Raw genomic sequence first — 53,945 nt, 5'->3', positions numbered from 1 at the left:
TCTTTGGCGATCTGTTTATACAGAGAGTCGCTAGCCTTGTAAGGCAGCATGCTATGGACAATTACACCACCGTCACATTCGCCTTCGTGACTGCATTCGCTCCAATATTCGATTTCAGCTTCGTAAATACCTGGGCGAGTGTTTGCATCAATTTCAATGCCCACATCTCCAATGGTGCAGATAATCCCGTGGTTTTCGAAATTATCGTAAATCAGCGCCTCATCAGCATTTTTTGGCACAAATAAAATCGCCATGTGTGGACGATTGCAAAAGTGTCTGTTTAGCGCTTTATCCCAAGCGGCAATATCTTCCGGTGTGTAAATCACTGAATTAGGTTTCATGCTGCTGCTCCTGCGCGTTCCGCTAGCTTGTGCATGTAGCGAATGACTTTGGTATGGCATGAGCTGCAAACGGTGTCGGCAATAAACTCGCCTGACTTAGTGATGTTGCATTCATGCTTATCGGTTTCGATGCTGAATTTCTCGCCACGCTTAACTTGCTTGGCGCATATATCGCAGGTGAATTGGAAGTTCATGCTGCACCTCCGTTCCATGAGCGATTTTTACTTGCATCCCAGTGACAATAATCAATGAAGTTATCAAAGCGATCGCCGTACTCTAGATAGCGTTGATAACGCGCCTGTGATTTTGTCTGTTTGCGGATACTGCCAATCTCGCCGTATTCAACTTCCCAAGTTGGGTGGCAATGACGAAAAACGCCTGGCTTATCGTCGTCAAAATTAACGCCAAGGTGATGGCCGCAATCTTTTACGATTACGCCAGCGCGGCCATTTACTTTCACTAAGCGGCCTATTTCGGCTGGAACAGCGTAATGCTGTTTGATGTAGTCAAATTGGCTCATCATTAAAAATCCTCAATGCTTAAGCCCAACTCTTTGGCTAGTTTGATATTCTCGATGCGGCGGCGTTTATCCAAGCGAACTTTATCTTCAGCCGATATCCTCACAGACTGAATTACAGGTTCCTTTTCCTGCTGAAATCGTACTGCTTGTTTTTTAGGTGCAACTATTGATGGCGGTGTGGTAGATGAGTTGGCGACTTTCATCACTCTTGGCTTTCGTGCTTTAGGTGCATATTTAGCGCGTTTTTGCGCTTTGATACTTTCCTTATGCGCTTGGTAGTAAGCCCTTGCTGCAATTTGCTTTGGGGTTAGTTGTTGGTTCATGCCGCCACCTCTGGGAAATAGGTTATTTCAACGCTGGCGCGAACTGGGTCGAGCTTTTGCTGAATCGTTTTTAGAATGAGGTTTGATGTCAGTATCACGGCATCGGCGTTCGCGAGTAGCTTGCCTGTTTTGGGGCAAATGCAGCGGCCAGTGAAGTCTTGGCTGTTGCGGCTCCAAACGAGGTTTTGGTAAGCGTAGCGCCAGTGTCTTTGGCCGATTGATTCAGCCACGTTTGCGGCGCTCGCCAGCGCTTTAAGCATTACTGTGGTGGTAAATAAACTGGTTTCGCGCTCTTTACTGCCAAGGGATTGGAGCTCCATTGCTGCGCCCATGGTGTTCCAAAAGTCATAGGCAAGGGTGGCGTGGAATGGCTCAAAGTTTTTCTTGGTACCCAGCATGATGGCCGTGGCGTCTTTAATTTGTTTAAAGGACCAATAGCACTCGCTCTGTGCCGTGGGTTTGTTTGTCGCAAAATCAACACGGCCTTGCATCCAGTCGATTTGGTTCACTAAATCCATGGTGAGCTTTGATAGCTCATCCCTGTGGTTGTAGGTATCTGACAAACCTTGAGGTGGTTTGCTGGCATTTTGGTTGATATCGGTAAACGCTTGTTGGCGTTCTTGCAGCGATAAATTCATGTATAGGGTGATAGAGATTGAGTCTTGGGCAATCTCAGGTGATTTTTCCAGTGCCTTTGCGATACCTGTGGCGCGGTGTTGGCCATCGAACAACTTGATAATCGAATCAAGGCCAACTTTTAATACACCAACCACGCCGCTAATTTCGGACGCTTCGAACTTTGGCGCATCGCCGCCTGTTGGCACTTCAACCACGCCGATAATGCCTGGCAGAAAATACCCTGTTGGATTCGTTACCATGTAATTGCCAATGGATTTAGCACGGGCAGGGTTAACTTTGCGTTGGCTGCGGTCGAGCACACTGCCGGCATCGTCAATGCGTAACATACGAACCAGTACACGCATTGACATGATCACGGTGTAAAACACTTTGCCGCCTTGTACGCCCATCACAGCGGGCATTGAGTAACACATATCCATCATGCTTCTCCCTGTTCTAGTTCGTTTTCTTTGAGTTCATTCACGCATTTGGGGCACACGCAGACAAAGTATTCATTGTCGTTGATGGCCTTTTGCCAACCTGACTGGCTTAGGCCTTCGGTGATATCTGCCAGTACGTTTAGGCTCTTGCGTGGAATGAAGTGCGTTTTAGTGCAGCTGGTGCAGGTAATTTGGTAGCCTTTCACCACCTCGATTTCTTCGAAATCGGGAGGGGATAGGGTTAACATGCTGCCACCTCTGGTTTAGTCAGTGACATGATCCAGTTGCGTAGCTCAATCATTTGAGGGCAAAACACCATTGATTCGACGTAGGTGTAAAGCTTTGGATAGTCGTGTTGCTTGCGCGCAATAAAGGCCCGCGCATCGGCTTCTGTCAGGCAGGTTTTTACGACTTCTTCAGTTTCTTGAAGGTGAAACTTTTTAAGCTGTTCAGGCAATTCGTCATAGTTATCTTCAACATCGAAATCTTCGATAAATGCTTGAGTGAATACCTCGTCGAATGATTTGACTACATCATGATAAATTTCGATTATATCGTTATCGAATAACCACGTTTTGCACCATTCGTGGTCATTATCGGCCAACCAATCAGCAAGCGCAGTCTTATCACAAACTAGCGAGTGATAAAGGATGTCGCCATCCTCAGTATCGACAATCTCCCAGTGATGGTCGTTGTAACCTTCCTCAGTGATTAGGTATTTTTTCAACCTTACTTGCCACATTGGCTCGGCGGTGCAGCGGCTTGGTTGCTGGTGCATTTGCTGTGACATTTCAAGCAGGAATGCGGGGACTTCGATTAGCTGGCTCATGCTGCACCTTCTTTCGATTCTTTTTCGTAGGCTTTTAACATGGCATTCCATTGATGATCGGGTGAATCTACTCCACCTTCTTCAAAATCATCTTGGGCTTGATGGAACGCCTGGCACATTGCTTCGGTAGGCTCTTTTGGGACTAAGGCAAAGTCATATTGATTTTCAATAAGCCAATCGACAGCACTGCCCATATCCATATCTACTAACTGCCGTAAGTTCATACTTGCTCTCCTTGCTTGATGATTGGCAGTTGTGCGGCTGCGGCACGAACAGCGGCTGCGGCTTCTTTGCCATAGCCCCAAATATCGCCGTTCTCAGGGTTGCGGCGGGTAGGCGCTATCCAGTCGATGTGAATCAAAGTACCTTTGGTGATGTAGTCACGCATGAGAGACACTAAGTCACGCAGTGTTCCTCCGTGGTGGAACCCGCCCCAACGACCACTTGAATGGGTGTAAATTCGCGCTTTGGTATACTCATCAACCACCCAAACCTTGCCGTTTTTATCCAGCTCAAGTGTTGCTAAAGCGCTTTTATGCTCGAAGAATTTACGGCCATGCTCAGATAGGACTTTGATTAGGGCGTTAGCGTGTTCTACGCGCTCGGTGATGATCGGCTCTGGTAATTGGTAATAAGAGTCGCAGCCGCATTTAGGGCAAACATGGTTATAAACAGTTAGCGATTTTGCGGCATATTTAGGGTCTAAAACCTCACTTAATTCTGACTCTCTACCCGTCCAGCGGCATGCGCGGCGACTGCATTCGATACGTTGGCTCATGCTTTCACCTCAACTTTTGCGGCTTGATAAGCACTTTTTACGGCTTCATATTCGCTGCCAAATATCTCGGTCGCATCGATAAGACTAAGGCGGGTATCGAGGTAAATAACATCATCGTGCAGGAACAGCGAAAGCGGGGCGAATAAGCAGTCACCCCAATTTGTACCAATCGCTTCTAGTAAAGGTATGCGTGAAACTTCTTCAGGCATCATGGCATTGTATTTAGCTGTGATAGCTTCTAACGCTTCACGATCTGCGGCTTTCGGCTTGCCGTATTTGGGTGATGAAGCAAAGCAATTAGCTGCTTTAGGCTTGAACCATAAGTGATTGTTTTCAAGCTGGTTGAAGTTGTGAAAGTTAATGCCAGCACACGAAATGCATTCAACGCGATTGCTGAAAATAGGTTTGCCACCAAAGTGGTCTGCTAATTTAGTCGCTTGCTCAATCAAGCCTGCTTTAGCTGCATCAAAGGCTTTGAATGCTTGCACTGCGGTTGCATTGGTAATTTTGTAGTAACTCATATCGATTCTCTCTGCTCTGTTTTCACTGCACTTTAGGGTTGCGTTACGCGGCGATTTCGCCGTTGTAGACCACCCAGCTGATAATCTCTTTTTTGGTCTTGGGGTTAACCTTGCCTGTGGGTTTGCGGTAACGAACATGCAGGTCGCGGCATTGGTCATGTTTTTTTGCTAGCTCAATGTATTGCGCGCAGAGCGAAGGCGTTGAGAGCGAGTGCGACAGCTTTTGTGGCTTCATGGTTTCAAACTTGGCCTTTGCCATTTCATCTAGCTTGGCTTGGTATTCCGATGGGCTGAGTTCGCGACGCTTCGGCTGTACGCCTTCGTATAGGCTGCACTTTTTAGCCGCTTCTTTTTTAGCTATGGTCATGGACACGCCGTATACGAAGAACATGGTTAACTCCAAACTGGTGATTGCTCACTAGGCTGATAGATGGAATAGGGTTGGTTTGAGTTGAACTTGTAAGGATTACTTACACGTTCACATTGGGGGCTTAGCTTGGTGTGCTGGCGAGTCGTGCATATTCAGCGTTGAGCAGGTCTTGCGCGCTGTGCTGGCCGTGCTTTTGCTTTATCTCTTGCCAGCGTTCAATCAGTCGCACCCAAGTGTGTTTTGATTCTGGATAGTCGATGACCAGCTGGTTTAACTCGGCTATCGAGCGCTCGCAGTGGGCTGACATGGCATTTTCACGTTTACGCCCTTGTGCTTCTTGCTTAAGCTCGTTCGCGAGCATTCCCACTAATTTGTCGCTGGTGGCATGGGCCTGTGCATCAAACATGGGGCACCTGCTTTAGGCTGCTAATCACTTGATGTTGAAAGCAGCGATTAATCCAGCTGCAGGTTCGGTCGCTTACGGTGATTTCGGTCGCGATAGGCGGGGCTACTCGGGTGAGTTTTACGCGGCCACTACGAGTTATTTGAATGTTGGCCACTTCGTTTAGTGGTGTCGTTTTTAATGGGCTTTCATCCAACTTGGTGACGTGGAAGCGCTCGCGAAATGCATAGGTGCAAATGTTGTTTTGCAGGTAACGCTCTAGCTCATTTTTGCGTTGAATGACTGTTGGGCAGTGCATTAGGTTGGTCAATTGGGCGAGGCGACAGGCTATGCCAAGGTGCATTAGCAACTTAGCTTCGGTTGTGGCACGTTTATCTTGCGCAATGGCGCATGATTGCGCTGCGATTGGGTATGGCATAGGTCACCTCGCTGAATCGTGGTTATATTTGGCTGGCTTTAAAGGCTAGAAATTAAACGGAAGGTTTCGCGTTATAACAGGTCGAACGGGATCAACTTGGCGAGTAGCATTAGCACTAAGTCGAGAAAGTCGGGTTGCTGAGTTTTCATGGTTTCGCGTCCTGCAGGTGAACATCTTTGAACTATCCGGTAATTCCGGATGGTTCGATTTTATCGTTAGGCAAATCTTCTTGAGCAACATCACCACCACTTCCAGCAAGCTTCCTGCCGCACATTGGGCAGTGACTACATAGGATGCTGATCTGCTTTTTGGTGAGATTAGCCTTAGGTTCACCGCTACGTTTTATTTCGCGGTAAGTTAGCTCTATCTTTGGATTTACAGGGCAATGATCACCTGACATGAAGAATGAGTAATTTATCCATTTTGCATCAAACTCAGTCACATCATCATTTACCTGTTTTCTAAGTTCAACTTTGGCTCTACTTAATAAATCGTCAAAACAATTGCATTTTTCATTACTCATACTGACCTCGATATGGATGTTTTAACTTAAAGATGTGTTGTGCCGGTTACGTCATCCGGCGGCCTGAACCCGTCTTCTGCCGCGCTATGCCGCTAATAACTGGTGCCGAACTTTCAGGCGTTTCAGCTGCTTTACCAGTGGGACCTTTATTTATTAACCCTAACCAGATCCAAAGCTGGCTATCGACATGGATACTCGGGGCACAGTCATGACCTGCGCTTGTAAGTGGCCGCTTCTAACGGCTAGTGATTTACATGGGATTGTCCTCTAGTGAGATTGTCTGCTGGTGCCGCAGGCTGGCGTGATTAGTGTGATTTCAAAACCGCTAATTGTTTTGCAAGCAATAAGCGATTGACGCTTTCAATCTGTTCATTTGTGCCTTCCCAGGCATCTAGCAGTGCTTGGCCTGCTTTTCTGAATTCCGCACCTAGCTCGCGGCGATGAATACACAGTCTTTGTGCGTCACCACGGCTGATATTGAATACAGGGACAACCAGCTCAAGCAGGTTATCCTCGGTAATTTCTAATGAACTTCTGCCATATGTTTGCATGGCGTTCTCCTTGTTATTCGCATTGGTGAAGGTGACTGACTGGCGCTCATTTCCAGTTAGCGAAAGGGTGGAGCCTATAGCACCACGGTTGGCTCAGTCGGTAGTCGAGTCTTACTATTCAGCCACCTTCCCAATGCGCCCTGTTGCCAAGGCGATTGTCCATCTACCACACCGCCGATGGTTGGCGGGGCTATACACATATTTGGGTCATGCTCGCAGTGAAACCATTTAGTACCTGTTCTTATGGGCTCTTCCCACTCAAACAGTCCGGTCGCCAATAGCGGTGTATAGGTCTGTTTACGCGGATTACTATCCTCCGCCGCGTGATCCTCGGAGTAACCTAGTCCGCTCTAGGCGGGTTTAGTTGTTCATGGGCCAGATTGTTAAAGAACGTGGCATGTCGCCGATACGATAAATATTACATAATGGAATTATTGTGTCAATTACAAAATGGAATAATAATTCGGTTTGGTATAATATTGCTTAAGGGATTAGTGTTGATATTTAGAGGGGCAGTAATTAATGGGCAATAAAATGGATAGATTTTTGATGGTTTCAACAAGGCGAACAGTGTTTTTTGAGCTGAAGATTGGAGGGGGTAATCGTGGATAATAATCAATGCACTATTATTAAGTTGTCAGGATCACTAGCCAAAAAGTTTGGCCGTGAGCATAAGCGCTACTTAGATACGGGTACGACGATAGAGGCATTTAGCGCCATTAAAAACACGGTTAAGGGGTTTGAGCAGTTCATTAAAGAACAGGCCAAGCTTGGGTTACGCTATGCAATTTTTCGTAATGGTAAAAACACAGGTGAAGATGAATTTGATTTGGCGGGTTCTCGAGACATCCGCATTGTGCCTGTTATCGGTGGCAGTAAGCGCGGTGGAGTACTGCAAACTATTGTTGGGGCAGTCCTAATTATTGCTGGAGCTTTTTTATCAACGACACCATTTGGTGCTCCATTAATTGGAGCCGGTGTAAGTATGGTTGCAGGTGGTGTTATCCAAATGCTTTCACCACAAGCGAAAGGGCTTAAGGGCAGGGAGGCTGCTGAGAACGCCCCAAGCTATGCTTTTGGCGGCGCAGTTAATACCACCGCCGCAGGGAACCCAGTCGGCATTGGTTACGGTAAGCGCCGCATTGGTGGCGCCATTATTAGTGCCGGTATTTATGCTGAAGATATAGCAACGACTAAGCGACCAATACAAAGTGGCGGCGGTAATGGCAATGGAACACAAGAGCCATAGTTTTTACTGTGAGGCGAAGCATAAAAAACCCGCATTCGCGGGTTTTTTCTGTTATTTAAGTTAACAGTTGACTAGGTTAACTGGAAAGGCTTTTCATCTGGTATTTGTAGTTGTTTTGCAAATTGATAAATTGATTGTTTATCAGCAAATGGCAATACATATACTCCCAAGTTAAGCATTTCTCGTTCAACCTCTAAGTAGGCCGCTTCAAGTTCATTTTTACAATTTGCAGGCTTTTCTACAGTAAACAGCATGTGCCGAGGTTGTACCGTCTCATTGTTGAGCAGTCGTTTTGCTCGTCCTATCCACTTTTCACCGTGTTCCAGTAAGCTTATTGGTTTAGTGTGGTTAAACGCAAGTGGCTTTATTACTTTTAGATGAGTCTCTAAAGTGGCAACTAGCGGCATTTTTATTGCTGTATTAAGTTCACCTGTTAATTCTTTTTGAACAAAATGCATGTCACTTACATTTTTCCGTAAACCACCACGCAAACTTCTTACCATAACTTGTTCGCGGTACTCTTTGGTGACAAAGTCACGACCAACGAAATAGTCATAAAGTTCATCAAGTTTTTTCGCTGGGTCTTCAGCCAAAATGGCTGACATGTTGCCAAATCGAAAAACACCTTCACGTAGCCGGGTCACTTCTTGAAAGGCGCTTAACTGGTTTTTACCTGTTAAAAATGAATGATCTTCCGTTACTCGCTGTAGCTCAGTATGAAAAATATCCAGACCTTTTTGATAGATGTTTCCGTCAAGATCATCAAAGAAATCAGTTACTCTGGCGAAGCGTTTTGGCGCCATTTTAAAAGATGAATAACCTGTTTTTGGTGCAAAAAGTAGCACCCCAACATTGGCAAACTCTTCCGTTTCGAGGAACGGCATAAAGCGAATGATGGCGTAGTGGCATAGTACCGTCACTTTATCCCCTCCCAAAATTGAATGTCTTTATAAGAAAGTAATCTTACCCTGATGGTGTCAAGGAAGCTAGATTTTGCTGCTTCATTATCGAACCAATCCAGCGGAATTTCATCTGCGAATTGTTGCCAATGCACCATAACCGCATCGAACCTATCACTATAAATTAGCTGATCATCCATCCTTTTTTGTTCGCAATTCCAGACAGTTGATGCCAAGTGTAAATCTTTATGGTTAGCAATTGAGAAATTATCATCAAATGCTAAGTTATGGTCAAATATAACAATAGACGATTGGTTTAAATCATAAAAAGCATTTGGGTTACCACCAAATTTAGTAAGGCATCTATCTGAATTTTTCACCCAATAATCAAAAATATACAGATCTAACATGGTTTGTTTATCGATATCCCCAACTTGACTGAATACCATTTCCGTAAGGTTTTCAACAAGCTTTGAGCCAAAGCACCATTCGATATCCAGATCAGGAAAAGCACCGCTTTCAATTATCTCTTGAGGGATTCGTACAGGTGCGAAGTCTGGTATTGGTAGGCCAAACTCTTTACATAAAAACGCACAAAGTAGTTCGACGGCAAGGTGCTTTCTGGTGGTATTAGACCCTTTTACAACATATTTAGCACCATCACTACATCCACATATATAAGGTAGTGTAGCGCCTTGGTCTAAGCGCCGAATAATTTGATTTATTTCAATTGTCATGGCTATCCTTTTATCAGCGCCATAAATTCATCTTCATCTAAAATCTGAATGTCAAAGCCTTCATCGATAAGAGCTTCTGCTTTTATCTGTTTGCTGGATATACCCGTTGGGCCAACTAGATTTTGATCCTGTTCACCAACGACAAGATAATTTGTCTTTTTAGATACACCTGATTTAATTTCAAGCCCAAGTTCAGCGGAGGCTTCAAAAGCTTCGGCGCGAGTCATGGACAGTTCGCCCGTAAAGACGATTGTCTGACCGTATAGCTCACCCAATTCATTGGGTGAGTATGCTTTATGGTCTGCGCCTGAAGATTTAGTAAATGGTTTTTTAGGGGTAATCTCATTGATATGGCCTAATGTCACTGCTGCTCGCATAAATACTCGGCCAGCGGCAATCGCATCAGCTTTAGCGCGATGCGCTTCATTAAGCTGGACATTACAGTGCTCAGCCACTGTGGCTAATTTGTAATTAGGCAAATTGAATGCAGCCTTTGCCAGATTCAATGCACAGTGGTAATGGTTATTCAGTATGATGCCAACATTAGCGAACTCAGCATCTAAAAAACCTTTATCAAACTTGGCGTTGTAAGCCACTATTGGCAGATCACCTATAAATTGCTTTAGGTCTTGCGCTACATCAGCAAAGGTTTGTTGATCAACTAACATCTTGTTAGTTATCCCAGTAATAGTAGTGATCTTGCGTGGGACTTTTACATTGGGATTAATCAACGATTCAAATACAGGATGATCATTAGATAGCAAATCAAATTTGATCGCAGCGACTTCTATAATTTTATCGATACCAGCCTCAAACCCTGTGGTTTCGGCATCTAGTGCGATAAATTTGGTAGGGATATATGGGTGTTTTGCTAAAAAATCTGCGGTTTCTTTATCCATTCTGATTGCATCCGTTTTATTTATAGAAACCACTAGGTAATATTGCCATGCTGCCAGAAGGTTCAAGAGCAACTCGATAAATTTTATGTTGTCCTTTTTTAATCGAGGTTTCTGACTGGCGGAGGCTGCTACTTATGCATAAGCCACTACCAGTTAGCTGTAACCCAAGAAACATTTCACCTGCTTTGACATTGAATGTCGCCTTTTCAGATACATCTAAAGTCGCAGCTAACTCTTCATTAATAAAAACATTAATATTGCAACCGCTGCCCAAAAAGCCGCTATCCCTGATAATGGTAATGACGGCATTTCCATCGACATTATTTTTAATAAATAACCGTTCATTTGGTACTTGCTTGGCAGTTTCCACTGAGACTTCTGATGTTGCGCATCCAGATAGTACACATAGCATTAGCGAAAGGATGAACAACTTCATGGTAATAATCCTTTATCATTCAAAATTCTAACTAGTTAGAAAATTTTAATTTTTGCATCCACTACAACACCAATAATCTTACAATTTCCATTAATTGGAAGAGTAGGATATGAGCTATTTAAAGGTTTAAGGAACTTTTGCCCAGCATCAATCACTAGTTTTTTAAAGGTTGCCTCGTTAACGTCAGTTAGCTTTGCGACTACAAAAGACCCATTTTGGTGATCTCGCTCAGTATCAACGAGTATTAGAGTTCCCTCAGGAAAGCTAACGCCAGAAGGTGATGTCATTGAATCGCCAGAAACACGCAGCCAAAAACAGTTTTCACTTGTTCTCTCTGTTGTTTCATACCATTCATCTGAAGCTGGACAGGATTCAACTGCTTCAGTCCAAGCACCCGCTTGCACATAGCTGATAACTGGGTATGACTTTACATATGAGATTTTCGCTGGAACTTCCTTAGTATTCCCCAGCACAGAATCAGGGTAATCAATCAATCCATCTGCCCCCAAAGTCATGTGACTAATCCCCACGATACTCATCATGGACGCAATATCTTCAATACTTGGCTTTCTGTTCCCACCTAACCAGTGAGCGATGGCGCCTTGAGACATTCCCATCTTTTCAGCAAGCATTGACTGAGTTACCCCAGCTTCTTTCATTCTGGTTTTAACCAGATCAATCCAACTAATTTTCATAGAGCAATTATTACCTATTGTAATTGATTGCAGAATATCCATAATGTAATAACTGTTTGCTGTTTTGTATTCCATTGTGTAATATCTGGGTTAGGCAAAAAACGGAGTCTATATGACAAACATCAAAAAAATACTGAAGGCCATTAATCGGTCTCAGGATGATTTGGCTAGCGAGGTTGGAATCTCACAAGGTTCTATTAACCACTATGCCAATGGGAATAGAAAACCTAGCTATGACATGGCTTGGAAAGTAGTAAATGCTCTCAATCGTTTAGGCTCCTCATGTTCATTTACTGATGTTTTCCCAGACCCGTTGGAATGTGGTCTACCTGCTGCAAATCAATTGATTGATACACAGGATAACTAACCCAATGAGTAAACTCACATTAAAGCGCCAAAGTCTCTCATGTACCGATCCACTCTATGCCGCCCATGCGCTTGGGCACGATTACGGTGTAGATAAGCTAGCGAAGGATTTATTCCAGCAGCCCGGTGTGATGTACAACAAGCTCAACCCTGATAACGACAGCAATCACTTGTACCTACGTGATGCGATTCATCTAACTGATTTGGCCGATGACGACCGTATTGTGTCGGCTTGGTGCCATAGCCGTGGGGGCGTGTTCGTTAAGCTACCTGCCGCGGTTAACTGCGATGAAGAGTTGAGCGATCAGCTGTTATTGATTAGCGAACAGATGGGTATTGCACTGGCAGAAATTCGCGACTCCCGCGCTGATGGGGTGATCACCCCTGACGAGTTTGAACGTATCGGCCGCGAACTGACCAACACAGTACGCGAAGTGTTGTCACTTAAAGCCGTAGTGAGCAGCCAAGTGCGGGAATTGCCGCAAGTGAATGATTTTAGTATTGAGCTGCAACCTAACAAGCCTGTGACAGTGGCTTTTTCGCAAGCCTTATCAAAGAGCTCATCCAATGAGTGATATTGCAGATGTAGCTGCCATTGAGCAAGACATTCATATCAAGGCCGCGCTAGGCGTTCGCCAGCCGTCATTGCCGTTTACTGGTAGATGCCACTATTGCTTAACCAAGATTACTGGCGCAAGTCACTTTTGTGATGCCGACTGTCGCCATGACCATGAGCGCCTAAAGGCTAATGGGAGAACGTGATGGCAGGTAGAAACTTAGTCTTTACGCCACGGTTTAACGCAAATCAGTTAACTGATAAGTCACGCGAAAAATCATTAGAAATTATTCCTTACACCCCTGAAGAAGATGAGGCGTTTGCGCGGATTCAGCGCAATCAAGACATTGCCTTGCTGGCGAATGTGATCAGGCAGTCACCAACTACGAGTGCTGAAGGTATTGCGGCGCGGGTACTGGATGCGGGGTATCAGTTTTCAGGTAGTGCAGTGCAGTTGAAATAAGAAAGCCCACTAGAGCTGTGAAGGGCCGTGGGCTTAATACCTAGAAACGTTTGAAGAAGTCGAGGTAACGCGATGTTACAAGAACAAGAACTTAGCGTCAATCATGATGCTGGTGGCAGCAATGTGGTGCCGTTACGGCCCGTTGCTGTACACAAACAACAAGTGCGGGGTGGGGTGGTGAAAGCAGACTTGGATGATGGTTATTTACGACTCTCCAATACGCTGGTGGATGCCCTGTGCCGAACGAAATTGAGTGATCGTGAAAGCCGTGTTGTGTTTGCTGTGATCCGTAGAACCTACGGCTATGGCAAGGCCACTGATTGGGTTTGCTTAGAGCAATTAGCCGACATGACGGGGATTACAACAAGCAATATTTGTCATGCAATTAAGTCGCTTACTGCGCGCGATATCATCATAAAAGACGGTCGTAAAGTTGGCGTTAACCCGATTGTTTCGGCGTGGCAAGACAAAAAATCGCATTCGATTAACGGTAAAAAATACACTGTTAAAACTGACAATATTATTGTCGATTCTGACAATGCCATTGTCGAAACCGACAGCGTAGGTTGTCAGAACCGAGAGATACAAAAGAAAGACACTAATACAAAAGAAATACAAAAGATCTCTTCGTCGAACATTGCTGTCGCAATGACCGACAAGCCATTAAAACTCGATGCTGCTGTTCAAACTCCGAATGGCAAACTTTGGGGCACTCAGGACGATTTAACCTGTGCGGAGTACATCTTCAACAAAGTCCTGATTGTTAACCCCACTGCAAAGCAGCCTAACTGGCCTGACTGGGCAAACCAAGTGCGCTTAATGCGCGTGCAAGACCAACGCACTCACCATGAAATCTGCAAGCTGTTTAAGTTTGCCAATACCGACTCATTTTGGGCAAGCAATGTGTTATGCCCCAAAACCCTACGTAAACAATGGGACAAACTTAACGCCAAACTGCTAGCGAGAACATCACATGAAACCACTGCAAACGATTCTGCCGCACACAATCAACGCTATGAGAACCCCACAGCCAGAGTATTCCGTGAACTGCGGGAAATGGCAGAGCAACTCGAGCAGTCAACAGATCACCACTGTGGTGGCCACACAATTGATGCCGACTATGAACCTGTACAGTCGTGATTTTAGCAATCGGTTTGGTGCTGAGCTTGGCAGTGTAGTGGCGGAGTTTGTTAGCAAAATTGGCGAGGCAGGTTTGAGTGTTAGTGAGGTGATGATCGGTATTGAGGCATTTAAACAACGCGCAGCGACCGCGCCATGGAGCGTTAACCCTGCGGAGTTCGTGGCTATGTGTACGCCTACGCCTGAACAGTTGGGCTTGCCTAGTGCAGAACAAGCTTACCGGGAGTGTTGTTCACATGGTCGATGGCCGAGTGAGCACAATTGGAGCCATGGCGCTGTATTTGCCGCCGGCCGTGAAACGGGTTGGTATGAGCTGCAAAACCGTACTGAGCAGCAAACATGGCCCTTGTTTAAACGCAACTATGAGGTTATGTGCCGCCGCGCGGTGAAGGGTGAAAGCTTTGATGCGTGTATTCCTAAGGCGCTTGCTGCCCCTGTAAACAAGCCAGTTGAAAATCAAAAGGCATGTTCGATTATCGCTGATCTGCGCCAAAAGTTTGGGCTAAGGACTGCAAATGGCTCTGGCAATTAAACCGTTACCTGCAGATGCGCCTGATTTTTATAGCGCGATTGTATCGCCAACTGCGGCTGCTATCACGGTTAAAGATGCCGTTAACGATGCCGTGTTGTTTGTTCCGACTCAGTACTCTGCCGCTGATCTACTCGCACAAGGCTTTCGGTGTGCGCGTGAATACCCGTTGTTTTATCACTGCCGTAGTGGTGATTCAGACGCCAAGCGGATTCAAAACCACATGTCTGTTATTCCTCAGCAGTTTAAGCATTCAGTGTCTGTCGAGTACGAACGTTTATTTGCCATTGGTGGGCGCGATGGTCGCTTTCAGGCGAATCGGTTTTTAGTACAGCAGTCCAAGCATTTTAGAGGGGTATAGCGTGATTCGAATTGGCATTGATCCTGACCTCACTAAAAGCGGGGTGGCGAGTGTAGTTAACGGCGAAATAGTGACGCTTAAAAGTATGGGGTTTAGTGAGTTGATTGAGTTTGTTATCAGCAAAAGCCATCTTCCTTGCGCTGTATTGCTTGAAGATGTGGATAACAGGAAGCCGGTGTTTCCTAAGCGGTTAAGGCTGTCGGCTAAAGGGCAAAACCCATTGCTTGCCTACGTTGGCCATGCACCTAGCCAAAGCGGATCTAACGCCAAGGTGAACATGAGTATCGCTGAGGACTTGGGCAAGGTGAAAGCCACGGCCAGACTGATTAAAGAAGTGCTTGAGGATAAGGGCATCAAAGTCACTTTGGTAAAGCCGCTGCGTGGTCCGATTAAAAAAGCCAAGGATAGCAGTGTTTATTTTAACAAGATCACCGGTTGGACGGGGCGCAGCAATGCCGACACTCGCGATGCTGCACTGATCGCCATGTTTGGGCAGGGGGAATAATGACAACTCTAAAATTATCGTTTGATGAGCGCATTGATAAAGCGATCGCATTCTACGTCAATCAACAGTTATCGATCATTGACTCAGCCCAACGTGCAGGCGTTAGCAAAGGCGCACTCAATAGAGCGCTAAAAAAGCGCGGGGTATTCCGTGATAGATCGGTTTTATGTGCTTCAAATCTTGAAAAGGCCATTGATTTATATGTTGGCGGCTATTCGATTTTAAAGGCGTGTAAAGAGGCGGGTGTCAGTAATTCCAAGCTCAGTGATGCTTTGTATTTAAGAAAATTGGTGAGAGAAGATGTGACTCGCAAGCCTGAAAGCTCGGTATCGCGCATTGATCCGCTTGAATCGAAAGAGAGCCGTGTATTTCGTATGGCGCTGGCCATTATTCACAAAAGTGCGGCACCGACTGCGCAATCACATCAAGGGACTGACCGATGATATCGATAGAGCGCTTATTTGAGTTGTTGTCGCCCCGCGGTGTTGCGATTGGCGCTGCAGTCGGTGGCAAAGGGGTTTTTAGTAAGGAGGATGCTATGGGTGTTGTCGCGCAGGTGCAGGGTAAGTATTTAGTCGGCGTTAAAGTATTAGAGGCCAGTATTTGCGGCGATATTGATGCCGAGAATTTGCTGATCAACGCCTTAGCCAAACAGTATGAAACCGACTTTAGGCCTGTTGCGGCGACTGCGCTGGCAAAGCTGGCAGTGAATGAAGTGTGCGGAACCCGCATTTGCAATATGTGCGAAGGAACAAAACTCAATTATCACCGCAATGGTGAGTGCAAACACTGCAGTGGTACAGGAAAGAGGTTGAACACGGTTGAGCAGCTGACTAAATCGTTTTGTGATTTAAGCGGTACCAAGATCACTGCAGAACAATTTAGCCAGCATTTTTACGACAAGTACATGAGCGGCGTCGACACACTGCACCATCATCAAGCCGATGCCGAACGCCATGCAAAGCGGGTATTGCGCTTAGTCGCTGCTGAAAATGAGCAGGTGAACTAATGAGTACACCAGATAACAGACTTAAATTTAATCACGTCATTTGGAGGCAAGGCCACGTACTTGAAACAAGGACGACTCGTCTTTGGAGTAAGCAAACACTTGAACAAGTCAGCCGGATAGAACGCCGCTGCGCCTTTGCTTACTTTTGTGCCCATGATGAAGGTCGCAGCCGTGAGCTTGTGTATCAATTTGATAGCGCTGAAGAGTGTGCGAAAGCGGTTAATGAGCACAATAAAGCGCTAGCTGAGGCACTATCTAAATGATTGAGACAGTAAACGACTTAGTTAAGCGCCTAGTTAAAGAGGCCGATCAACTCGAGTCTATGGGCTCGGTTGATTTGGCTTGTGGCGTTGAAGCTGCAGTGCGGGTGATCCGTGATGAATTAGACGCCAATGCCGCGATTGGTAATGCTGACAGCCACCGTATCGAGCCACTAGAACGCCAGAACAAACGCTTGATGGCGGTACTCGCCAAGCAGTCAGTATTGAATGAACGCTTTGATTTGCTCTGTAAAGACGGCGTGTTATCAACACCTGAATATAAAGCGATGATGCTTGCCAAAGAGTCGATTAAACGCCGGATCAATGCGCTGCCCAAGTGCAGAACCTGCCGCGGAGTTGGCAAAGTTAGGCCGATGTTTGAGCTGCATTGCTGTGATCAATGTGGCGGTGTTGGCGTGAATGTAACAGCCAATAATGAGCTGATTAAGCTACAGCAATCCTTGATCATGTCTGAGTTTGAGTTGATTGAAAAACTGACTGCTGACTTGTTTAAGGTGGGGTTATCACCTGCAGATAAAGAGGCCATTGCCATCCAGTATTTTTACGCGGATTGCCGCACTAACCTGAGGTGTGACTAATGGCCGTGACCTGTATTGCGTTAAGTGACGCCGCCATTAAACGGGCGGTTGCCGATCAGTCTATTACTGAAATCAGGGATCCAAGGTTTCCGCTGCGACTGCGTCTGGCGAGTTCACGCAGCCGTGGTAGCTGGCACTTAATCACCTATAAAGACGGCAAGGCGAATTGGGCTAAGGTTGCCGACTGGCCACTAGTGAGCGCTAAGGCCATGCTGGATGATTTACCGTCGCTCAGCATGCAGCATAGGCAAGATCAGAGTGTGAAATTTAACACCTGGCTAAGTTGCGGCGGGTTATTGAATTGGTATTTAAGCCGGTCACAAACCGATACCAGTTTATCGTTGAAGCGCAAACGCAATATCAAGTGCGCCATCACCAAGCACTTAATCCCTGTGCTTGGTGATGTGATGCTGAGTGAGCTTAATCATCATAAGGTCGATGAGCTATTGATTTGGCCCCTGCAGGCTCGCTACGCATTAGGCAGCGTTCGCCAGTATTACGCGATTTTACGTAAGGCCTTCAAACAGGCGACAGTGCTTAAGTTGATTAGTGATGATCCGCTGGCATCATTGAGTTTTACCGATTTTATCTCGACCCCCATTGCGACTAAGCCACCAAAATTACAATCCACTGATCTGCTGCAGCTGCTAACGAATATAGGTAATGCTAACGATGGCGCCGCCATGCTTATTTTTATCATGCTGGCTTACGGTACCCGTATCGGTGAAACCCGTTTACTGCGCTGGACCTATTACGACGAGGCCAATGCTAAGTTGGTTATCCCTGCCGACATTACTAAGACGCATGCCCAACTGACTATCCCGATCACCCCATTAATGGCTGATGTATTACGTTGGCATAAATCCACGCAGGAAGCAGCAGGGTATCGCGGCGGGTATTTATTTCCGCATCCTCGTCGCAATGGTGGATTAGATGAACGGTCGGCGAATAGTTTGGTTAAGCAAGTGAGTAACAGTGAATGGACTGCCCATGATTTACGCAAGCTAGCAAGGTCGTGTTGGGCTGACTTAGGGATTGATTATATGGTGGCCGAGCAGATGTTAAACCACTCGATGACCAAGCTAGATCAAGCGTATATCCATACCTATTTAGCAGACCAAAAGAGAGCAGCGATTGAGTTGTGGCACCGTCATTTAATGGCAATTTATAACCCATTTATTGGTCGTGTAAATCAAGACAGTGCCAAGACAGGAATTAATTGTAAAACAGCCTAAACCGTTGGTGTAATTGGTTTGCGGGTTGGTTTATGCATCTTCACAAAGGGAAGATATTTAATGAGTAAAGCGAAGGTTTTAACGAATAATAAATCAACAAGAACTGAGTTAGCAAAACAGTTTTTGCAGCGAGCTGAGGCACTAGGCATCAAGGCTTCAATAAAAGGTAATTGGGTAGTTTGGCAACCAGTATTACCCGTTGAAATGCTGTTTGAAGTACCACTAATATCGAATGAAATTTTCAAGTTGGTATCAGCTTCGGAGATTAATGCCAATGAGTAAAACAGCACAATTCAAGCCTTATGGCTTTGGTCAATATTGTTATGTTGTATTGGATCAGATCACCCACTTTGAACCATATAGCAGCAATGGTTATTCCGGTACCAAGATTTATCTTGAAAATGGTACTGAAATATTTGTAGGAGATAGTCCTGCAACGGTGCGCCAAGCCATAGAGCATGCAGGAGAAGTGTAATGGCCTGTGATATTTGTAGTGCCAAAAAGCCAACTACCCCATTAAGTGGACAATATCAAACCGCTGACATTAAAGAGGTTTGCCAAGAGTGTTTGTCGGATATATCTAAGCAACACGACAAGATCAGAACTCATTGCATTGGGTTGATCCCGCTATTTTTTAAGCGCTATGTAAAGCTATACAGGTTTAATAAGCGAGGTGGCAAGTGATTGCCACCTATATCGCTGGGCCAATCAGTGGAAATGTCGAGGCCAATAAGCTGGCGTTCTTTAGTGCAGCAGAGGAACTGGCCGCAACGGGCAGAGTGGTATTGCACTCTGCAGGGTTGCCAGTTGGGCTCACTGAACCCCAGTACATGGATATCTGTTACGCCATGATCCGCGCCTGCAGTGAGATAGTGATGTTGCCCGGTTGGCGCAATTCAGATGGCGCCACCGCCGAGTATTACTACGCCAAGAAGATCGGCCTTAAGATTGTGTTCGTTCCAACTGGAATAGACATTGCCTATGGGATGAGTTTAGTATGCTGATAGCAAAATTTAAGAACCAAACATTATGATTAATATCCCAAATTATACCGAAGCAAGTGAGCATGATGCCGTTCCTTTGCATTCTGAAAGTCAAATTATTTATATAGTTAGGCAGCAAGGCGTTTACTGGAAGGAGATAGTTGGCATATTCACCAGTGAAAGCGAGGCTATTGATAAATGTAAAATGATGGCATCGCTTGATCGTGATACCTATCATGCATGGATAGTAACTAAACATAAGATTGGAGAGTTCATCGAGGTTGATCTTACTAAGGACTTCCAAAGCGCAAGCGCTTCAGAAAGCATAGTATTTTCAATAAATGGCAGGACTAGTAATCAGTTAAGTGATAAGTAATTCAATAAGGTTTTATTATGGATGATGAGAAACTAAAGCAGCTTAGGGAATTAATCGATCAGGTTGCAAAATCAAGCACTAAAAAGAATGCGGTCCCATCGATTAGAAAGCTAGACTTCATGGTTTCAAATATCGTTGGTCATCTTAATGGTTATACCGCAGGTAAACTAAGGGAAGCCGTTCTCTATGCCAAAGACGCTGCTGGTCAGATTAAGAATCGAGATAGCTTAATCTCAAATATGGAAAACTCATGGTCTGTATTTGAAGGTGACGTTAGATTTGGTGATTCAGGCAAGAAACCTTTCAATAAAGGTGCATCAACACATGGTAGCCAACATAAAAAGTCAGTTAACTGATAACTAAATCATTCAAAATTTGCTAACTAAAACTTAAGCGCTATAATCACTGTAATTATATACAGTGATTTGGTGCTTTTATGCGTGTTTTTCCCTTTATAGCTGTACCGGCACACGCAGGGGTTCATGGCTTTGAAAGCCCTGCAGCAGAATACACACAGCTCGGTTTAAGTCTGGACGAGCTTTTAGTGCAACATCCTAGCGCTACTTACATTGGTATAGCGCAGGGGGATTCGATGCAAGGCGTTGGCATCTTTGACGGTGACGTACTCATTGTGGACAGGCATGTTACAGCTCAACAAGGTAACGTTATCGTTGCAACGCTGAACGGCGAGTTCGTGTGTAAAATCTATGACAAAGCCAGAAAAATGCTTTTATCATCTAATGAACAACAGCAAGCCGTTGAGGTTAAAGATTACGATGACTTCCGTATTGAAGGGGTTGTAACTCGGTCTGTTAGGTTGCACACCCATTGTTCTATATTGGCGTCACAAATATGTATGCCTTAGTTGATGCCAACTCATTTTACTGCAGTGCAGAGCAAGTCTTTCGACCAGATTGGCGTGGCAAGCCAATAATCGTACTAAGCAACAACGATGGATGTATCGTTGCCGCGAATAGGCAAGCCAAGGAAGCTGGTATACCTAAATTTGCGCCTTACTTTCAAGTAAAAGATCAGTGTCAGAAACTCGGTGTAATTGCTTGCTCTTCAAATTATGAGTTGTACGCCGACCTATCGTCTAAGATGATGGAAATTATTGGTCGGTTTGCACCGGATCAACATGTGTATTCTATCGATGAAAGCTTTCTTTCCTTCAAGCATTGTTATCCAGCGATTAAGTGCCTAAAAACACAAGGACAGTTAATCCGTCGCGCAGTATGGAAAGAGGCTTGCTTACCTGTATGTGTTGGCATTGCTGCTAGCCTTACGCTGGCAAAAATTGCAAACCACGCAGCTAAAAAGTTACCGGGTTATAGCGGTGTTTGTGTAATTGATAATGAGACAGAACGGCTAGCCATTTTAAAGCAAACACCAGTTGGTGAGGTGTGGGGAATTGGTCAGCGGATTAGTAAAAAGCTTGAGTTAATGAACATCAACACCGCTCTTGATCTTGCTAAAATGCCAGCAGGACTTGCTAGAAAGCAATTCAGCATTGAGGTTGAACGCACAGTGCGTGAACTCAATGGACAAGAATGTAAACAATGGGACCAAGCCAGAGCGGATAAGCAACAGATATTCTCCACCCGTTCAGTTGGCGAAAGGATTATTGATTTTGATTCACTCCTGCAGGCCTTGAGTAAACATGTCGCAATTGCCGCTTCTAAGGCAAGGGCGCAAGGCTCAAGTTGTAAATCAATGCTACAGTTCGCCAGCAATTCTCCTTACGACGAACATCCTGCAAGTTTCAAATCTATTGTTCACTTCCCCTGTGCTACCAACTGCACTGTAGAAATGACCAGAGCGATGACAGCTGCTGCACCTAAATTATTTAGAGAAGGTGTGAGGTATTACAAGATCGGCATTGGGCTCATTAATCTAAGTTGTGACAAGTATCAGCAATTCGACTTATTTAACGCACCGAAAGCAGATCCAGCTTTGATGCAAACACTTGATGGCATTAACTTACGCTATGGCCGTGATACCTTGTTCTTAGCCGCTCAAGGTATCGAACAAAAGTGGGCAATGCGGCGTGAGCTACTGACACCCCAGTACACTACCAAGTGGGGCTGTTTGCCAAGGATAAAATGCTAAAGCCTTTTAGAATATTATGCATATTTCATATGATTTGAGGGTTTGACTATATGGGAAAAGGTGATCACCTTATATCAAAGCGTACTTCAATGGAGCTGGGTGGCTTAAGTATTAGGCTATACGATCATCATGGCTTATGTATTGGAGATGATAAAGTAATTCATTACCTAGGATTTAGTGAATTCTTAAAAAGTGGAATGATTGAAGTAACAACAATTGAAGAATTTACTCAGGGAAATGGCTACTTAGTAGTAGATAAAAAACCTCATATATTTGATGTTGATGTGAGAGTAGAAAGAGCATTTTCTAGGTTAAATGAGAATAGATACAATTTGTTGTTTAATAACTGCGAGCATTTTGTATCTTGGTGCTGTTATGGTGAAGCAAGTAGTGAGCAAGTAAAAATAGCTTCATTAAATGCAATATCTTTAGCATCTACACCCACGCTACCTCTAGTTGGCCTTAAATTTTTAGCAATACCATGGCCAGTTACAATAATCTCTGGTATAGGAATGTACTTAATATCTTTGCAAAAAAACGATGATTCTAATAATGATAATAATGCGTAGTTTTGATGATGAAGATGTGATTTTTATTAAGCTAAGCTGAGTACTGAAATAGTTAAAACTCAAAAATAATCTAAGATGTGGCTCATCAGCATCTATTGACCCAGAACAATAGATTCACTATCGTGCTATAACAATGCGGATTAAAGCATCTAAAGCCACCTTAACGGTGGTTTTTGCATTTCTGCACCTTAAATTATTGTTCAACTTGAAGCCTCAGCATCTGCTGGGGCTTTTTGTTTTGGGGTTAATTCAATGCGCAACAAGATGATAGTCACAGGCCTTAGCCTATCAGCTGCAGCATTCATTACCTTGATCACCTCTGAAGGGTTTGCGCCAGTCGCTACAGTGCCGGTGCAAGGAGATAGGCCTACTGGTGGCTTTGGTTCTACGTATCACGCTGATGGTCGTCCCGTAAAGCTTGGTGAGAAATTCACCCCTATTAATGCGCTTACAACAGCTAAGGTTCACATCTCAAAGGATGAGGAACGCTTCCGCAATAGCTTACCGAATGCTGAGCTTAACCAAACATCTTACGATCTTTATATCGATTGGGTTTACCAGTACGGCATTGGCCGATGGTCAAACTCACCCATGCGTGATCATGTAATCAAAGGCGAATATCAACAGGCATGTGATGCACTTCTGCTTCCGCAGTATCGCACTGTCGCTGGCTATGACTGTTCAACGCCTGGCAACAAGCGCTGCTATGGAGTCTGGGTTCGAGTGCAAGAGCGGCATAAGCGCTGCCTTGACTCACTGCAGTAGATTCACTCTAAATAATATCCAACACAACGCGATTAGCAGCGATTACAGAAGGGTTTAAATTCATGATGTCAGCGGTCAAATCATTCGGTAAAAGCCATGAAATCAACGCCTATGAATCGGTTGAGGCGTTGTCAGTGGGGGTGGGGCGGGTCGAAACCTTGGGACTTTTGCCTAACTGACCGTGCGCTCCCATCTTTATACAAAACCGCGAAATGAAACCTTTTTTTCTGGCGCAGGAAGGTCTTGAAAATGTTCAGTACATTAAAGAATAAAATCATTGCGTTAGTTATCGGTTTATTGGTCGTTTCCATTTTTGCTTTAGGTGTGTTTTTGATGATAAATCAGGGTCAAATAGCACAGTTAAAGAGTGATTTGGCTAGATCTGAGCAATCAAGGGAAAACTTGCAAAAGGATTTGACCTCTGTTTCAGACTCGCTTGAAGTTGCTGAAAAAGATAAAGAAAATTTGTTATCTAGCCTTAGCTTATTAGCGAAAGCATTAAGCAATCGTGAACGTGATCGAAACGAAATTAAGCAGGAATTTGCCGCAAGTAATAAAGAATTGAAGCAAATTTTTAATGGGGCCAGTGATGAAAAAACGAAATCTTGGGGCACTGCTGATATCCCTGCAGATCTTAATAGGGTGCTCGAGCGTTCAGCCAGATGTGCGAACCGTTACCGTCACCAAGATAAAGTATGTTTTCCCACCACAGGAACTGATCAGCCAGTGCCTAGCGCCACGATATTCCAGCAAGAAAAACCAAGAACTTTCTGAATACACCAATTCGTTGATTGAAGTGATTTCATTGTGTGACCGAGATTGGTTAGCACTAGAAACATGGATTAAAAGCGAAAAATCAAAACTGTCTACCGAGTGATCGGAGGCTAACAATGAATATCAAACCATTGGCGCCAATTATGGATAAAGCTACGACAACCGGAAGCTATATTGCTTCGATCTCAACAGCAATAGGCGGCTTTTTGTCACTCAATAATATTGCGTTGTTGCTTGGTATCGCATCAACAATCGCTTTATTCGTAGTTCAATTTCGTCTCTCGCGAGAAAAGAAAAAACAAAACCGAGAATTTCACGAAGCGAGAATGGCCGCGATTAAACAAGGCAACTTAAAAGTAATCAATATGGATGACGGCAATGAATAAAGTCGTAGTAATCTTCAATGGCGCTATCGTTTCAGTTCCAGCTGTCGAATCTGATATTGGTAATGGCGGAAATGGCGCAAAATCATTAGTGCCATTGGTACCCGCTGATTGGGTTGATGTCACTGCATTAAATGCGGCATACCCAACATTTCAGGGCAGTACCAAGCCGCCAGTTATCAACCAAAGCACTCAAGACGATTTAATTGAGCAAATGAAAGCCCTTACTGCAGCACTAACCGACCAAACCACAGCGATCAGTCAGCTGGTAAATAGTAACCTTGAAATCGTTGATCAGATGATGGCCGCAGAGCCAGAAGAACAATCAGGCTATTTAGATGGCTCCGATGAGTTATGAGTCAAAAACCTAGCTGGCGTGATGATAAGCGTAAAACTGCTGAACGTGGGTACGGTGGACGTTGGCAAAAAGCCAGAGAAACATTCTTAAGTCGCCACCCGCTTTGTTGCTTCTGCGAACAAAAAGGCAAGATCACAGCCGCGACAGTCGTGGACCACAAAATTCCACACCAAGGCGATCAAGCCTTGTTCTGGGACACCAACAACTGGCAACCGCTTTGTAAGCTTTGCCACGATAGCACTAAAAAAATAATGGAGAATAGAGGGGTAAAGCCTGGCGCTGATGAAAGCGGCAAGCCTACAGACCCTAACCACCATTGGAACAAGTATTGAGGTGAAAAGTGGCAGTAGGAAGAAAAACCACGCCAACCGCGCTCAAGCTAGTTACAGGCAACCCAGGCAAGCGGCCACTCAATAAAAAAGAGCCGAAATTGCAAGCCGGTATTCCTCGCATGCCAGCTCACTTAAGCCCAAGAGCCAAAGCCGCATGGAAGAAACTCACCCTACTACTAAAAAACATGGGAGTTCTTACCCTTGCCGATGGTATGGCACTTGAGCGTTTATGTGATGTTTACTCTGAAATCCTTGAGCTCAGAGACGAAATTAAGCAAAACGGTCGAACCTACCAAAGTATCAAAATCATCGGCGAAAACATCGATGAAGAAACCAAAGAATTTACGCAAGTCGAGCAAATGCTAATGAAGGCTAACCCAGCCGTGCAAATGCTGGCTGATGCCGATCGGCGCTTTAGAGCCTATCTCGTTGAATTTGGGCTAACCCCATCAGCCCGTAGCAAAGTACAGGTAACTGATGTCGCCAAGAAAAAAGACGAAGTCGACAAATTCTTCGGATGATATAGAAGATCGCGTCACTCGTTGGGCCAATCAAGTTGTATCAGGTGAGTTCTTAGCGGGACCAGACATCCGTAACGCCTGTAAACGGCATTTAAAAGACTTAGAAACAGGCCACGAACGTGGCATTTATTTTGACTTAGCCGCAGCCAATCGCGCGATCAGCTTTTTCCCAAAAGTATTGCGCTTAAGTGGCGGTGATCACGAAGGTAAGCCGTTCCACCTGCTCGATTGGCAAGCCTTTATTGTTGGCTCCTTGTTTGGTTGGAAAGATGCCGACCATACCCGCCGATTCCGCATGTGTTATGTCGAAAGTGGCAAGGGTTCCGGTAAATCACCGCTTGCAGGTGGAATAGGGCTTTACGGTTTAGTCGCCGATGGCGAGGCTAGCGCGGAAATTTATGCCGCGGCGACCAAAAAAGATCAGGCGATGATCTTATTCCGCGATGCGGTTTCCATGGTCAACCAGTCGCCGCAGTTAAGCTCAAGATTAAAAAAATCGGGAACGGGCCAGAGCGTGTGGAACCTAGCCTATCTCGAAAAGAACTCATTTTTTAGGCCAATAAGTTCGGACAACGGCCAATCAGGCCCACGTCCACACATGGCGCTGATTGACGAAGTTCACGAACACAAGAATAACAACGTCGTTGAAATGATGCGCGCCGGCACCAAAGGCCGCAAGCAAGCGCTGATCTTCATGATCACCAACTCAGGCCACGACCGCACCAGCGTTTGTTACTCATACCACGAATATGGCAAGGCCATTTGTGCGGGTACCAAAGAAGATGACTCATTCTTCGCCTTTATCTGTTCGCTCGATGAAGGTGACGACCCGATTAATGACGAAAGCTGCTGGCAAAAAGCTAACCCGTCACTAGGGCACACCTTCACGCTTAAATACCTGCGTGAACAGGTTACACAAGCCAAGGGCATGCCAGCAAAAGAGAGCATTGTTCGGCGCTTAAACTTCTGTCAGTGGGTAGATTCTGCCTCACCTTGGCTATCAGCCGACACATGGACAGATTGTGAAGATGATTTTGATATCAGCGAACTCTTAGGCGAAGAATGCTATGGCGGGCTCGACTTATCCGGTACCCGAGATTTAACGGCATTAGGGCTCTATTTCCCTAAATTAAAGACCTTATTAGTCGAGTTTTGGACACCAAAAGACACGTTGCTTGACCGTGAACGCACCGATAACGTGCCGTATTCAGCATGGTTAAGGCAAGGTTTTATCCATGCACCACCCGGGCATGCAGTGGACTACAGCTTTGTCGCCGAACGCATCGCCGACTTATCAGCACAGTTCAATATCAAATGCATCGGCTTTGACCAATACCGAATCCACTACCTCGAACCAGAGCTAGCCGAGGCAAACGTGTTTATCCCGCTGGTTAAGCACGGGCAGGGCTACTACAAAGCATCTGAATCAAACCTGTGGATGCCACGCTCAATTGAAGAGTTCGAAAAGCTGATCACCAGTAAGCAGATCAGAATCAAAACCAACCCATGCCTAAGGTGGAACGCAGCAAGCGCAGTGCTTGAGGCAGACGCTAAAGACAACCGTATTTTTACCAAGAAAAAATCCACAGGCCGCATCGATGGCGTAGTCGCCGCCGCAATGGCAGTGGGAACGGCATTAGAGTCAGATGGCATAGATGATACCGAAGATTGGTTAGCAGCGATAAGGGACCCAATTTACTAATGAACACACCACTTGCTCTATTCATTGCCCTAGCGCTCACAGGTTCATTACTGGCTGTCGCAGGCGTTTACATTCTTTTTGGGCTTGGCTGGTCATTACTAGCGGGTTCATTGTTTGCATTCGCTGGCGCCTCATTTTTACGTAAAGGAATGGCTGCGTGAAACCAACCAACTCATTAGGTTCAGTCATTGCGAAAGCGGCAAGCCAACCATTTGCATCGTTAGATAGTTTTATGGGTAAAACCTTAAGGCTCACAGACGGTGATTTTTGGTCGCAATTAATGGCAACCTCAAAAAGCGGCAAAACGGTTAATGTGAATACCGCCCTGCAGCTTGCAGCTGTTTGGGCCTGTGTTCGCCGCATTGCTGAAACCGTTGCCATGCTGCCATTGGGGTTATACGAGCGCCAAAGTGATGGCGGCAGAGTACAGGTTCAAAGCAGCCTATCGAATGTATTAAGTCTTAAGCCAAATGCAGATATGACAGCAATGCAGTTTTGGGAGGCCGTCATTGCCTCCTTACTGCTAAAGGGCAATGCATTCATTGAGATCCACCGTTCAGGGGCTGACATTATCGCGCTCGATTTCCTTATGCCACACCGCATGGATATCGATCTCGCCGACAACGGCAGCCTAGTGTATTGGTACACGCCAAGAAAAGGTAAAAAACGTCAAATCGAAAAGCAAAACATGATGCACATTCCCGCATTCTCGCTCGATGGTTTGATTGGCTTATCGACTATTTCCTATGCTGCCAATGTATTTGGTGGCGCTATGTCAGCCGAAGATGTCAGTGCTAACACCTTTAAAAATGGTATGACAAAGACAGTCGCCTTTAAAGTTGACCGGATAATGACTGCACCTCAACGTGTGGAATTTCGCGAATATGTAAAAACCATCACTGGCGCAATGAACGCGGGTAAATCCCCTGTACTTGAACAAGGTGTTAGCCCTGAGTTGATTGGCATTAACCCGATTGATGCTCAGTTACTTGAATCGCGAAACTACAGCGTTGAAGAAATATGCCGCTGGTTTTTAGTGGACCCTTCATTAATTGGTTTTGGTGGTAAAGATAGCAATTGGGGCACAGGGTTAGAGCAAAAGATGATCGGCTTTGTCACCTTAACGTTATCGTCTTGGATCCGCCGCATTGAGCAGTCAATTAGCATCAACTTGCTCACTCCAGCACAGCGTCAAACTCAGTACGCTCAATATAACCTTGAAGCCCTGCTTCGTGGCGATAGCGCATCACGAGCAGAGTTCTACGGCAAAATGACTCAAAACGGTATTTACACCCGTGACGATTGCCGCGTTAAAGAAAACTTACCGCGCCGTGGCGGCAATGCCGATGTGTTAACTGTTCAAACCAACTTAGCCCCCATTGATCAGCTGGGTGCTCAATCTGAATCTGCAAAAGTACAAGCCGCATTAAATAGCTGGCTTAATCAAGACAATTAGGGGTAAACCATGCCATTTCCAAAAAGCTTCTCGCAGAGCGGAGTGCGCTGCGATATTTCTCCGCGCGCGCAAGAGCTGTGGAACCCAGCGATTCAGGCCGCGGTTGAAAACACTGAATCTACCATTACGGTTTACGGCATCATTGGCGAGGACTGGTATGGCGAAGGCGTCACACTGAAGCGTATCGATGCTGCGCTACGCAGTATCGGCGCAGATAAAGATGTGACCGTCTACATCAATTCTCCCGGTGGCGATATGTTCGAAGGTATCGCCATTTATAACCGCTTGCTTGAGCACAAAGGTAAAGTGACCACCAAAGTGCTTGGCCTTGCTGCTTCTGCCGCATCCGTCATTTACATGGCTGGTGCTGATGATGCGCGCTTTGTCGCCAGCTCTGCCTTCCTCATGATCCACAACTGTTGGGTATTTGCCATCGGTAACCGCCATGCATTGCGAAACATTGCTGATGACATGGAAGAATTCGATGCTGCCATGGTCGATTTGTATGTTGAAGGCAGTGGGCAGAGTGAAAAAGCCATAGCAACCATGATGGATGAAGAAACCTTTATCCGCGGCAAAAAGGCCGTAGAACTTGGCTTTGCGGCTGGCACTTTATCCGCTGCTGAAATTGGCGAATCAACCGACAACACCAGCGCGAACTCACTACGAAAAGTCGATGCCGCCATGGCAAAAGCAGGCGTTCCGCGCAGTGAACGCCGTCAACTATTGCAAGATTTAAAGTCCAGTACGCCGAGCGCTGCTGGCGGCATCACGCTAAATGCTGATGTGTCCGATACGCAAAACGCTGTCGCCCCCGATCTAACTGCGTTAATCAACGCATCAAACACCATTTTATCTAAATAACTGGAGGCGATTATGCCAAACCCAAATTTTGAAAAACAAGTAGAAGAATTAGGTGCCAATCTAACCAAGATTGGTGATCAAATTAAATCGGCGGCAGAAGAAACCAATAAGCAGATCAAGGCTTCTGGTGAAATGCATGCCGAAACCCGCGATAAGGTCGATAAGCTGCTGTTAGAACAGGGTGCCTTGCAAGCTCGCTTGCAAGAAGCTGAGCAAAAGCTGCTTAAGGGACCGCAAAGTCAGCAAGAAGAACGTGAACTGTCGATCGGTGAGCGTGTTGCGACCGATAAAGAAATGGAAGGGGTAAACAGCTCATTTCGTGGTAGTCGTCGTGTGCAAATGCCACGTTCAGCGATTACTTCCGCCACAGGTTCAGGCGGTGCATTAGTTCGCCCTGATCGCATGGCTGGAATTATTGGTGGTCCAGAGCGCCGATTAACTATTCGTGATTTGATTGCCCCAGGTGAAACTGAAAGCAACAGCGTTGAATATGTAAAGGAAACTGGCTTTACTAATAACGCTGCACCAGTTGCGGAAAACACTGGTAAACCCTATTCAGAGATTACCTTTGGACTAGTGCAAGCAGGCGTGCGTACCATTGCCCATCTGTTTAAAGCTAGTCGCCAGATTTTAGATGACGCAAAACAATTGCAAAGCTTCATCAATGCACGCGCTGAATATGGATTAATGATTAAAGAAGAATTACAGCTTCTTTATGGCAATAATACTGGCGCTAACCTGCACGGTATTATCCCGCAAGCTAGTGCTTACGTTAAGCCAACAGGTGCCGCTGTTGTTGATGAGCAGCATATTGATCGTATTCGATTAGCTTTACTGCAAGCAGCTTTAGCTGAATACGCTGCCGACGGTATCGTACTTAACCCAATCGATTGGGCTGTGATCGAGATGCTTAAAGACAGCAACAAAAATTACTTAATCGGTAAACCACAAGGCCAAACTGCCCCAACATTGTGGAATCGTCCTGTAGTTGAAACCCAATCAATTGTGCAAAACGAGTTCTTAGTCGGTGCATTCAAAATGGGTGCACAGATTTATGACCGTATGGATATTGAAGTCCTAATCTCTACCGAGAACGACAAAGACTTTGAAAACAACATGGTGACTATCCGTGCTGAAGAACGTTTAGCATTAGCAGTTTATCGCCCTGAAGCATTTGTGACTGGCGATTTCACCTTCGACTAACAGCGCAAAATCACTTAACTGATAACTAAAAGCACAAAGGCCGAATATCTTCGGCCTTTGTCGTTTTTATCAAGACCAATTTATAGGAGCAATACCATGGCTAAAATTCTCGCCATTGCACTTAAATCCTTTTATTTAGGAAATGAAGTAAAAACGCGCGCATCAGAACCATTTGAAGTGGATGAACATCATTTTAATGAGCTAAAGCACAATAAATTAGTTGAGCGCGCACCGGAAGAAAAAACAGAAGAAGTAGATGCTAAGGCCGTTGCAGAAGCTGAAGCCAAGGCAAAAGAAGAAGCAGATGCTAAGGCCGCTGCAGAAGCTGAAGCCAAGGCAAAAGAAGAAGCAGATGCTAAGGCCGCTGCCGCTGCTGCAAAAAAAGCTAAAGCTTAATCAGTTATTCAGGAGTCCTCAGTGAGCACCATTTCCCTAGAGCAAGCCAAGCAATTTCTTGACGTTATCCACGATGAGGATGATGCCAAACTGCAATTATTGCTCAATGCCGCCGAGGATGAAGCCTGTCAATTTATGGGAAGGGAATCCCTTACTATTCTGCTTGATGAAACGACTGCAGAGCTGCCAGCAAGTATCACTATGGGCGTAATGATTTTACTGCAAGCAAACTATCAAGCAACACCAGAAGATGCGGCAAAACTGCGCAAAGCAGCAGAAATAAAATTAACGCCATATCGAATAGGTTGGGGCATCTAATGCTAGCTCATCGTTTACGTCATCGGGTGCATATTCAACAACCGATAATAACTCAGGATCCCCAATCAGGTGGTGATCTCATCGAATGGCAAACCCTCATGTTAGGTGCTAAACCCCTCGATAAGCTCGCTGCAGAAGTATTAACAGGGGCTGGTCGCGAGTTTTATGCAGCGGATGCCAAACAAGCTGAAACTACTGCAAGGATTAATTTTCGTTGGTTCCCCATTGATTTAAGCCTGTTATACCAATGCCGCATTTTATGGGATGGAAGAACTTACGATATCCAATCGGCAGAAACCGATCTAACAGGGCGTCAAGAGTGGCGTTTACGCTGCAAAGATGGCGTTAATCAGGGGCTTTAAGATGGCCGCAAAATTCGATTTCAGTCTCATTGGCTTAAAAGAAGTTAAAGCCAAAATGAACAAGGTTAGCCAAACCGTGCTTGATACGGGTACTCGTACCGCGCTGCGTAAAGCCGCTGGCATAGTTAAAAAAGCGGCTCAAGAAAACTCACTCAATGTGGACGACCCCAAAACAGGCAGGCGCATTCGCGACAACGTCACACTGCAGTTTGCTAGCCGGCTATTTCAACGCGAAGGCGTGATCATGTATCGAGTGGGTATTTCCACTAATCGCGGACGCATTCCTACACCTAACGCCGACGAGGGCGCGCGCGGTAATACCCCACACTGGCATTTAGTCGAGTTCGGTACCGAACATGCCCAAGCACAGCCATTTATGCGACCAGCACTGGCCAATAACATCAATCAAGTGATCGGCCGTTTTACGGTTGAATTTGATAAAGAACTCGATAAGGCACTTTCATGAGTATGGCGCCAATTTTTGTCGTGTGCCGAGAAAGCACGGCGGTAACTGACTTACTCGGTACCAATCCCACAAGGCTTTATCCCTTTGGCCAAGCGCCGCAAAACGTAGCCAAACCTTATGCGGTTTGGCAAGTGATCGGCGGTAGCCCTGAAAACTATATCTCAGGCAGACCCGATACCGACACCTTTGCGCTGCAAGTTGATGTATATGCCGACTCTGGCAGTTCGGCTAATGATGTGGGTGATGCAATTCGCTTCGCCACTGAGCTTGAGGCCTATACCACCAATTACAACGGCGACAGTCGCGACAAAGAAACAGGCAATTATCGTCACAGCTTTGACATCGATTGGATAGTCACACGCTAGCCCACTAAAACCATTTCATAAAACCCAAAGCCTCTGCAACCGCAGGGGCTTTTTTGTATCTGCCGCAAGGCTATTGTTAGGAGCACACACATGAGTATGAAAACGCAGGGCACCCAGCTCTATGCAATCGATCCGGCAGATGATTCCATTTTAGGCGTCATCGCGGTGACCAGTATTGATGGTATTGACAGCCCAGTTGATCCCATCGAAACCACGCCATTAGAAGCCATGGCCCGTGAGTTTGTAGCAGGTTTGAAATCACCTGGCGCGGCAACGTTTGGTATCAACATCGACCCACGAATTCCAAGCCACCTACGCCTGCACCAAATTAAAACCGCAGGTACAACCATTAAGTGGGCGATTGGTTTTAGTGATGCTGTTGGCACTCCGCCAACCGTCACAACTAAAGACTTCACTTTACCCACAACCCGCACTTGGATCACCTTCGAAGGTTTCATGACGGCCTATCCATTTACGTTTGCACAAAACGATGTGGTTAAGTCCACTATCGGAATTCAGGTATCAGGCGATCCGATTCTAGTGCCTGCCTCCGTAACGCCTTAATCATAGGCAAGCCTGATTAACCTGAATTAAGCCCACTTAATCAGTGGGCTTTTTCTTAACCGTCTTAACTTAATCCTAAAGGAACAATCATGGAATTAAGTGTTGCTAGCCTTATTCAGTCGGGTTCCTATTCTCCCGCAAAGCCAGAACTCCGCGAAATTTCTTGGATAAACCCCGCTGGCGAAACTTGCACCGCATCGGTATTCATCCGTAAAAAGTCATTCGCCACGGCTAATATAGAAGCCAATAACTACCACAGTGGTATTGACTCGCTCACCTCGCGCATTGTGTCCAGTATTGTCGATGAACACGGCAAACCCTTATTTGAGATTGACGACATTCTAGGCAATGACGCCCATGGCCCAATCTGCGACTCACTTGGTATGGCGTTAATCGGAGCGATTAACGAAGTGAACGGTTTAGGACTTAAACCTGACCCAAAAGCCTTACCGCCGACGACGAATTCTGGCACGAACTCGTCCTCGCAGGCGTTGGCGGACGAACCATCGAAGAAGCCCAGCAAAACCTCACGCACCGAGAAGTCATCAACTGGATCGCCTACAGAGCAAAGTTCGGTCCCTTAAGCCTTCAAGCACGGCAAGAACGCATTGCCGCAGCGCAAATGCACCACCTCAATATCATTCACGGCGGCAAAGCCGATCTTGAACACTTCATGTTGTTCAGCCAGTTGGATGAAGCGCCGCAGCAAGAAGCCACAGTTGATGACGTGCTTATGATGCTAAAAGCTAGTGCCATCAAAAAATAATTCAATTTAGTAGCAATAAGGCCAAGGACGGCCACCAAACACCCTTAAACCAAGCAGGAATTCCCATGGCAAATAAGTCACTCGGCACACTAACGCTAAACATGGTTGCCGAAACGGGCAGCTTTGTTGAAGGTCAGTCTAAAGCTGAGCGCGCATTAGCTAAAACCGAAGCTGCCGCAGCAAAGCAAAAAGCTGAGCTCAATAGGCTTATGGGCCAGATTGATCCTCTGGTTGCTGAATACAGCAAATTAGACAAAATGGAGCAGCAGCTTCGTCGCCACCGTGAAGCCGGAAACTTAGGCCAAACGGAATATGATTCCTACACGCAAAAAATTGCCAAGATGCGTAGTGAGGTGGGTAAGACTAGTGTTGAGTTTGATAAAAATGGAAAGTCAGCAAAGGAATTAGCCTTTGTGACTCGTGGTTTGCCTGCCCAGTTTACTGATATCGCCGTATCGCTCCAAGGTGGTCAAAACCCCATGACCGTGTTCTTACAGCAAGGCGGTCAGTTAAAAGATATGTTTGGCGGCGTGGGCCCAGCAGCTAAAGCCATGGGCGGCTACATACTGGGATTAATTAACCCATTCACCATTGCAGCTTCTGCCGCTGGCGTAATGTCGCTGGCGTATTACCAAGGCAGTATTGAGGCAGATAGACTACGTAATGCATTAATACTGACGGGCAATTCTGCAGGTACCACTTCAAACGAATTGATGGAATCCGCCAAGCGCATTGATGCCATTAGCGGCACACAACGCCAAGCTGCTGCTGCATTAGCTGAGGTTGCGAATACAGGCAAGTTTACCGCCAGCCAAATAGAGCTTGTGAGCCGTGCTGCAATACAAATGGAAAATGTCACTGGCAAAGCGGTCGCCGATACGGTCGCCGAGTTTGCCAAACTAGCTGATGATCCCGTTAAAGCGGCTGAAGAACTCAATAAAAAATATAACTTCCTCACTGCATCTGTATATGAGCAGATTGTAGCGCTTAAGGAAGCGGGTAAAAGCACCGAGGCATCAGAGTTAGCTTTTAGAGCCTATGGCGATGCCATTAGCCAAAGAACTAAAGAGATCACCAGCAATCTTGGCAGCATAGAAAAAGCATGGAAGGCGATCAAATCGGGCGCTTCTGAGTCTTGGGATCAACTGCTTAATATTGGCCGTATCGATACACTAAAAGAACGACTAGCCGATAATGCTAAAGAGATTAATAAGTTAGTTTCTCTAGGCAAAGGTTCAGGCTTTGAGTCAACTCGCCGTGAAAATTTATTATCTAAGCTGCAGGCGGAAGGTAATGAGCTCGTTAAGCAAATCCAGCTAGAAGATAAACTCGCACAAGAACAAGCAAAACGGGCAAAGATCAACCAAGACTCAATCGAGGCTCAGCATGCCATTGCCAAGGTGACCGAGGAAACCCTCACCAATGAGCAAAAGCGCACTAAGGCAATAAAGGAATATAACAACAATATCGAAAAGGTGCGGAAGGCCGATGCTAATAGTGCCTTGCTTGAACCTGAAAAAATTAAACGTGATCTCGCCTCGATAGAGGAAAAGTTTAAAGACACCGCTAAAAAGACCAAAGCCTTTGCTGACGACGCGGCCACTACGTATCTCATGCGTTTGCGCGAAACTCAAGCAGGCTTGCAAGGTCAGCTAGAGTCAAATATCAAGCTTACTCAGTCGCAAAAAGAATTAGTGCAGTTTGAGCAGCAAATCGCCGATATCAAAAATAAAGATGTACTTACCGCACAACAAAAAAGTTTGTTAGCGGAACAATCAGTGATCCGTGCTCAACTCGAAAAGAACGTTGCACTCGATGAAGAACTTAAAAAGCGTAATGAATTTATCCGACTGCAAAGCTACAGCGCCAATCTCACTGCCAACTTAGCCGCAGAACAACAGCGCAACGCCGATAAACTTGCCACCTTTGGCCTTGGTGACAAAGCACAACAACGCTTAGGTGATCGCCAAGGGATTGAGCGAGATATCGAACGCGCTCAGGGCAAAGCGTTATCAGATAACCTCGCAGGTAAAACTACCGACGAAGAATATCAGCAACAGCTTTCCATGCTGAAAGATAACCTAGCCGCACGTTTATCCGTTCAGGATGAATACTATTCTGCTCTCGACGCCAAGCAAGCCGATTGGACTAATGGCGCCCGTTCATCAATGCAAAACTACATTGATGCCGCGGCTGACATGGCAGGACAAACTAAAACTCTCATGGATGGTGCTTTTGGTGGTATGACCGATGCGCTTACCGATTTTGTAATGACGGGTAAGGCTGACTTTGCCGGACTCGCTAAATCCATCATTGCTGACATGGCAAAAATAGCAATGGCTAAAGCTGCCGCAGGTCTTATTGGCAATATCTTCGGCGCTTTTATTTCTGGTGGTGCAAGTGCAGGAAGCTCTGCATCAGATTACACAGGGTCAGCTTATCAAGATTGGATGGCTAATGGTCATTCAGAGGGTGGCTACACCGGAGCTGGCGGCAAGTACGAGCCTGCAGGCATTGTTCACAAGGGTGAGGTCGTTTGGTCGCAGCGTGATGTAGCAGCCGCTGGCGGCGTGGCCACAGTGGAAGCCATGCGCAAAGGCAATAAAGGCTACGCCAATGGCGGCATAGTTGGCGGCGCAGCCTATAACGGAGTGCCAGTCTCGGCAACGGCTGGCGCTGGCGTGGTGCATGTTGAGGTCAACATAGATCAAAGTGGCAATGCCACCACCAAAGCCGATACCCCTGCATTAAGTCAGTTCGGCAGCGAGCTGGGTAAATTTGTCGAGCAAAAATATCGAGATCTATTGGCGAAGGATTTACGCCCTAATGGTCAAATTGGCCGCACTATGGCTGGAGGTTATCGCTAATGACGCAACTATTCACATGGGCACCCGACAATGGTGCCACAGGCGATACCCAATATCGCACCCGCACCGCACAGTTTGGCGATGGTTATAGTCAGGCAGTTGGCGATGGTATCAACAGTAAAGTTCAAAGCTGGCCGCTGACGTTTACCAAAAATAAAGCCACAGCTGAAGCGATCACCGCATTCTTTGATGATCACCAAGGCTTTAAGTCGTTTTCGTGGACACCACCCCTCGGTACCGCCTCATTGTGGAAAGTGACTCAGCAAACAAACACCCCGTTAGGTGGTGGCATGTACCGCATCACTGCCATTTTTGAACAATCATTTCATCCTTAACACTTCGCTATCGGACGTAAACACATGGCATTTGAAACTATCAGTCTTGGCACCCAGCCAGCAGGCACGGGTGGCGATACCGCCCGTACCGCTTTTGAAAAGGTTAACCGCAACTTTATAGCTACAGAAGTACTCGCTGCCGCCATGTCACAAGCGCAGTTTGATGCAAACCGCAATGCAAATAAAGAGCGCTATGCCGCAAGTGGTTTTGTGCATTTTGGTAACCATGAAGATGGAAAACAAGTTAATGAGGCTAAAAGCGGACTATATACATCTTTAACAACTCCTAACATTTTGCTTATTGGTAAATCTGGAGGGGTTGGTAGTTCAAAAACAGATAACGCAGTTGTAAATATTGATGGTGTAATATTCAATCTTACAACTGAGTATTCAATATCACTACCAAACCCGCCAATATCTGTATCACTTTCTGAAAGAATTGATATTTATGGGCTAGAGACTGAAATAGTAGAAATATCAGAAGAAAACCCAAGTATTTACCCAGGAGGTTTGAGGGGGGTATCTACACCAATAAACTTCTTTTCCCTTACTAACGAACAAAAACGGATAGTACTTTCTGACAATAACAACACCACTTTTATTGGGGTTGATGGAAAACTTTACCAGCATCAAATCTATTCAATTTCATTTGCAGGAACAACTAATGGGGTGACTTCCCCTTCTGAGCAAGGATACGTAAAAAATTTGCTAGGAGATCTATGGATAAAAGGAGGGGTTAAATTACTTTATATTGGGGACGTAAACCGCATAAACGCAGGAGCTTATGACTTAAGTCTTAACCCATCAGGGGCATCTACTTATATTGTGCAAGGTGTAGGTTGGTTAAAATATTACCAAAGAAACGCAAGCTTTACTGGTTACACAACCAAGCAAGACTGTTTTAACTTTTTTATTGACGGTGCAAACGGAGTTTATACTGCAAAAATAGAAAACGGAAAATCAGGTAGACCTGACAAACGTGTTTGTGATGCTATTTACGCTAATGGACAAGGCGGCGTTTGTCGCGATATGCGCTACTCAGCTAACAGCTTGTCTCTTAGTGATTTTTCTGATGCGAATCATAAAATAAAAATCGGTAAATACAGAGGATTTGAGGGGGAAATATTCACAAGAGTTCATCGATTCACTGTTAGCGAGATAGGTGCATACCTAGGAGGCTATTATGTCAGGCTTGCTGGAGCATCATCTCTTTCTGCTCTTGCTGATAAAGCTCACACAATGTTTTTTAATGAGACAAAAAATATAGCTGGGTACGTTCCTGTTTTAGAAAACGATACAATATATCTTTCTTTAGTTGATACTGCTCGCGGACTACCAAACACATCTGATGCAAGCGGAGGGGCATCAATAATGCCTTATACTGAGTCTTCAGTTGGGGATGTTATTTATCTGATTGCAGGAAAAGAAGTTAGTTTTTATGTTGGAGGTTCGTTTCTTCAAACTGATGTAATAGCTACTCCTGCAAATATAATGTCAGAAAGCTTATTTAACAACGGATGGCTAGGGAGTTGGATTAACCCAGTTGGCCCTACTGCCAAGCTAACAAGGAAATCACTTGGTGTACCTGAAACTCTTGTTTTATCAAGCGGATCATGGTCTGCAGCTGGTAATTCTTTTTCAAACATTTTAAATGAAGTTCATAACCATGTAGTGGTAAATAGCGCAAAAATTGCAATACATCAATACCAAGCCTTCGCTAAGCAAACTGAGAATGCACCTAATGCAGTAATTAACGGTTTATTACCATCTAACGTACTTGCTTCATCTGACTATCAACCTGCTAATGGTGCTCTACTTGGTGAGGCGCTAATTCGGAAAGTGCTGAAAAATAATTCAGGAATATCAGTTAACAATAAGTCGCTATTATCGTGTTCCATTGATAGCAACGAAAAGCTAACTTCTGCGTCAAGCTTTGATGGGGTTACTCATTCAGCGTCAACACTTGGTGCGCCAGCAAATAATTCACCGGCATTTAAAGCGGTAAGCTATCCTGCCAACATCAATCGGCAAGCAGTCCTTCATTACGCTTATACCGAGCTTAAGCATAACGGTACTAACTGGGGCGATGATGGCAAAGTGACGATTGTCGATAACCAGTCAACCAAAACAGACCTTAACGGTAATACCGTTTTAGTGGGTACCGCTAAACTTAAAGAGCCAATCGGCTGGATTAAGAACAATATCTAATTCTTGGGGTTCGCTATGCAAGATTTAACGATGTTTCACGAACTCGATGATTCGGGTTCACCTGAGCTCGATGAGCACAATCAACCAGTAATTTGCCATCGGCCAGAGTCAAAAGCTCTGGCCGATGTGCTTTTAGTCACTCAATTACATGCTGCTAATCCGGTAATGCACCATGTGATCGATAAGTTTATCGGGTTATATGCCATCACGCAGCAATGGGATTGGTTCGCGCAGTATCAAGATTGGCTGGCGCGTAAAGCAGATGCTGAGATGAATGCGCCAGCATTAGCGCTAGACTCACAAGACCAAGCCATTGAGCAGCCATTATTTGCTGAGCCGATGCCAGAACGGCCACGACATAAAACCCTTGAGCAATATCGCACTGAAATATTGATTGATGGCATTAGCATTGATGAATACTTATTCCGCACTCAACGCACTGTGGCCGTTAACTCAATTACTGTTGAGGTTGATAGTTTAGTCTTTGATGGTGACGAGCAATCACAACGCAGAATGCTGGCTGCAATTCACGCCTCAGAAGATGCAGGGATTGAAAGCACTATTTGGCGCTTAGCAGATAACACCGAAGCGGCCGTCACTGTGGAGCAGATTCGCCAGGCGCATTCATTGGCGATTATCGAGCAGGGTAAGCTCTGGACCAAAGGTGCTGCCGATGCTTAGTGCTGATATTCAAACCCTCGAACCGGGCAATGAGGTTATTCTCTACGAAATCGATGGTACCGACTTTGGCGCCGATATCCTGCGCTTTCATGCCCACAATATTCCGTACTCAGATGCAGACCTTAATCAACCAAATTTACCCGCGCGCATCATCCATTGGCAAGGCGAGCAATACAGTGCATGGCCAGCGCAGTTAGAAGGGGTGGAAGTTAACTCTGATGGCTCACCCAGCACACCAACGTTAACCGTTGCCAACATCGATGGCAGTATCAGCGCCTTGTGCTTGTATTTTCAGAACATGGAACAAGCAAAGGTCACAATTCGCCGAACACTCGCAAAATACCTTGATGATGCCAACTTCCCAGCAGGCAATAGCGAAGCGGATCCAACGCAAGAGGCGGTAGAGATTTGGTACGTTGATAAAAAAGTAAATGAAGATAATGTCGCCGTCACGTTTGAGCTGTCTAACCCTGCAGACTTGTCAGGCCAAAAAATCGGCCGACAAATGACTGCCTATTGCTCATGGTGTCAACGCGGTGAATATCGTGGCGCAGATTGTGGTTACACGGGTGAAGCTATGTTTACCGAAGATGACGAGCCGACTGACAACCCTGCAGTGGATCAATGCTCTGGCACGATAGCCGGTTGCACTTTACGCTTTGGCGAAAACGAAGAGTTACCCCACGGCGGATTCCCCAGCGTTAGGCTTATACGTTAAGTCTATGCGTTAAGTGATCGGCTATGCGTTAAGCCATATGCGTTAAACAAGCGCAAGCAGTCAAGCATCCATCAAACATTGATCAAGCATTTCCCCGCCGTCGGCAAAATGGTCTAACACAACCAAAGTAGGTCACTATGCATCAAACACTCTTGCATGCTTTTACTCAGCATGCGGCAAACTGCTACCCCAATGAATGCTGTGGACTGATCATCCAGCAAGGCAGTAAGCCTTGTTATGTGCCATGCGATAACAAAGCAACCAACAAAGCCGATGAGTTTGTGATTGATCCACTGCAATATGCTGCCATTGAAGAACAAGGGCAGATCATAGGCATCTGTCACAGCCACCCAGATGCGAGTAGCAAGCCTAGCCAGCGTGATATCGCCATGTGTGAAGCCAGTGGACTACCTTGGCATATTCTCAGTTGGCCTGATGGGGATTTACGCTCTATGGTGCCAACGGGTGAACGTCAACCTTTGTTAGATCGTCCGTTTGTGCATGGAGTATGGGACTGTTATAGCTGTGTTCGCGATTGGTATCACGATGTTCAAAGCATTTTATTGCCAGACTTTGAGCGCCAAGACGGTTGGTGGGAAGGTGAGCAAGAGCTTTACCTCGATAACTTTGCTAAAGCGGGATTTGTAGCACAAACCAATATCAATCTTGCCGATCTGCAAATTGGTGACGGCATCTTAATGCAAATTCAAAGTCAGCGAGTCAATCACGCCGCTGTTTATGTCGGAGAGGGTAAAATCCTGCACCACCTCTATGGTCGCCTTAGCCGCTACGATATTTACGGCGGGTACTGGCAGCGCAATACAAGGGTGATTGTGCGTTATGCTCAGAAATAGGCTAAAAACTTTACAGTCAGTTATGTCATTGGCATAGTAGTAAATTGTAATTCTTTATAAATCTAACTAATGGGTTGAAAATGTCGAACATTAAATTAGTTTTTTTATCTTTGATAGTGTTTTTTTATGCAAATATGGTTAATGCAGATAGTGATTCAAAGCTTATTGGTGTTGGAAATATTATAGTTTCAGCAATGGTTTCTGATGATGCCATAAGTGCATCATTAACTGATAGTAAAGTTAAAACAGAAGTTGAGCTTTTACTTCGAACTTATGGTGTTGCACTAGCAAATAAAGATGACAGTGTTGATGCAGTATTAAGCATTGATGTGCGTTCATTTTTTGAGTACACAGTATCAGGTAAGCTGCAAGGTTATTATTCAGTAATAGATGCTAGTTTGTATGAAAAAGCATTGGTAGATAGAGGCGGAAGATCATCGAATACGCCGCAAATAGTAACAACGTGGAATTACTCAAAATCTGTTACCGGACCAAAAGATTCATTGGTTTCACAAAACATGGAAGCTATTACTGATATTGTAAAAAAATTTTCTAATGAATATTTGAAAGATAATAGAAAATAAAATATGGGTTTTTATCTTATATTAAATTTATAAAAATTCCCGCCACTAAAGCCACCTCTTCAGGTGGCTTTTTTATTGCCTCAAATTCATGCCTTATCGCTGGAATCACTATGCGTATAAATCAAACCACTACCATAAAACTGTCTGGATCCTTGGCTTCTAAGTTCGGCCGCGTTCACCAGCGCCAACTAGAAACGGGCACTACAAATGAAGCCTTTAGCGCTTTAAAAAATACCCTGCATGGATTTGATCTGTTTATTAAAGAACAAGCAAAGCTTGGGCTGCGCTATGCCATTTTTCGCAATGGACATAATACAGGGGTCGATGAATTTGATTTAGCAGGTACGACTGAAATTCGTATTGTCCCTGTCATTGGTGGCAGCAAGCGTGGTGGCATTCTCCAAACGATTCTCGGTGCTGTGATGATCGTCGTTGGTGCTTATTTTGGACAAGGCTGGCTAGTTCAAGCGGGTATTGGTCTGGTTGCTGGTGGTGTGGTGCAAATGCTCTCACCTCAAGCCAAAGGACTGAAGGGTAGGGAAGCCGCAGAGAACGCCCCAAGTTATGCCTTTGGTGGAGCAGTTAACACAACTGCAGCAGGTAACCCCGTCGGCATCGGTTACGGTAAGCGCCGCATTGGTGGCGCCATTATTAGTGCAGGCATTTATGCCGAAGATATTGCTACATCAAAACGCCCAATCCAATCGGGTAGTGGCAATGGCGGCGGCAGTCAACAGGAGCAATAATCAGCATGGGTATTCCTGCATTAAATCAACAATTGACTATTCATGGCGCTAAAGGTGGGGAAGGTGAGCAGCGTTCGCCAGTCGAATCACCTGATGACCTGCGCTCAATTGCGAAAGCCAAAATCTTACTGGCGATCGGCGAAGGTGAGTTTGACGGCCAATTATCCGGACAAAATGTGTTTTTAGATGGTACGCCACTACTGGATCCCAATGGCGCCGAAAATTTCCCCGGTGTTATTTGGGACTTTCGCCCAGGCACTGCGCATCAAACTTACATCCCCGGACTGCCATCAGTAGAAAACGAGGTGGCCTTAGGCATTGAGTTAAAATCAGATCAGCCTTATACCCGAGCCATCACGAACTCATTACTCTCTGCTGTACGTGTGCGTTTTCGCTGGCCAGCACTGCAACAACAACTCGATAACGGCGATGTAAACGGCTATCGAATTGAGTACGCCATTGATCTATCTACCGATGGCGGTAGCTATCAAACCGTATTAAGCACCGCGGTTGACGGCAAAACCACTCAACCCTATGAGCGCAGCCACCGCATTGATTTACCCTCGGGTAACAGCTGGCAAATCCGTATTCGCCGACTTACCCCAAATCAAAATAACAATCGTGTCGCTGATTTAATGCAAATTGCGGCCATAACCGATGTGATTGACCGCAAGCTAAAGTACCCCAATACGGCACTGTTATATGTCGAGTTCGACGCCAGCCAATTCCAAAACATCCCAGTGATCTCCTGCGAGCCCTTTATGCGCAAAGTAAAGGTGCCCACTAACTACAATCCACTGACTCGTGATTACGCTGGAGTGTGGGATGGAAGCTTTAAAATTGCATGGACCGATAACCCTGCTTGGGTGAGTTACGACATCATCCTCGATGACCGTTTCGGCACTGGTCGCAGGATCAATGCTGCGCTGGTAGATAAGTGGGAGCTTTACCAGATTGCTCAGTATTGCGATCAGCTGGTTCCTGATGGCAAAGGCGGCATGGAGCCTCGCTATATCTGTAATATATACATCCAGCAAGCTACCGAAGCGTGGCAGGTCTTGCGCGATTTGGCCTCTATCTATCGGGGTATGACTTATTGGTCAAACGGCCAAATGTACTCAGTTGCTGACATGCCGCGTGACATGGATTTTATCTACACCAATGCCAACGTGATCGAAGGCAAGTTTAGCTATTCATCCAGTAGCGAAAAGGTGAAATACACTCGAGCATTAATCAGCTGGGATAACCCTGATAACGCTTATGAATCCGATGTTACCTCAGTATCAGATCAACCATTACAGCGCCGCTATGGCGACAACGTGGTCGAATTATCGGCCTTAGGTTGCACCCGTGAATCAGAAGCGCAACGCCGTGGCAAGTGGGCTATTTATACTAATAACAATGACCGTGCCGTCAATTTTAAAGTTGGCATGGATGGCAGCATCCCATTACCTGGCTTCGTTATCGGCATAGCAGATCAATTGATTGCAGGTAGCCGCATTGGTGGTCGAATCTCGGCGGTTAACGGCAAGCAGATCACTTTAGACCGTGCGGCCACAATTGCAGTTAATGATCGCCTCATCATCAACTTACCCAGCGGTAAAGCGCAGGCGCGTACTATTGAGGCCGTTAATGGCCGTGTGGTAGCAGTAACAACCGAATACAGCGAAACACCACTGCCGCAACTGCTATGGTCGGTTGAGTCAGACGAGCTAAAGCTGCAGCAATTTAGAGTTCTGCGTGTCGCCAAAGCCAACAGCGACAGCATAGAGTACGAGATCACCGCAGTTGAGCATAACCCAAGCAAATATCCGTATATCGATACAGGCGCACGGTTAGAAGAACGCCCTATAAGCAAGCTGCCAATCGGTGCCCAAGAAGCGCCGGCTACTGTCACCATTTCACAGACCGTATTCACCGAGCAAACACTCTCTATTACCACTATGACTATTCAGTGGGCGACCGCAAAAAATGCGGTTGCTTATGAAGTGGAATGGCGAAAAGACTCTGGCGAGTGGATTAAACTGCCAAAAACAAGCAGCACATCAGTTGATATCCGCGGCGTTTACACTGGCCAATATATTGCTCGAGTCCGTGCGATTAACTCTGTCGATGTTTCGTCGGTACCCAAGTCCTCTGAACTGACCAACATCTCTGGTAAAACTGGCTTGCCTCCTGCAGTAGCTTCATTCACTGCCACACCATTAGTGTTTGGTATTGGCTTAAATTGGTTATTCCCTGCAGGAGCAGAAGACACGCTTCGTACCGAGCTTGAGTACGGGCCCAATAACAGCGAAAGCGGCATGATTAAATTGGGTGATTTTGCTTACCCAATTGCAACTCACACCATGACGGGATTAAGTGCAGGCGCTAATTTTTGGTTTAGGGCTCGATTAGTCGATCGCACTGGCAACGTTGGGCCATGGTCAGGATTTATCAGCGGACAATCATCGACAGACCAATCTCAATATGATGCGTATTTCAGCGAGCGCATTACATCTTCAGCACTAGGGCAGGAGTTGCTCAGTGAAATAGAGCTGATCCCTACGCTAAAAACTGAAACCGATAAAATCCCCGATATACAAACAACGCTAGATCAAACTCAAAATCAAATTGAGCAAATGCAGGCTGAAATTGCCGATATCACTGGTGCAGCAGAATGGGATAGCGGTACCGCCTATCTCACTGGCCAGCTAGTAAAATATCAAGGCAAACTCTATACAGCAAAACAAGATGTGCCTGCAGGTACATTGCCAACTAATGCAACGTATTGGACGAAAATAGGTGAATACTCATCTATTGGTGAAGCGCTGGTGGCGTTAACGTTGCGTGTTGATACGGTTGAATCATCAATAGAAAATATTGATGGGAAATTGACGGCAGAAACATCACGAATCGATGGCATCTATGCGCAAGTTAACCCACCACTCGCAGGTGACATCAGTTGGAATGCCGGAACAACAATGGTATTTGCTGGCGTATGGTCTGAACAATATGCCAGAGCATCAGCTGATGAAGCATTAGCTAAGAGTATTGATGCCGTCGCCGTCACTCTTGGGCAAAATACCGCGGCGATTATTGCAGAACGAACAGCAAGAACGACTGCAGATGAGTCATTGGCAAATCAGCTCATCACTATATCAGCTACAACCGCTGGAAATGCTGCACTAATAAAAGAGGAACAAACCGCTCGAACTGATGCAGATAGTGCTCTAGCTCAAAATATTACGACAGTASAAGCATCAGCTACTGCTGCGAATAATGCTGCTTCGGCGGCGCAATCTAGTGCCGATGCAGCTAATAACAAAGCAAATCAAAATACCGCTGCAATCCAGCAAGAGCAAAGTGCAAGGGCAGATGCTGACAGCGCTTTAGCTCAAAATATCAGTACAGTACAGGCAACTGCAAATGATGCGTCCTCAGCTGTGCAGCAAACATCAACCGCCTTGGTAGCGTTAGATGGAAAGCTGCAAGCGATGTATTCAGTAAAAGTTGGTGTGACCGCCGACGGTAAATACTATGGTGCTGGTATGTCTATAGGCATTGAGAACACGCCAGAAGGTATGCAGTCGCAAGTTTTATTTGACGTTGGTAGGTTTGCATTAATAAACCAGATCACTGGCTCATCAACCATCACAACACCATTTGTTGTCCAAGGTGGACAAGTATTTATCAACACAGCGATTATTGGTGATGCAACAATTAATTTCGCTAAGATTAGTGACACTTTACAATCAACTAACTATGTGCAAAACATTAGTGGTTGGAAGCTGTATAAGGACGGTACTTTTGAAATTAATGGGACATCTGCAGGAAATCGAATGAAAATAACAAACTCTGGATTGGTTATCTACGATAGTAATAACATCGCACGAGTTGAGTTTGGGTTGGATTTGTCATGACAGCAGCGCTAAGGATCCGCGATGAAAGTGGTAATATTACTTTCGATTTTTCCGATAGGTTTGCTCGTATTATTGGTGAGCAAGAAGTAAAAACCATGACAGGATCTGTCACGGTTGATGCTACGTTTGGTGGCGCTATTTGGTACCAATTTCATCCATCTAGCGGCAGTGTTTATGCACCAGCTTTCAGCGTTAGCGGTAATGTCATATCGTGGGTATTTAACAGTCCTTCGATTAATATTTTACCAGATGGAATATTAATCTATGGGAGGTATTAATGGCAGTCGGGCTAAGAGTCAGAAATAACAACAACATCATTCAAATTGACAATACCTACAAAAACTTAGGATTGCTAACAAAAGGTAATGTAACAACCGTCCGTAATACCAACTACTATGGAACTGTATCAGTCGGAACGGTAATAGTTTCAGGGAATAACCCTCAGATAGCGTTAATACCAAAAGAAACTGCGCCAGCGGCAGTCTACCAGCGCGTTAAATCAGGTAACACGTTTACATTTACCATTTTTTCTATCGCCCCTGATACCATTCCTTATTATATTTTTGATTATTCGGTTGCTGGTACGGTAGGCCCAAAATTGAAGATGAGAGATGCTAGCGGAAACTTGTTTTTCGATTCTTCGCGCAATTATTTGAAAATTGTTGGGATGATGGATGTTGATGATGGGCAACCGTCATATATTGAGCATCCAACTCCAGCAGGCAGAAAGTGTGCAGTATTAATGAGTGTTGGCGCTCAGGAGTACGTATACATTCCAGCAGGATCGCCAACACCAAACTACTATCAAATTACTGAAATGTGGACCATAAGCGCAGCAGCCGTTAACAACGAGGCATCATATGCAGCATCAGGAATCATGAACCTTAGGCTATTCCTTCGGCTTGAGTATCATCCAGTTCAGCCAACTGGAATCAGTGTTGGCACAAACCAAGCACAATACCCAATTATCGATGTCACTCATTACTGACGTCGCCAAAATTTATTACAATACGTAGCGCCAGTTTCTGGGTAGTGGCGACAATCTCTAACCCACACGTCACCAACTTTTACTCTAGAAAAAGTGGTAATTGACTCTTCCTGAGTACCATCTGAAAAGCTAACGACTACGCTGCATTTTGGCCCTGGTGCAATACATTGTTTAACCTCATCAACAGTCACTTTCTCTTCTACTATTTTCATGGGTCCCGAAGCTGCTCCAATATGCGCACATCCAGAAATAAATCCTATTACGAGATAAATATACAGTTTACACATTGTAACCTCCTGTTCTAATCACGCCCAAGTTATTAATATATAGATATTATTTTCCAATGTCGCACATATTACACTTCGTGTCTGCATTAAAGCTGTAGATAAATTAATGTTTGCTTATTGGTTTATTAATGTAACTTTGCGCCGATACAGCATAGCGCGTATAATTAGGTCACTTTTGGAATTGTGTACATCACTGCGTACATACAAACAAAATATACAAAAAGCGAGGTGATAAACTCCTTGTTTTTAAAAAGAATACTAGTAAAGAGTTAACTAATGAGTGAAAAGTTGCAGAAAGTCTTGGCCCGTGCAGGCCATGGCTCCCGTCGTGAGATGGAGGCATGGATTGCTGCAGGCCGAGTTAGTATTGATGGTGAAATTGCTAGCCTTGGGGATCGTATTGAAGCTGATGCTAAAGTACGTATCGATGGCAGAGCCATTTCGTTAAAGTCTGCCGAAGATGTGATTTGCCGTGTGCTGGCATATCATAAACCTGAAGGCGAAATTTGTAGTCGTAAAGATCCTGAAGGCCGTCCAACGGTATTCGATCGCTTACCTAAAGTGCGTGATTCACGCTGGGTAGCGGTTGGTCGTTTAGACATTAACACCTCAGGCTTATTGTTGTTTACGTCAGATGGTGAGTTGGCGAACCGTTTAATGCATCCATCGAACGAAGTCGACCGCGAATACGCAGTGCGTACCTTTGGTGAAATCCCTGAGGCGACAGTGCAACGTTTACGTACTGGCGTCATGTTAGAAGACGGCCCTGCGCAGTTTGATAGCATCAAGCCAGCGGGCGGCGAAGGCATGAACCAGTGGTGGCATGTGTGTTTACGCGAAGGTCGCAACCGTGAAGTGCGCCGTTTGTGGGAATCCCAAGAAGTACAGGTGAGTCGTTTGATCCGTATTCGTTATGGTATGGTCGAACTGCCAAAATCACTGCCTCGCGGTGGCTGGGTTGAATTGCCCGTAGAGCAAGTTAACTACTTGCGTAAGCTGGCAGGTCTTGAGCCCGAAACTCGTACTATGCTTGCTGCCGATAAACACAGCGTAGCCCGTGCTCAGGTGAAGAGTGCTAAAATTCGCCGCGCCGTACGTAAGCATAAAGTGACCGGATCGGGAAAACCTAAGCCATCGCGTCAGCGCAGCTAAGTTGTTTTATCCCAATGAAAAAGGCCGCTAAGCGGCCTTTTTGCTTTCTGTTATTTGCAGCTATGTTATAACAAGTCTCAGTTGGATTGAGGAGTGAATGGATGAAGCTAATTTCAGTGAAACGGATTTGGGAACACGCTGCCCATAATGCGTTTACCGATTTAATCACGTTTCAGGGGGCACTGTTTTGCGTTTTCCGTGAAGGGACTGCCCATGTGTCACCCGATGGTGCGCTACGAATTCTACGCTCAGCGGATTTAGGCGACACTTGGCAGAGCGTGGCGCTGATCCGTTCGGATGAGGCGGATTTACGCGATGGCAAACTGATTGAGTATCAAGGAGAATTACTCTTACTCGGCGGCGGGACTTTACACGATAAGTCCGGCTTACAATCACATCTTTGGCGCTCAGCCAATGGGCTAGCGTGGTCGGATGCGTTAAAAGTCGCTGATAAAGGCTATTGGTTATGGCGCTTAACCGAGCATCAAAATGCACTCTATGGCGTGGGTTATCGCGCTGGGCCTGATGGCGATACCCGCTTGTATAAAAGTGATGATGGGGTGCAGTTTGAGACTTGGTTAAAGGTGTTTAATAATCAAGGTTATGTCAACGAAACTGCCATTGTTTTTCATCAAGAAAACGGCTTTTGTCTATTGAGGCGCGATCCCGTATGGGGCCCAGAATTTGTCGGTTTACTCGGCCGCAGTCAAATGCCATTCACTGATTGGCAATGGCAAGAACTCGATAAGCGCATTGGTGGGCCAGTGATGTTGATGTATCAATCCCGTTTGTTGGCTGTAGTGCGTTTATATGATGAACAAGTTAGAACGGCTTTAGTTGAAATTCATCCAGATACTGGCGTGGTTCAAGAACTACTGACACTGCCATCGAAGGGCGATACCAGTTATGCGGGCGTTGTTATTGATGGAAATGAGTTGTGGGTAAGTTATTACTCCAGCCATGAGTTAGCTGACTCACCGCTGGATACGCAAAATTCGCTTGATGAATCAAACAGAGTCGCCAAAGCTAAAACGATGATTTATTTTGCAAAAATTCAGTTAAGCTAAGATTGGCGGTGCGCTATCTTTGTCGTACTTAATGTCATCGACAAGTTCGGGTTTCATTTTGAGAATATCTAAAATAATAAAGAGCCATAAATAGGCCCTTTAATATTGCCGAATCATACCGGCAGAAACTCAATAAGCGATTCGATTACTGTGCGTTAAACTGCCGTCCGTTGACGGCACTAGAATCTTGACCCATCAAATATAGATAGGTCGGCATGATCTCTTCAGCTGTTTTGAGATCCAGTGGATTCTCTGCAGGGTAGGCTTTAGCGCGCATCTCAGTGCGGGTAGCTCCTGGATTGATGCTGTTAACTCGAACTGAGGTGCCATCGCATTCATGGGCGAGAACTTGCATCATGCCTTCGGTGGCAAACTTAGAGAAAGCATAAGGTCCCCAATAGGCGCGGCCTTGACGACCCACACTGCTCGACGTAAAGATAATCGATGCACTGGGTGCTTGGCGTATCACAGGTAGTAATGCTTTAGTTAGCATGACTTGGGCCGTGACGTTCACTTTGAGCACGTCTTCGAGTGATGGAATATCTATGTGTTCAAACGGACCTAAGGCACCGAGTAAGCTAGCGTTATGCAATAAGCCGTCTAAATGATCGAATTGCTCGGCAATGGTATCGGCCATATCGCGATAATTTTGTTCCGTTGCGCCCTTAAGATCCAATGGCACTATGGCTGGTTTGGGATAACCGGCTTGTTCTATTACGTCGTAAACTGCTTCCAATTTTTTCACTGTTTTACCAAGTAAAATCACAGTGGCGCCGTGTTTTGCAAACTCAATGGCGGCGGTACGGCCTATGCCAGCACCAGCGCCTGTGACTAAAATCGTCTTGCCCTTGAGTAAATCTTTTGCTGCTTGATATTCCAACATGAGTCTCTTTTTCCTCTTGGCGAGAATGCCCGCCACTTCTAGAGTCGCCGAAGTGATAAACGCATGTTTCAAACAAATGAATGAAACTTTGTTATCAATAGCTAAAATCTTTGTGACAAACTTGTGGCTAACTCAATATTTTTACGTTAACTTGAAATGAGTTAGGGGCTAACATAAGCCCTATTGGTCACAGATCTAAAAGCTATTGTGACTAATTTCTTGGGGAAAACAAAACTATTACAACAAGATTTGGGGAAAAAAGATGAAAAGACTCATTTTGGGTGTTGCGATTGCATCTGCACTGGGCCTCACAGGATGTGGTGAGGACAGTTTTAATGAACTCAAGGATAAGACAGAAGTGCTCATCCCTGAATCGCACATGGTGTTCGACCCTGCTAATTCAAAAGTTCCATTACCGAATGATTTGCTGTTCAGTGGCACCAAAGATGGCACATTATCAATTCCGGGTGAAAGCTCGGGCAATTATGTTGATCCACAAATAGCGCTTGGGGCGTTAGATGGGTGGTCGACAACATCACCGATTTCTATTGATATCGATTTGGCGAAAAAACATGACGGTACACCGCTAACCTTAATGGCGGCATCGGTTGCGCAACCGGGTGCTGTCAGAATGTTTGAAGCCACAGTAGGCGGCGCATTATCATCTGATCCCGAATGTAAGGCTAAACCGTCAGTTTCAGCCTGTAAAGTGGGCGCTGAGTTGCAGTTTGGCGTTGACTTTATATCAACCGCTTCGGGCAAAAAAGTGGTGATAATTCCGCTTAAGCCACTCAAAGCCGGGCAATCTTATATTTATGCGACAACGAATCTTATTCAAGATTCTGAAGGTCGTGGTATCGCTCCTTCAACGACCTATGGTTTGTTGAAGCTGGATATCAATACGTTACCTTTAGAAACGCCAGATCAATTGATGCTGCAAACCTTAGTGAACAGTTATGAGAAAGGGATTGCTGCGGCCCATAAGGTCGATCCTTTAACCATCAGTTACTCTGGCTTATTTACCACTCAGTCTGTTGCTAACGTCTATGAAACCACCAAATTGCTGATGGCGAAGGGTGCTCCCTATGCACCAAGCTTTGCCCAGATGCCAACACCGACTGGATTGACTGTGGCTCAAGTGGCGGGCTTAACACCAGCTGCTGGAGCTGCCTATGTTGCCGCAAACTTGGCTGATGTGTATACGGCAAAAATTAAACTGCCTATTTACGGTGATTGTTCTTCAGTTGGTTGTTTATCCGCTGAAGGTAAACCATTAATTAATGGTCATTGGAAAGCACAAGGTGATAGCCCTGTCTCTGTGCTACTAGCACTGCAAGCGGGCACACTCAGCCAGAATAATTTTGGTATGCAAGCGGTGGCTAATGGTATTGCCAACCCTGCTGATGCTTTAGCCAATCCCTCGTTAATGGCGGGTAAAACATGGGTTTTAGACGATGGTACGGCAGTTGATAAAACCAAACATCTGACTAAATTCAATCCTATTCCAGCAATCAAAGGTTATGAAACAGTATCTGTACTGATTTCTATGCCCAATGCAACGAAATTGGCTGCTTTTTATCAACAGCAAGGTCGTGAGTTTATTCCTCCTACATCTGGTTGGCCAACAACAATTGCCCTTCATGGTTTAGGTGGCGGTAAAGAAATGTCATTGGCCTATGCCGGCACGTATGCGGCAATGGGGGTTGCAACTGTTGCTATTGATATGCCACTTCACGGTGCGCGTTCATTCGATGCTAACGGAGATGGGATTTATGAAGTCTCTGCGACAGATCCTGCCTTCGGTGCAGTTGTTGGTAAACCGGACGCCTTTAAAAATGGTAACCCGTTGGTGTTTGTGAATATTTCTAGCACTTTGTCGGTGCGAGATAATTTCCGTCAAGCGACGATGGACCATTTAGGGGTGCGTCTTGCTCTTACGGGCTTAGCACAGGGCTTAGCACAAGCAGGTCAGCCGCAAGTATTTGATGTGACTAAAATCAGTGCTCAAGGTCTGAGTTTAGGCGCCATTGTGGGCACCGATTTTGCGACCTATGCCAGCACAGGTATGAAGAATCCAGCAACCGGCGATGCCTTGCCAAATGCTTATGTTATCAATGCTGTATCCTTAGTTGCGCCAGCAGGTGGATTAGCAGGATCATTCGCAGGTTCTGCAACCTTTGGCCCAGTACTGTTTAGTAATATTACGGCATCTGCAACTTTCCAAGCACAGGTCGATGCGGCTAATACAGCAGGTTATGAGCCTGGTAGCCCTGAATATGCGGCACTGGTGCAGGCGGTATACGCACAGTTTATTCCGACGTTTGCCTTTGCGGTTCAAACAGCGGTAGATTCTGCAGATCCTGTTAACCATGCTGCTATGTTAAAAGCGACTGGCTTACCTGTGCACTTAATTGAAGTGGCGGGTGATGGTAACGGTAACTTAGCAGACCAAGTGCTGCCTAATCGCG

Annotated in this window: 76 protein-coding genes (2 of these 76 cut by a window edge); 55 read left to right on the top strand and 21 right to left on the bottom strand. The window is 45.5% G+C overall.

Annotation, left to right across the window (positions count from 1 at the left end):
• From L5M40_RS15260 to L5M40_RS15190, 15 genes are all read right to left on the bottom strand, one after another.
• Window positions 1–341 carry the 5' end (the start) of a hypothetical protein gene (locus L5M40_RS15260; protein WP_263256904.1) on the bottom strand. Its footprint begins 376 nt before the window's first position, so 341 of the gene's 717 nt are visible here — the first part of the coding sequence; it begins with the start codon at window positions 339–341; its stop codon lies beyond the left edge, outside the window.
• The gene (locus tag L5M40_RS15255) at window positions 338–535 is read right to left on the bottom strand and encodes a hypothetical protein (RefSeq protein WP_259505738.1); all 198 of its coding nucleotides are present in this window, start codon (window positions 533–535) and stop codon (window positions 338–340) included. Before L5M40_RS15255 ends, L5M40_RS15260 begins: the two co-directional genes overlap by 4 nt.
• On the bottom strand, window positions 532–864 hold the full coding sequence (locus tag L5M40_RS15250) for a hypothetical protein (protein WP_263256903.1): 333 nt from the start codon (window positions 862–864) through the stop codon (window positions 532–534). The genes L5M40_RS15255 and L5M40_RS15250 overlap by 4 nt, the downstream gene beginning before the upstream one ends.
• Complete coding sequence (locus L5M40_RS15245) at window positions 864–1,184, bottom strand: hypothetical protein (protein WP_263166843.1); 321 nt, start codon at window positions 1,182–1,184, stop codon at window positions 864–866. The genes L5M40_RS15250 and L5M40_RS15245 overlap by 1 nt, the downstream gene beginning before the upstream one ends.
• Window positions 1,181–2,245, bottom strand: a complete 1,065-nt coding sequence (locus tag L5M40_RS15240) for a DGQHR domain-containing protein (protein WP_263256902.1) — start codon at window positions 2,243–2,245, stop codon at window positions 1,181–1,183. Before L5M40_RS15240 ends, L5M40_RS15245 begins: the two co-directional genes overlap by 4 nt.
• The gene (locus L5M40_RS15235) at window positions 2,242–2,490 is read right to left on the bottom strand and encodes a hypothetical protein (protein ID WP_168823776.1); all 249 of its coding nucleotides are present in this window, start codon (window positions 2,488–2,490) and stop codon (window positions 2,242–2,244) included. The genes L5M40_RS15240 and L5M40_RS15235 overlap by 4 nt, the downstream gene beginning before the upstream one ends.
• Entirely contained in the window at window positions 2,484–3,071 is a 588-nt protein-coding gene (locus tag L5M40_RS15230) for an ead/Ea22-like family protein (RefSeq protein ID WP_263256901.1), read from the bottom strand. The genes L5M40_RS15235 and L5M40_RS15230 overlap by 7 nt, the downstream gene beginning before the upstream one ends.
• The gene (locus L5M40_RS15225; protein ID WP_263256900.1) at window positions 3,068–3,295 is read right to left on the bottom strand and encodes a hypothetical protein; all 228 of its coding nucleotides are present in this window, start codon (window positions 3,293–3,295) and stop codon (window positions 3,068–3,070) included. Before L5M40_RS15225 ends, L5M40_RS15230 begins: the two co-directional genes overlap by 4 nt.
• Complete coding sequence (locus L5M40_RS15220) at window positions 3,292–3,849, bottom strand: hypothetical protein (RefSeq protein ID WP_263256899.1); 558 nt, start codon at window positions 3,847–3,849, stop codon at window positions 3,292–3,294. The genes L5M40_RS15225 and L5M40_RS15220 overlap by 4 nt, the downstream gene beginning before the upstream one ends.
• Complete coding sequence (locus tag L5M40_RS15215) at window positions 3,846–4,370, bottom strand: hypothetical protein (RefSeq protein WP_263256898.1); 525 nt, start codon at window positions 4,368–4,370, stop codon at window positions 3,846–3,848. Before L5M40_RS15215 ends, L5M40_RS15220 begins: the two co-directional genes overlap by 4 nt.
• A 43-nt stretch (window positions 4,371–4,413) precedes the next feature.
• The gene (locus L5M40_RS15210) at window positions 4,414–4,761 is read right to left on the bottom strand and encodes a hypothetical protein (RefSeq protein WP_263256897.1); all 348 of its coding nucleotides are present in this window, start codon (window positions 4,759–4,761) and stop codon (window positions 4,414–4,416) included.
• A gap of 100 nt (window positions 4,762–4,861) precedes the next feature.
• Window positions 4,862–5,146: a hypothetical protein gene (locus tag L5M40_RS15205; protein ID WP_263256896.1), complete on the bottom strand. Its 285-nt coding sequence runs from the start codon at window positions 5,144–5,146 to the stop codon at window positions 4,862–4,864.
• Complete coding sequence (locus L5M40_RS15200) at window positions 5,139–5,561, bottom strand: hypothetical protein (RefSeq protein ID WP_263256895.1); 423 nt, start codon at window positions 5,559–5,561, stop codon at window positions 5,139–5,141. The genes L5M40_RS15205 and L5M40_RS15200 overlap by 8 nt, the downstream gene beginning before the upstream one ends.
• Before the next feature lie 181 nt (window positions 5,562–5,742).
• On the bottom strand, window positions 5,743–6,084 hold the full coding sequence (locus tag L5M40_RS15195) for a hypothetical protein (RefSeq protein WP_263256894.1): 342 nt from the start codon (window positions 6,082–6,084) through the stop codon (window positions 5,743–5,745).
• A gap of 305 nt (window positions 6,085–6,389) precedes the next feature.
• The gene (locus tag L5M40_RS15190) at window positions 6,390–6,635 is read right to left on the bottom strand and encodes a hypothetical protein (RefSeq protein WP_263256893.1); all 246 of its coding nucleotides are present in this window, start codon (window positions 6,633–6,635) and stop codon (window positions 6,390–6,392) included.
• A 604-nt stretch (window positions 6,636–7,239) separates the two neighbouring features.
• Here L5M40_RS15190 and L5M40_RS15185 point away from each other — a divergent pair.
• Complete coding sequence (locus tag L5M40_RS15185) at window positions 7,240–7,884, top strand: tail assembly protein (protein ID WP_263256891.1); 645 nt, start codon at window positions 7,240–7,242, stop codon at window positions 7,882–7,884.
• Window positions 7,885–7,955: 71 nt separating this feature from the next.
• Here the strand turns inward: L5M40_RS15185 and L5M40_RS15180 are convergent, their stop codons facing one another.
• Genes L5M40_RS15180 through L5M40_RS15160 form a run of 5 tightly spaced genes read right to left on the bottom strand, consistent with a single transcriptional unit; the run spans window position 7,956 to window position 11,625 of the window.
• Window positions 7,956–8,804, bottom strand: coding sequence for a DUF3037 domain-containing protein (locus L5M40_RS15180; RefSeq protein WP_263256890.1), 849 nt, complete (start codon window positions 8,802–8,804; stop codon window positions 7,956–7,958).
• Window positions 8,801–9,520 carry a HipA family kinase gene (locus L5M40_RS15175; protein ID WP_263256889.1) on the bottom strand — a complete coding sequence of 240 codons (720 nt, stop codon included), beginning with the start codon at window positions 9,518–9,520 and terminating at the stop codon, window positions 8,801–8,803. Before L5M40_RS15175 ends, L5M40_RS15180 begins: the two co-directional genes overlap by 4 nt.
• Window positions 9,521–9,522: 2 nt before the next feature.
• Window positions 9,523–10,419, bottom strand: a complete 897-nt coding sequence (locus L5M40_RS15170; RefSeq protein ID WP_263256888.1) for a 3'-5' exonuclease — start codon at window positions 10,417–10,419, stop codon at window positions 9,523–9,525.
• A gap of 16 nt (window positions 10,420–10,435) precedes the next feature.
• Complete coding sequence (locus tag L5M40_RS15165; RefSeq protein WP_263256887.1) at window positions 10,436–10,855, bottom strand: hypothetical protein; 420 nt, start codon at window positions 10,853–10,855, stop codon at window positions 10,436–10,438.
• 35 nt (window positions 10,856–10,890) lie between these two features.
• On the bottom strand, window positions 10,891–11,625 hold the full coding sequence (locus L5M40_RS15160) for a LexA family protein (protein ID WP_263256886.1): 735 nt from the start codon (window positions 11,623–11,625) through the stop codon (window positions 10,891–10,893).
• A 37-nt stretch (window positions 11,626–11,662) separates the two neighbouring features.
• Between L5M40_RS15160 and L5M40_RS15155 the strand changes: the two genes are divergently transcribed.
• From L5M40_RS15155 to L5M40_RS14895, 53 genes are all read left to right on the top strand, one after another.
• A complete protein-coding gene (locus tag L5M40_RS15155; RefSeq protein WP_263256885.1) occupies window positions 11,663–11,917 on the top strand; it encodes a helix-turn-helix domain-containing protein in 255 nt (84 codons plus the stop codon).
• A gap of 4 nt (window positions 11,918–11,921) precedes the next feature.
• Entirely contained in the window at window positions 11,922–12,491 is a 570-nt protein-coding gene (locus L5M40_RS15150; protein WP_263256883.1) for a phage regulatory CII family protein, read from the top strand.
• Window positions 12,484–12,678, top strand: coding sequence for a hypothetical protein (locus L5M40_RS15145; protein WP_263256881.1), 195 nt, complete (start codon window positions 12,484–12,486; stop codon window positions 12,676–12,678). Before L5M40_RS15150 ends, L5M40_RS15145 begins: the two co-directional genes overlap by 8 nt.
• Window positions 12,678–12,935, top strand: a complete 258-nt coding sequence (locus L5M40_RS15140) for a hypothetical protein (RefSeq protein WP_263256880.1) — start codon at window positions 12,678–12,680, stop codon at window positions 12,933–12,935. Before L5M40_RS15145 ends, L5M40_RS15140 begins: the two co-directional genes overlap by 1 nt.
• 72 nt (window positions 12,936–13,007) lie before the next feature.
• Window positions 13,008–14,075 carry a replication protein gene (locus L5M40_RS15135; RefSeq protein WP_263256879.1) on the top strand — a complete coding sequence of 356 codons (1,068 nt, stop codon included), beginning with the start codon at window positions 13,008–13,010 and terminating at the stop codon, window positions 14,073–14,075.
• A complete protein-coding gene (locus tag L5M40_RS15130) occupies window positions 14,056–14,607 on the top strand; it encodes a replication protein P (protein ID WP_247651483.1) in 552 nt (183 codons plus the stop codon). The genes L5M40_RS15135 and L5M40_RS15130 overlap by 20 nt, the downstream gene beginning before the upstream one ends.
• Window positions 14,591–14,965 carry a hypothetical protein gene (locus tag L5M40_RS15125; RefSeq protein ID WP_263256877.1) on the top strand — a complete coding sequence of 125 codons (375 nt, stop codon included), beginning with the start codon at window positions 14,591–14,593 and terminating at the stop codon, window positions 14,963–14,965. Before L5M40_RS15130 ends, L5M40_RS15125 begins: the two co-directional genes overlap by 17 nt.
• Before the next feature lies 1 nt (window position 14,966).
• Entirely contained in the window at window positions 14,967–15,470 is a 504-nt protein-coding gene (locus tag L5M40_RS15120; RefSeq protein ID WP_263256876.1) for a hypothetical protein, read from the top strand.
• Entirely contained in the window at window positions 15,470–15,913 is a 444-nt protein-coding gene (locus L5M40_RS15115; RefSeq protein WP_263256875.1) for a hypothetical protein, read from the top strand. Before L5M40_RS15120 ends, L5M40_RS15115 begins: the two co-directional genes overlap by 1 nt.
• Window positions 15,910–16,479 (top strand): TIGR02642 family protein, encoded by a 570-nt coding sequence (locus L5M40_RS15110; RefSeq protein WP_263256873.1) that lies wholly within the window; start codon window positions 15,910–15,912, stop codon window positions 16,477–16,479. Before L5M40_RS15115 ends, L5M40_RS15110 begins: the two co-directional genes overlap by 4 nt.
• Complete coding sequence (locus tag L5M40_RS15105; protein ID WP_219234339.1) at window positions 16,479–16,742, top strand: hypothetical protein; 264 nt, start codon at window positions 16,479–16,481, stop codon at window positions 16,740–16,742. Before L5M40_RS15110 ends, L5M40_RS15105 begins: the two co-directional genes overlap by 1 nt.
• A complete protein-coding gene (locus tag L5M40_RS15100; protein ID WP_263256872.1) occupies window positions 16,739–17,338 on the top strand; it encodes a hypothetical protein in 600 nt (199 codons plus the stop codon). Before L5M40_RS15105 ends, L5M40_RS15100 begins: the two co-directional genes overlap by 4 nt.
• Window positions 17,338–18,573 carry a tyrosine-type recombinase/integrase gene (locus L5M40_RS15095; RefSeq protein WP_263256870.1) on the top strand — a complete coding sequence of 412 codons (1,236 nt, stop codon included), beginning with the start codon at window positions 17,338–17,340 and terminating at the stop codon, window positions 18,571–18,573. The genes L5M40_RS15100 and L5M40_RS15095 overlap by 1 nt, the downstream gene beginning before the upstream one ends.
• Before the next feature lie 60 nt (window positions 18,574–18,633).
• Window positions 18,634–18,855, top strand: coding sequence for a hypothetical protein (locus tag L5M40_RS15090; RefSeq protein ID WP_263256869.1), 222 nt, complete (start codon window positions 18,634–18,636; stop codon window positions 18,853–18,855).
• The gene (locus tag L5M40_RS15085) at window positions 18,848–19,048 is read left to right on the top strand and encodes a hypothetical protein (protein ID WP_263256868.1); all 201 of its coding nucleotides are present in this window, start codon (window positions 18,848–18,850) and stop codon (window positions 19,046–19,048) included. The genes L5M40_RS15090 and L5M40_RS15085 overlap by 8 nt, the downstream gene beginning before the upstream one ends.
• Window positions 19,049–19,253: 205 nt before the next feature.
• Complete coding sequence (locus tag L5M40_RS15080; protein WP_263256867.1) at window positions 19,254–19,577, top strand: DUF4406 domain-containing protein; 324 nt, start codon at window positions 19,254–19,256, stop codon at window positions 19,575–19,577.
• A 25-nt stretch (window positions 19,578–19,602) separates the two neighbouring features.
• A complete protein-coding gene (locus tag L5M40_RS15075; protein ID WP_263256866.1) occupies window positions 19,603–19,932 on the top strand; it encodes a hypothetical protein in 330 nt (109 codons plus the stop codon).
• Window positions 19,933–19,949: 17 nt separating this feature from the next.
• On the top strand, window positions 19,950–20,288 hold the full coding sequence (locus L5M40_RS15070) for a hypothetical protein (RefSeq protein ID WP_263256865.1): 339 nt from the start codon (window positions 19,950–19,952) through the stop codon (window positions 20,286–20,288).
• Window positions 20,289–20,368: 80 nt separating this feature from the next.
• Complete coding sequence (locus L5M40_RS15065) at window positions 20,369–20,797, top strand: LexA family protein (protein ID WP_263256864.1); 429 nt, start codon at window positions 20,369–20,371, stop codon at window positions 20,795–20,797.
• Window positions 20,785–22,041: a Y-family DNA polymerase gene (locus L5M40_RS15060; protein WP_263256863.1), complete on the top strand. Its 1,257-nt coding sequence runs from the start codon at window positions 20,785–20,787 to the stop codon at window positions 22,039–22,041. Before L5M40_RS15065 ends, L5M40_RS15060 begins: the two co-directional genes overlap by 13 nt.
• Window positions 22,042–22,091: 50 nt before the next feature.
• Window positions 22,092–22,610, top strand: a complete 519-nt coding sequence (locus L5M40_RS15055; protein WP_263256862.1) for a lecithin retinol acyltransferase family protein — start codon at window positions 22,092–22,094, stop codon at window positions 22,608–22,610.
• Between the two features lie 252 nt (window positions 22,611–22,862).
• On the top strand, window positions 22,863–23,375 hold the full coding sequence (locus L5M40_RS15050) for a glycoside hydrolase family protein (protein ID WP_263256861.1): 513 nt from the start codon (window positions 22,863–22,865) through the stop codon (window positions 23,373–23,375).
• A gap of 249 nt (window positions 23,376–23,624) precedes the next feature.
• Window positions 23,625–24,149 carry a hypothetical protein gene (locus tag L5M40_RS15045; RefSeq protein WP_263256860.1) on the top strand — a complete coding sequence of 175 codons (525 nt, stop codon included), beginning with the start codon at window positions 23,625–23,627 and terminating at the stop codon, window positions 24,147–24,149.
• A 116-nt stretch (window positions 24,150–24,265) separates the two neighbouring features.
• Window positions 24,266–24,535, top strand: a complete 270-nt coding sequence (locus L5M40_RS15040) for an HP1 family phage holin (RefSeq protein ID WP_012587930.1) — start codon at window positions 24,266–24,268, stop codon at window positions 24,533–24,535.
• Entirely contained in the window at window positions 24,528–24,890 is a 363-nt protein-coding gene (locus L5M40_RS15035; RefSeq protein WP_263256859.1) for a hypothetical protein, read from the top strand. Before L5M40_RS15040 ends, L5M40_RS15035 begins: the two co-directional genes overlap by 8 nt.
• Window positions 24,887–25,222 (top strand): HNH endonuclease, encoded by a 336-nt coding sequence (locus L5M40_RS15030; RefSeq protein WP_173496333.1) that lies wholly within the window; start codon window positions 24,887–24,889, stop codon window positions 25,220–25,222. Before L5M40_RS15035 ends, L5M40_RS15030 begins: the two co-directional genes overlap by 4 nt.
• 8 nt (window positions 25,223–25,230) lie before the next feature.
• Window positions 25,231–25,743: a phage terminase small subunit P27 family gene (locus L5M40_RS15025; RefSeq protein WP_263256858.1), complete on the top strand. Its 513-nt coding sequence runs from the start codon at window positions 25,231–25,233 to the stop codon at window positions 25,741–25,743.
• A complete protein-coding gene (locus L5M40_RS15020) occupies window positions 25,700–27,445 on the top strand; it encodes a terminase large subunit (RefSeq protein ID WP_263256856.1) in 1,746 nt (581 codons plus the stop codon). Before L5M40_RS15025 ends, L5M40_RS15020 begins: the two co-directional genes overlap by 44 nt.
• Window positions 27,445–27,606, top strand: a complete 162-nt coding sequence (locus L5M40_RS15015) for a hypothetical protein (protein ID WP_173496331.1) — start codon at window positions 27,445–27,447, stop codon at window positions 27,604–27,606. Before L5M40_RS15020 ends, L5M40_RS15015 begins: the two co-directional genes overlap by 1 nt.
• Window positions 27,603–28,901 carry a phage portal protein gene (locus tag L5M40_RS15010; protein WP_263256855.1) on the top strand — a complete coding sequence of 433 codons (1,299 nt, stop codon included), beginning with the start codon at window positions 27,603–27,605 and terminating at the stop codon, window positions 28,899–28,901. The genes L5M40_RS15015 and L5M40_RS15010 overlap by 4 nt, the downstream gene beginning before the upstream one ends.
• A gap of 9 nt (window positions 28,902–28,910) precedes the next feature.
• Window positions 28,911–29,765, top strand: coding sequence for a head maturation protease, ClpP-related (locus L5M40_RS15005; RefSeq protein ID WP_012587923.1), 855 nt, complete (start codon window positions 28,911–28,913; stop codon window positions 29,763–29,765).
• Between the two features lie 12 nt (window positions 29,766–29,777).
• On the top strand, window positions 29,778–30,968 hold the full coding sequence (locus tag L5M40_RS15000) for a phage major capsid protein (RefSeq protein WP_263256854.1): 1,191 nt from the start codon (window positions 29,778–29,780) through the stop codon (window positions 30,966–30,968).
• Window positions 30,969–31,064: 96 nt separating this feature from the next.
• Window positions 31,065–31,364 (top strand): hypothetical protein, encoded by a 300-nt coding sequence (locus L5M40_RS14995; protein WP_263256853.1) that lies wholly within the window; start codon window positions 31,065–31,067, stop codon window positions 31,362–31,364.
• 21 nt (window positions 31,365–31,385) lie between these two features.
• Window positions 31,386–31,682 carry a head-tail connector protein gene (locus L5M40_RS14990; RefSeq protein ID WP_071938897.1) on the top strand — a complete coding sequence of 99 codons (297 nt, stop codon included), beginning with the start codon at window positions 31,386–31,388 and terminating at the stop codon, window positions 31,680–31,682.
• Window positions 31,682–32,044, top strand: a complete 363-nt coding sequence (locus L5M40_RS14985) for a phage head closure protein (RefSeq protein ID WP_259523973.1) — start codon at window positions 31,682–31,684, stop codon at window positions 32,042–32,044. The genes L5M40_RS14990 and L5M40_RS14985 overlap by 1 nt, the downstream gene beginning before the upstream one ends.
• A 1-nt stretch (window position 32,045) precedes the next feature.
• Window positions 32,046–32,510: an HK97-gp10 family putative phage morphogenesis protein gene (locus L5M40_RS14980; protein WP_263256852.1), complete on the top strand. Its 465-nt coding sequence runs from the start codon at window positions 32,046–32,048 to the stop codon at window positions 32,508–32,510.
• Window positions 32,507–32,875, top strand: a complete 369-nt coding sequence (locus L5M40_RS14975) for a DUF3168 domain-containing protein (RefSeq protein WP_263256851.1) — start codon at window positions 32,507–32,509, stop codon at window positions 32,873–32,875. The genes L5M40_RS14980 and L5M40_RS14975 overlap by 4 nt, the downstream gene beginning before the upstream one ends.
• 90 nt (window positions 32,876–32,965) lie before the next feature.
• Window positions 32,966–33,439: a phage tail tube protein gene (locus L5M40_RS14970; protein ID WP_263256850.1), complete on the top strand. Its 474-nt coding sequence runs from the start codon at window positions 32,966–32,968 to the stop codon at window positions 33,437–33,439.
• An 89-nt stretch (window positions 33,440–33,528) separates the two neighbouring features.
• A complete protein-coding gene (locus tag L5M40_RS14965) occupies window positions 33,529–34,023 on the top strand; it encodes a phage tail assembly chaperone family protein, TAC (protein ID WP_263256849.1) in 495 nt (164 codons plus the stop codon).
• A gap of 38 nt (window positions 34,024–34,061) precedes the next feature.
• Complete coding sequence (locus tag L5M40_RS14960; RefSeq protein WP_087486469.1) at window positions 34,062–34,205, top strand: hypothetical protein; 144 nt, start codon at window positions 34,062–34,064, stop codon at window positions 34,203–34,205.
• A gap of 65 nt (window positions 34,206–34,270) precedes the next feature.
• On the top strand, window positions 34,271–37,072 hold the full coding sequence (locus L5M40_RS14955) for a phage tail tape measure protein (RefSeq protein ID WP_263256848.1): 2,802 nt from the start codon (window positions 34,271–34,273) through the stop codon (window positions 37,070–37,072).
• The gene (locus L5M40_RS14950) at window positions 37,072–37,407 is read left to right on the top strand and encodes a phage tail protein (RefSeq protein WP_263256847.1); all 336 of its coding nucleotides are present in this window, start codon (window positions 37,072–37,074) and stop codon (window positions 37,405–37,407) included. Before L5M40_RS14955 ends, L5M40_RS14950 begins: the two co-directional genes overlap by 1 nt.
• Before the next feature lie 24 nt (window positions 37,408–37,431).
• The gene (locus L5M40_RS14945) at window positions 37,432–39,615 is read left to right on the top strand and encodes a hypothetical protein (RefSeq protein WP_263256845.1); all 2,184 of its coding nucleotides are present in this window, start codon (window positions 37,432–37,434) and stop codon (window positions 39,613–39,615) included.
• A gap of 15 nt (window positions 39,616–39,630) precedes the next feature.
• Entirely contained in the window at window positions 39,631–40,296 is a 666-nt protein-coding gene (locus tag L5M40_RS14940; protein WP_263256844.1) for a hypothetical protein, read from the top strand.
• On the top strand, window positions 40,289–41,014 hold the full coding sequence (locus L5M40_RS14935; RefSeq protein ID WP_263256843.1) for a phage minor tail protein L: 726 nt from the start codon (window positions 40,289–40,291) through the stop codon (window positions 41,012–41,014). Before L5M40_RS14940 ends, L5M40_RS14935 begins: the two co-directional genes overlap by 8 nt.
• Window positions 41,015–41,151: 137 nt before the next feature.
• The gene (locus L5M40_RS14930) at window positions 41,152–41,868 is read left to right on the top strand and encodes a C40 family peptidase (RefSeq protein WP_263256842.1); all 717 of its coding nucleotides are present in this window, start codon (window positions 41,152–41,154) and stop codon (window positions 41,866–41,868) included.
• Between the two features lie 80 nt (window positions 41,869–41,948).
• On the top strand, window positions 41,949–42,452 hold the full coding sequence (locus L5M40_RS14925; protein ID WP_263256841.1) for a hypothetical protein: 504 nt from the start codon (window positions 41,949–41,951) through the stop codon (window positions 42,450–42,452).
• 110 nt (window positions 42,453–42,562) lie between these two features.
• Window positions 42,563–43,198, top strand: a complete 636-nt coding sequence (locus tag L5M40_RS14920) for a tail assembly protein (protein WP_263256840.1) — start codon at window positions 42,563–42,565, stop codon at window positions 43,196–43,198.
• Window positions 43,199–43,203: 5 nt separating this feature from the next.
• Window positions 43,204–47,100, top strand: coding sequence for a phage tail protein (locus tag L5M40_RS14915; protein ID WP_263256839.1), 3,897 nt, complete (start codon window positions 43,204–43,206; stop codon window positions 47,098–47,100).
• Window positions 47,097–47,378: a hypothetical protein gene (locus tag L5M40_RS14910; protein WP_259523987.1), complete on the top strand. Its 282-nt coding sequence runs from the start codon at window positions 47,097–47,099 to the stop codon at window positions 47,376–47,378. The genes L5M40_RS14915 and L5M40_RS14910 overlap by 4 nt, the downstream gene beginning before the upstream one ends.
• Complete coding sequence (locus L5M40_RS14905) at window positions 47,378–48,088, top strand: hypothetical protein (protein ID WP_263256838.1); 711 nt, start codon at window positions 47,378–47,380, stop codon at window positions 48,086–48,088. The genes L5M40_RS14910 and L5M40_RS14905 overlap by 1 nt, the downstream gene beginning before the upstream one ends.
• A 563-nt stretch (window positions 48,089–48,651) precedes the next feature.
• Window positions 48,652–49,527, top strand: coding sequence for a 23S rRNA pseudouridine(2605) synthase RluB (rluB, locus tag L5M40_RS14900; protein WP_028760991.1), 876 nt, complete (start codon window positions 48,652–48,654; stop codon window positions 49,525–49,527).
• A 101-nt stretch (window positions 49,528–49,628) separates the two neighbouring features.
• Window positions 49,629–50,594, top strand: coding sequence for an exo-alpha-sialidase (locus tag L5M40_RS14895; RefSeq protein WP_263175593.1), 966 nt, complete (start codon window positions 49,629–49,631; stop codon window positions 50,592–50,594).
• A 145-nt stretch (window positions 50,595–50,739) separates the two neighbouring features.
• Here L5M40_RS14895 and L5M40_RS14890 read toward each other — a convergent pair whose 3' ends face one another.
• Window positions 50,740–51,477: a YciK family oxidoreductase gene (locus L5M40_RS14890; protein WP_263175592.1), complete on the bottom strand. Its 738-nt coding sequence runs from the start codon at window positions 51,475–51,477 to the stop codon at window positions 50,740–50,742.
• Between the two features lie 262 nt (window positions 51,478–51,739).
• Between L5M40_RS14890 and L5M40_RS14885 the strand changes: the two genes are divergently transcribed.
• Window positions 51,740–53,945, top strand: partial view of a VolA/Pla-1 family phospholipase gene (locus L5M40_RS14885; RefSeq protein ID WP_263175591.1) — the 5' portion only. 278 nt of this gene lie beyond the right edge of the window; 2,206 of the gene's 2,484 nt are visible here — the first part of the coding sequence; its start codon is at window positions 51,740–51,742; its stop codon lies off the right edge, out of view.

This window comes from Shewanella sp. SM68, assembly GCF_025653925.1.
GTDB classification, from domain to species: Bacteria; Pseudomonadota; Gammaproteobacteria; order Enterobacterales; family Shewanellaceae; genus Shewanella; species Shewanella oncorhynchi.
This window is presented reverse-complemented; position numbering and strand designations above follow the sequence as displayed.

Bases quoted from the DNA above. Each gene is read 5' to 3' on its own strand.
- L5M40_RS14950 (WP_263256847.1), top strand. From the start codon at position 37,072: ATGACGCAACTATTCACATGGGCACCCGACAATGGTGCCACAGGCGAT.
- L5M40_RS15115 (WP_263256875.1), top strand. From the start codon at position 15,470: ATGACAACTCTAAAATTATCGTTTGATGAGCGCATTGATAAAGCGATC.
- L5M40_RS14965 (WP_263256849.1), top strand. From the start codon at position 33,529: ATGGAATTAAGTGTTGCTAGCCTTATTCAGTCGGGTTCCTATTCTCCC.
- L5M40_RS15090 (WP_263256869.1), top strand. From the start codon at position 18,634: ATGAGTAAAGCGAAGGTTTTAACGAATAATAAATCAACAAGAACTGAG.
- L5M40_RS15095 (WP_263256870.1), top strand. From the start codon at position 17,338: ATGGCCGTGACCTGTATTGCGTTAAGTGACGCCGCCATTAAACGGGCG.
- L5M40_RS15235 (WP_168823776.1), bottom strand. From the start codon at position 2,490: ATGTTAACCCTATCCCCTCCCGATTTCGAAGAAATCGAGGTGGTGAAA.
- L5M40_RS15040 (WP_012587930.1), top strand. From the start codon at position 24,266: ATGAATATCAAACCATTGGCGCCAATTATGGATAAAGCTACGACAACC.
- L5M40_RS15070 (WP_263256865.1), top strand. From the start codon at position 19,950: ATGGATGATGAGAAACTAAAGCAGCTTAGGGAATTAATCGATCAGGTT.
- L5M40_RS15220 (WP_263256899.1), bottom strand. From the start codon at position 3,849: ATGAGCCAACGTATCGAATGCAGTCGCCGCGCATGCCGCTGGACGGGT.
- L5M40_RS15100 (WP_263256872.1), top strand. From the start codon at position 16,739: ATGATTGAGACAGTAAACGACTTAGTTAAGCGCCTAGTTAAAGAGGCC.
- L5M40_RS15230 (WP_263256901.1), bottom strand. From the start codon at position 3,071: ATGAGCCAGCTAATCGAAGTCCCCGCATTCCTGCTTGAAATGTCACAG.
- L5M40_RS15195 (WP_263256894.1), bottom strand. From the start codon at position 6,084: ATGAGTAATGAAAAATGCAATTGTTTTGACGATTTATTAAGTAGAGCC.
- L5M40_RS14920 (WP_263256840.1), top strand. From the start codon at position 42,563: ATGCGTATAAATCAAACCACTACCATAAAACTGTCTGGATCCTTGGCT.
- L5M40_RS15125 (WP_263256877.1), top strand. From the start codon at position 14,591: ATGGCTCTGGCAATTAAACCGTTACCTGCAGATGCGCCTGATTTTTAT.
- L5M40_RS14925 (WP_263256841.1), top strand. From the start codon at position 41,949: ATGTCGAACATTAAATTAGTTTTTTTATCTTTGATAGTGTTTTTTTAT.
- L5M40_RS14895 (WP_263175593.1), top strand. From the start codon at position 49,629: ATGAAGCTAATTTCAGTGAAACGGATTTGGGAACACGCTGCCCATAAT.
- L5M40_RS14955 (WP_263256848.1), top strand. From the start codon at position 34,271: ATGGCAAATAAGTCACTCGGCACACTAACGCTAAACATGGTTGCCGAA.
- L5M40_RS14940 (WP_263256844.1), top strand. From the start codon at position 39,631: ATGCAAGATTTAACGATGTTTCACGAACTCGATGATTCGGGTTCACCT.
- L5M40_RS14970 (WP_263256850.1), top strand. From the start codon at position 32,966: ATGAGTATGAAAACGCAGGGCACCCAGCTCTATGCAATCGATCCGGCA.
- L5M40_RS15105 (WP_219234339.1), top strand. From the start codon at position 16,479: ATGAGTACACCAGATAACAGACTTAAATTTAATCACGTCATTTGGAGG.
- L5M40_RS15045 (WP_263256860.1), top strand. From the start codon at position 23,625: ATGTTCAGTACATTAAAGAATAAAATCATTGCGTTAGTTATCGGTTTA.
- L5M40_RS15190 (WP_263256893.1), bottom strand. From the start codon at position 6,635: ATGCAAACATATGGCAGAAGTTCATTAGAAATTACCGAGGATAACCTG.
- L5M40_RS15000 (WP_263256854.1), top strand. From the start codon at position 29,778: ATGCCAAACCCAAATTTTGAAAAACAAGTAGAAGAATTAGGTGCCAAT.
- L5M40_RS15150 (WP_263256883.1), top strand. From the start codon at position 11,922: ATGAGTAAACTCACATTAAAGCGCCAAAGTCTCTCATGTACCGATCCA.
- L5M40_RS15210 (WP_263256897.1), bottom strand. From the start codon at position 4,761: ATGTTCTTCGTATACGGCGTGTCCATGACCATAGCTAAAAAAGAAGCG.
- L5M40_RS14945 (WP_263256845.1), top strand. From the start codon at position 37,432: ATGGCATTTGAAACTATCAGTCTTGGCACCCAGCCAGCAGGCACGGGT.
- L5M40_RS15035 (WP_263256859.1), top strand. From the start codon at position 24,528: ATGAATAAAGTCGTAGTAATCTTCAATGGCGCTATCGTTTCAGTTCCA.
- L5M40_RS14985 (WP_259523973.1), top strand. From the start codon at position 31,682: ATGCTAGCTCATCGTTTACGTCATCGGGTGCATATTCAACAACCGATA.
- L5M40_RS15075 (WP_263256866.1), top strand. From the start codon at position 19,603: ATGATTAATATCCCAAATTATACCGAAGCAAGTGAGCATGATGCCGTT.
- L5M40_RS14980 (WP_263256852.1), top strand. From the start codon at position 32,046: ATGGCCGCAAAATTCGATTTCAGTCTCATTGGCTTAAAAGAAGTTAAA.
- L5M40_RS15055 (WP_263256862.1), top strand. From the start codon at position 22,092: ATGGGAAAAGGTGATCACCTTATATCAAAGCGTACTTCAATGGAGCTG.
- L5M40_RS15130 (WP_247651483.1), top strand. From the start codon at position 14,056: ATGAACCTGTACAGTCGTGATTTTAGCAATCGGTTTGGTGCTGAGCTT.
- L5M40_RS15140 (WP_263256880.1), top strand. From the start codon at position 12,678: ATGGCAGGTAGAAACTTAGTCTTTACGCCACGGTTTAACGCAAATCAG.
- L5M40_RS14960 (WP_087486469.1), top strand. From the start codon at position 34,062: ATGCACCACCTCAATATCATTCACGGCGGCAAAGCCGATCTTGAACAC.
- L5M40_RS15205 (WP_263256896.1), bottom strand. From the start codon at position 5,146: ATGTTTGATGCACAGGCCCATGCCACCAGCGACAAATTAGTGGGAATG.
- L5M40_RS14890 (WP_263175592.1), bottom strand. From the start codon at position 51,477: ATGTTGGAATATCAAGCAGCAAAAGATTTACTCAAGGGCAAGACGATT.
- L5M40_RS15085 (WP_263256868.1), top strand. From the start codon at position 18,848: ATGAGTAAAACAGCACAATTCAAGCCTTATGGCTTTGGTCAATATTGT.
- L5M40_RS14905 (WP_263256838.1), top strand. From the start codon at position 47,378: ATGGCAGTCGGGCTAAGAGTCAGAAATAACAACAACATCATTCAAATT.
- L5M40_RS15060 (WP_263256863.1), top strand. From the start codon at position 20,785: ATGTATGCCTTAGTTGATGCCAACTCATTTTACTGCAGTGCAGAGCAA.
- L5M40_RS14995 (WP_263256853.1), top strand. From the start codon at position 31,065: ATGGCTAAAATTCTCGCCATTGCACTTAAATCCTTTTATTTAGGAAAT.
- L5M40_RS15200 (WP_263256895.1), bottom strand. From the start codon at position 5,561: ATGCCATACCCAATCGCAGCGCAATCATGCGCCATTGCGCAAGATAAA.
- L5M40_RS14930 (WP_263256842.1), top strand. From the start codon at position 41,152: ATGCATCAAACACTCTTGCATGCTTTTACTCAGCATGCGGCAAACTGC.
- L5M40_RS15005 (WP_012587923.1), top strand. From the start codon at position 28,911: ATGCCATTTCCAAAAAGCTTCTCGCAGAGCGGAGTGCGCTGCGATATT.
- L5M40_RS15245 (WP_263166843.1), bottom strand. From the start codon at position 1,184: ATGAACCAACAACTAACCCCAAAGCAAATTGCAGCAAGGGCTTACTAC.
- L5M40_RS15050 (WP_263256861.1), top strand. From the start codon at position 22,863: ATGCGCAACAAGATGATAGTCACAGGCCTTAGCCTATCAGCTGCAGCA.
- L5M40_RS15255 (WP_259505738.1), bottom strand. From the start codon at position 535: ATGAACTTCCAATTCACCTGCGATATATGCGCCAAGCAAGTTAAGCGT.
- L5M40_RS14910 (WP_259523987.1), top strand. From the start codon at position 47,097: ATGACAGCAGCGCTAAGGATCCGCGATGAAAGTGGTAATATTACTTTC.
- L5M40_RS15015 (WP_173496331.1), top strand. From the start codon at position 27,445: ATGAACACACCACTTGCTCTATTCATTGCCCTAGCGCTCACAGGTTCA.
- L5M40_RS15175 (WP_263256889.1), bottom strand. From the start codon at position 9,520: ATGACAATTGAAATAAATCAAATTATTCGGCGCTTAGACCAAGGCGCT.
- L5M40_RS15065 (WP_263256864.1), top strand. From the start codon at position 20,369: ATGCGTGTTTTTCCCTTTATAGCTGTACCGGCACACGCAGGGGTTCAT.
- L5M40_RS15170 (WP_263256888.1), bottom strand. From the start codon at position 10,419: ATGGATAAAGAAACCGCAGATTTTTTAGCAAAACACCCATATATCCCT.
- L5M40_RS15240 (WP_263256902.1), bottom strand. From the start codon at position 2,245: ATGATGGATATGTGTTACTCAATGCCCGCTGTGATGGGCGTACAAGGC.
- L5M40_RS15225 (WP_263256900.1), bottom strand. From the start codon at position 3,295: ATGAACTTACGGCAGTTAGTAGATATGGATATGGGCAGTGCTGTCGAT.
- L5M40_RS15135 (WP_263256879.1), top strand. From the start codon at position 13,008: ATGTTACAAGAACAAGAACTTAGCGTCAATCATGATGCTGGTGGCAGC.
- L5M40_RS15155 (WP_263256885.1), top strand. From the start codon at position 11,663: ATGACAAACATCAAAAAAATACTGAAGGCCATTAATCGGTCTCAGGAT.
- L5M40_RS15110 (WP_263256873.1), top strand. From the start codon at position 15,910: ATGATATCGATAGAGCGCTTATTTGAGTTGTTGTCGCCCCGCGGTGTT.
- rluB (WP_028760991.1), top strand. From the start codon at position 48,652: ATGAGTGAAAAGTTGCAGAAAGTCTTGGCCCGTGCAGGCCATGGCTCC.
- L5M40_RS15215 (WP_263256898.1), bottom strand. From the start codon at position 4,370: ATGAGTTACTACAAAATTACCAATGCAACCGCAGTGCAAGCATTCAAA.
- L5M40_RS14935 (WP_263256843.1), top strand. From the start codon at position 40,289: ATGCTTAGTGCTGATATTCAAACCCTCGAACCGGGCAATGAGGTTATT.
- L5M40_RS15145 (WP_263256881.1), top strand. From the start codon at position 12,484: ATGAGTGATATTGCAGATGTAGCTGCCATTGAGCAAGACATTCATATC.
- L5M40_RS15030 (WP_173496333.1), top strand. From the start codon at position 24,887: ATGAGTCAAAAACCTAGCTGGCGTGATGATAAGCGTAAAACTGCTGAA.
- L5M40_RS15160 (WP_263256886.1), bottom strand. From the start codon at position 11,625: ATGGAATACAAAACAGCAAACAGTTATTACATTATGGATATTCTGCAA.
- L5M40_RS15020 (WP_263256856.1), top strand. From the start codon at position 25,700: ATGTCGCCAAGAAAAAAGACGAAGTCGACAAATTCTTCGGATGATATA.
- L5M40_RS14975 (WP_263256851.1), top strand. From the start codon at position 32,507: ATGAGTATGGCGCCAATTTTTGTCGTGTGCCGAGAAAGCACGGCGGTA.
- L5M40_RS15165 (WP_263256887.1), bottom strand. From the start codon at position 10,855: ATGAAGTTGTTCATCCTTTCGCTAATGCTATGTGTACTATCTGGATGC.
- L5M40_RS15250 (WP_263256903.1), bottom strand. From the start codon at position 864: ATGATGAGCCAATTTGACTACATCAAACAGCATTACGCTGTTCCAGCC.